Origin of the sequence: Pseudomonas entomophila, assembly GCF_013523125.1 — a bacterium.
Lineage (GTDB): Bacteria > Pseudomonadota > Gammaproteobacteria > Pseudomonadales > Pseudomonadaceae > Aquipseudomonas > Aquipseudomonas entomophila_B.
Map to the genome: position 1 here is coordinate 169,423 of NZ_JAAMQJ010000002.1, position 54,600 is coordinate 224,022.

Annotated in this window: 55 protein-coding genes (2 of these 55 cut by a window edge); 21 read left to right on the forward strand and 34 right to left on the reverse strand. The window is 65.5% G+C overall.

From position 1 onward, the window contains the following. On the forward strand, nucleotides 1-665 hold the 3' end of the coding sequence (gene oadA / locus G7007_RS02110; protein ID WP_181098798.1) for a sodium-extruding oxaloacetate decarboxylase subunit alpha. The gene continues 1,144 nt to the left of window position 1, outside the view; the window shows 665 of its 1,809 coding nt (coding positions 1,145-1,809); the start codon falls outside the window, past its left edge; its stop codon occupies nucleotides 663-665. Nucleotides 666-908: 243 nt separating this feature from the next. Here oadA and G7007_RS02115 read toward each other — a convergent pair whose 3' ends face one another. Genes G7007_RS02115 through G7007_RS02125 form a run of 3 tightly spaced genes read right to left on the reverse strand, consistent with a single transcriptional unit; the run spans nucleotide 909 to nucleotide 2,703 of the window. Then, nucleotides 909-1,601, reverse strand: a complete 693-nt coding sequence (locus G7007_RS02115) for a GNAT family N-acetyltransferase (protein ID WP_181098799.1) — start codon at nucleotides 1,599-1,601, stop codon at nucleotides 909-911. Between the two features lie 15 nt (nucleotides 1,602-1,616). After that, complete coding sequence (locus G7007_RS02120; protein WP_181098800.1) at nucleotides 1,617-2,063, reverse strand: GNAT family N-acetyltransferase; 447 nt, start codon at nucleotides 2,061-2,063, stop codon at nucleotides 1,617-1,619. A gap of 10 nt (nucleotides 2,064-2,073) precedes the next feature. Further along, complete coding sequence (locus tag G7007_RS02125; RefSeq protein ID WP_181098801.1) at nucleotides 2,074-2,703, reverse strand: FMN-binding negative transcriptional regulator; 630 nt, start codon at nucleotides 2,701-2,703, stop codon at nucleotides 2,074-2,076. A gap of 90 nt (nucleotides 2,704-2,793) precedes the next feature. Here G7007_RS02125 and pdxR point away from each other — a divergent pair, with 90 nt between their 5' ends. After that, nucleotides 2,794-4,347, forward strand: coding sequence for a MocR-like pyridoxine biosynthesis transcription factor PdxR (gene pdxR / locus G7007_RS02130; protein WP_181098802.1), 1,554 nt, complete (start codon nucleotides 2,794-2,796; stop codon nucleotides 4,345-4,347). A gap of 84 nt (nucleotides 4,348-4,431) precedes the next feature. Here the strand turns inward: pdxR and aspA are convergent, their stop codons facing one another. Next, entirely contained in the window at nucleotides 4,432-5,856 is a 1,425-nt protein-coding gene (aspA, locus tag G7007_RS02135; protein ID WP_181098803.1) for an aspartate ammonia-lyase, read from the reverse strand. A 178-nt stretch (nucleotides 5,857-6,034) separates the two neighbouring features. Here aspA and G7007_RS02140 point away from each other — a divergent pair, with 178 nt between their 5' ends. Further along, nucleotides 6,035-6,955 (forward strand): LysR substrate-binding domain-containing protein, encoded by a 921-nt coding sequence (locus tag G7007_RS02140; RefSeq protein WP_181098804.1) that lies wholly within the window; start codon nucleotides 6,035-6,037, stop codon nucleotides 6,953-6,955. Here the strand turns inward: G7007_RS02140 and G7007_RS02145 are convergent. Beyond that, a complete protein-coding gene (locus G7007_RS02145) occupies nucleotides 6,944-7,573 on the reverse strand; it encodes a hypothetical protein (RefSeq protein ID WP_181098805.1) in 630 nt (209 codons plus the stop codon). The genes G7007_RS02140 and G7007_RS02145 overlap by 12 nt on opposite strands. A gap of 266 nt (nucleotides 7,574-7,839) precedes the next feature. Between G7007_RS02145 and purE the strand changes: the two genes are divergently transcribed. The 4 genes from purE to G7007_RS02165 all read left to right on the forward strand — a co-directional run bounded on the left by purE (nucleotide 7,840) and on the right by G7007_RS02165 (nucleotide 10,339). Continuing rightward, a complete protein-coding gene (gene purE / locus G7007_RS02150; RefSeq protein WP_181098806.1) occupies nucleotides 7,840-8,331 on the forward strand; it encodes a 5-(carboxyamino)imidazole ribonucleotide mutase in 492 nt (163 codons plus the stop codon). A gap of 10 nt (nucleotides 8,332-8,341) precedes the next feature. After that, nucleotides 8,342-9,424 (forward strand): 5-(carboxyamino)imidazole ribonucleotide synthase, encoded by a 1,083-nt coding sequence (locus G7007_RS02155; protein WP_181098807.1) that lies wholly within the window; start codon nucleotides 8,342-8,344, stop codon nucleotides 9,422-9,424. Between the two features lie 87 nt (nucleotides 9,425-9,511). After that, complete coding sequence (locus G7007_RS02160; protein ID WP_060391985.1) at nucleotides 9,512-9,757, forward strand: GlsB/YeaQ/YmgE family stress response membrane protein; 246 nt, start codon at nucleotides 9,512-9,514, stop codon at nucleotides 9,755-9,757. 48 nt (nucleotides 9,758-9,805) lie between these two features. After that, a complete protein-coding gene (locus tag G7007_RS02165) occupies nucleotides 9,806-10,339 on the forward strand; it encodes a DUF3299 domain-containing protein (RefSeq protein WP_181098808.1) in 534 nt (177 codons plus the stop codon). 40 nt (nucleotides 10,340-10,379) lie between these two features. On the opposite strand, the gene G7007_RS02170 is transcribed toward G7007_RS02165, so the two are convergent. Both G7007_RS02170 and G7007_RS02175 read right to left on the reverse strand, forming a co-directional pair. Further along, a complete protein-coding gene (locus G7007_RS02170; protein WP_181098809.1) occupies nucleotides 10,380-11,276 on the reverse strand; it encodes a D-hexose-6-phosphate mutarotase in 897 nt (298 codons plus the stop codon). Nucleotides 11,277-11,328: 52 nt separating this feature from the next. Beyond that, nucleotides 11,329-11,727: an acyl-CoA thioesterase gene (locus G7007_RS02175; protein ID WP_060391988.1), complete on the reverse strand. Its 399-nt coding sequence runs from the start codon at nucleotides 11,725-11,727 to the stop codon at nucleotides 11,329-11,331. A gap of 434 nt (nucleotides 11,728-12,161) precedes the next feature. Here G7007_RS02175 and G7007_RS02180 point away from each other — a divergent pair, with 434 nt between their 5' ends. The 7 genes from G7007_RS02180 (at nucleotide 12,162) to G7007_RS02210 (ending at nucleotide 21,766) form a co-directional block, all read left to right on the forward strand. Further along, nucleotides 12,162-13,451 (forward strand): MFS transporter, encoded by a 1,290-nt coding sequence (locus G7007_RS02180; RefSeq protein WP_181098810.1) that lies wholly within the window; start codon nucleotides 12,162-12,164, stop codon nucleotides 13,449-13,451. A gap of 175 nt (nucleotides 13,452-13,626) precedes the next feature. Then, nucleotides 13,627-14,625, forward strand: a complete 999-nt coding sequence (locus tag G7007_RS02185; RefSeq protein WP_181098811.1) for a phosphate ABC transporter substrate-binding protein PstS — start codon at nucleotides 13,627-13,629, stop codon at nucleotides 14,623-14,625. A gap of 132 nt (nucleotides 14,626-14,757) precedes the next feature. Beyond that, nucleotides 14,758-17,046, forward strand: coding sequence for an ABC transporter permease subunit (locus tag G7007_RS02190; protein ID WP_181098812.1), 2,289 nt, complete (start codon nucleotides 14,758-14,760; stop codon nucleotides 17,044-17,046). A 17-nt stretch (nucleotides 17,047-17,063) separates the two neighbouring features. Continuing rightward, on the forward strand, nucleotides 17,064-18,734 hold the full coding sequence (pstA, locus tag G7007_RS02195; RefSeq protein ID WP_181098813.1) for a phosphate ABC transporter permease PstA: 1,671 nt from the start codon (nucleotides 17,064-17,066) through the stop codon (nucleotides 18,732-18,734). A 98-nt stretch (nucleotides 18,735-18,832) separates the two neighbouring features. Beyond that, nucleotides 18,833-19,666 (forward strand): phosphate ABC transporter ATP-binding protein PstB, encoded by an 834-nt coding sequence (gene pstB, locus G7007_RS02200; RefSeq protein WP_181098814.1) that lies wholly within the window; start codon nucleotides 18,833-18,835, stop codon nucleotides 19,664-19,666. Nucleotides 19,667-19,872: 206 nt separating this feature from the next. Continuing rightward, a complete protein-coding gene (gene phoU / locus G7007_RS02205; RefSeq protein WP_181098815.1) occupies nucleotides 19,873-20,634 on the forward strand; it encodes a phosphate signaling complex protein PhoU in 762 nt (253 codons plus the stop codon). Nucleotides 20,635-20,866: 232 nt separating this feature from the next. After that, nucleotides 20,867-21,766, forward strand: a complete 900-nt coding sequence (locus G7007_RS02210) for a response regulator (RefSeq protein ID WP_181098816.1) — start codon at nucleotides 20,867-20,869, stop codon at nucleotides 21,764-21,766. Nucleotides 21,767-22,148: 382 nt separating this feature from the next. Here the strand turns inward: G7007_RS02210 and G7007_RS02215 are convergent, their stop codons facing one another. From G7007_RS02215 to G7007_RS02235, 5 genes are all read right to left on the reverse strand, one after another. Further along, complete coding sequence (locus G7007_RS02215) at nucleotides 22,149-23,489, reverse strand: hemolysin family protein (RefSeq protein WP_181098817.1); 1,341 nt, start codon at nucleotides 23,487-23,489, stop codon at nucleotides 22,149-22,151. Between the two features lie 112 nt (nucleotides 23,490-23,601). After that, nucleotides 23,602-24,912, reverse strand: coding sequence for a phosphate regulon sensor histidine kinase PhoR (gene phoR / locus G7007_RS02220; protein ID WP_181098818.1), 1,311 nt, complete (start codon nucleotides 24,910-24,912; stop codon nucleotides 23,602-23,604). A 71-nt stretch (nucleotides 24,913-24,983) separates the two neighbouring features. Further along, the gene (gene phoB, locus G7007_RS02225; protein WP_181098819.1) at nucleotides 24,984-25,673 is read right to left on the reverse strand and encodes a phosphate regulon transcriptional regulator PhoB; all 690 of its coding nucleotides are present in this window, start codon (nucleotides 25,671-25,673) and stop codon (nucleotides 24,984-24,986) included. A 96-nt stretch (nucleotides 25,674-25,769) separates the two neighbouring features. Beyond that, nucleotides 25,770-26,660, reverse strand: a complete 891-nt coding sequence (ubiA, locus tag G7007_RS02230) for a 4-hydroxybenzoate octaprenyltransferase (RefSeq protein ID WP_181098820.1) — start codon at nucleotides 26,658-26,660, stop codon at nucleotides 25,770-25,772. Further along, a complete protein-coding gene (locus G7007_RS02235) occupies nucleotides 26,660-27,217 on the reverse strand; it encodes a chorismate--pyruvate lyase family protein (RefSeq protein WP_181098821.1) in 558 nt (185 codons plus the stop codon). Before G7007_RS02235 ends, ubiA begins: the two co-directional genes overlap by 1 nt. 291 nt (nucleotides 27,218-27,508) lie before the next feature. On the opposite strand from G7007_RS02235, the gene G7007_RS02240 reads away from it, so the two are divergent. Then, nucleotides 27,509-27,877 (forward strand): HU family DNA-binding protein, encoded by a 369-nt coding sequence (locus G7007_RS02240; RefSeq protein ID WP_181098822.1) that lies wholly within the window; start codon nucleotides 27,509-27,511, stop codon nucleotides 27,875-27,877. Nucleotides 27,878-27,992: 115 nt separating this feature from the next. After that, complete coding sequence (locus G7007_RS02245; RefSeq protein ID WP_181098823.1) at nucleotides 27,993-28,367, forward strand: helicase; 375 nt, start codon at nucleotides 27,993-27,995, stop codon at nucleotides 28,365-28,367. 19 nt (nucleotides 28,368-28,386) lie between these two features. Here G7007_RS02245 and G7007_RS02250 read toward each other — a convergent pair whose 3' ends face one another. The 6 genes from G7007_RS02250 to exbB form a co-directional block, all read right to left on the reverse strand. Further along, complete coding sequence (locus G7007_RS02250) at nucleotides 28,387-29,775, reverse strand: aminoacyl-tRNA deacylase and HDOD domain-containing protein (protein WP_181098824.1); 1,389 nt, start codon at nucleotides 29,773-29,775, stop codon at nucleotides 28,387-28,389. A 69-nt stretch (nucleotides 29,776-29,844) separates the two neighbouring features. Then, nucleotides 29,845-31,923 carry an ATP-dependent DNA helicase RecG gene (gene recG / locus G7007_RS02255; RefSeq protein WP_181098825.1) on the reverse strand — a complete coding sequence of 693 codons (2,079 nt, stop codon included), beginning with the start codon at nucleotides 31,921-31,923 and terminating at the stop codon, nucleotides 29,845-29,847. 3 nt (nucleotides 31,924-31,926) lie between these two features. Next, complete coding sequence (locus G7007_RS02260; protein WP_181098826.1) at nucleotides 31,927-32,853, reverse strand: hydrogen peroxide-inducible genes activator; 927 nt, start codon at nucleotides 32,851-32,853, stop codon at nucleotides 31,927-31,929. 91 nt (nucleotides 32,854-32,944) lie between these two features. Further along, the gene (locus G7007_RS02265) at nucleotides 32,945-33,682 is read right to left on the reverse strand and encodes an energy transducer TonB (protein WP_181098827.1); all 738 of its coding nucleotides are present in this window, start codon (nucleotides 33,680-33,682) and stop codon (nucleotides 32,945-32,947) included. After that, complete coding sequence (exbD, locus tag G7007_RS02270; protein WP_060392006.1) at nucleotides 33,679-34,107, reverse strand: TonB system transport protein ExbD; 429 nt, start codon at nucleotides 34,105-34,107, stop codon at nucleotides 33,679-33,681. The genes G7007_RS02265 and exbD overlap by 4 nt, the downstream gene beginning before the upstream one ends. Before the next feature lie 3 nt (nucleotides 34,108-34,110). Next, on the reverse strand, nucleotides 34,111-35,061 hold the full coding sequence (exbB, locus tag G7007_RS02275) for a tonB-system energizer ExbB (RefSeq protein WP_181098828.1): 951 nt from the start codon (nucleotides 35,059-35,061) through the stop codon (nucleotides 34,111-34,113). Nucleotides 35,062-35,244: 183 nt separating this feature from the next. Here exbB and G7007_RS02280 point away from each other — a divergent pair, with 183 nt between their 5' ends. After that, nucleotides 35,245-36,099 (forward strand): SDR family oxidoreductase, encoded by an 855-nt coding sequence (locus G7007_RS02280; protein WP_181098829.1) that lies wholly within the window; start codon nucleotides 35,245-35,247, stop codon nucleotides 36,097-36,099. 5 nt (nucleotides 36,100-36,104) lie between these two features. Here the strand turns inward: G7007_RS02280 and G7007_RS02285 are convergent, their stop codons facing one another. The 5 genes from G7007_RS02285 to G7007_RS02305 form a co-directional block, all read right to left on the reverse strand. Beyond that, nucleotides 36,105-36,839, reverse strand: coding sequence for a hypothetical protein (locus G7007_RS02285; protein ID WP_181098830.1), 735 nt, complete (start codon nucleotides 36,837-36,839; stop codon nucleotides 36,105-36,107). A 53-nt stretch (nucleotides 36,840-36,892) separates the two neighbouring features. Further along, nucleotides 36,893-37,273, reverse strand: coding sequence for a RidA family protein (locus G7007_RS02290; RefSeq protein WP_181098831.1), 381 nt, complete (start codon nucleotides 37,271-37,273; stop codon nucleotides 36,893-36,895). Nucleotides 37,274-37,296: 23 nt separating this feature from the next. Then, a complete protein-coding gene (gene spoT, locus G7007_RS02295) occupies nucleotides 37,297-39,405 on the reverse strand; it encodes a bifunctional GTP diphosphokinase/guanosine-3',5'-bis pyrophosphate 3'-pyrophosphohydrolase (protein WP_181098832.1) in 2,109 nt (702 codons plus the stop codon). A 59-nt stretch (nucleotides 39,406-39,464) separates the two neighbouring features. Beyond that, nucleotides 39,465-39,728, reverse strand: a complete 264-nt coding sequence (gene rpoZ, locus G7007_RS02300) for a DNA-directed RNA polymerase subunit omega (RefSeq protein WP_181098833.1) — start codon at nucleotides 39,726-39,728, stop codon at nucleotides 39,465-39,467. A 189-nt stretch (nucleotides 39,729-39,917) separates the two neighbouring features. Next, on the reverse strand, nucleotides 39,918-40,793 hold the full coding sequence (locus tag G7007_RS02305) for a LysR family transcriptional regulator (protein WP_181098834.1): 876 nt from the start codon (nucleotides 40,791-40,793) through the stop codon (nucleotides 39,918-39,920). A gap of 505 nt (nucleotides 40,794-41,298) precedes the next feature. Here G7007_RS02305 and G7007_RS02310 point away from each other — a divergent pair. Continuing rightward, a complete protein-coding gene (locus tag G7007_RS02310; RefSeq protein ID WP_181098835.1) occupies nucleotides 41,299-42,834 on the forward strand; it encodes an APC family permease in 1,536 nt (511 codons plus the stop codon). A gap of 51 nt (nucleotides 42,835-42,885) precedes the next feature. Here G7007_RS02310 and gmk read toward each other — a convergent pair whose 3' ends face one another. Both gmk and G7007_RS02320 read right to left on the reverse strand, forming a co-directional pair. Further along, a complete protein-coding gene (gmk, locus tag G7007_RS02315; protein WP_181098836.1) occupies nucleotides 42,886-43,506 on the reverse strand; it encodes a guanylate kinase in 621 nt (206 codons plus the stop codon). Between the two features lie 12 nt (nucleotides 43,507-43,518). After that, entirely contained in the window at nucleotides 43,519-44,382 is an 864-nt protein-coding gene (locus tag G7007_RS02320) for a YicC/YloC family endoribonuclease (protein ID WP_181098837.1), read from the reverse strand. A gap of 189 nt (nucleotides 44,383-44,571) precedes the next feature. Between G7007_RS02320 and rph the strand changes: the two genes are divergently transcribed. After that, the gene (gene rph / locus G7007_RS02325) at nucleotides 44,572-45,294 is read left to right on the forward strand and encodes a ribonuclease PH (protein ID WP_060392017.1); all 723 of its coding nucleotides are present in this window, start codon (nucleotides 44,572-44,574) and stop codon (nucleotides 45,292-45,294) included. Nucleotides 45,295-45,371: 77 nt separating this feature from the next. Here the strand turns inward: rph and G7007_RS02330 are convergent, their stop codons facing one another. Further along, entirely contained in the window at nucleotides 45,372-46,151 is a 780-nt protein-coding gene (locus tag G7007_RS02330) for an exodeoxyribonuclease III (protein ID WP_181098838.1), read from the reverse strand. Nucleotides 46,152-46,231: 80 nt separating this feature from the next. On the opposite strand from G7007_RS02330, the gene pyrE reads away from it, so the two are divergent. After that, nucleotides 46,232-46,873, forward strand: coding sequence for an orotate phosphoribosyltransferase (gene pyrE / locus G7007_RS02335; RefSeq protein ID WP_181098839.1), 642 nt, complete (start codon nucleotides 46,232-46,234; stop codon nucleotides 46,871-46,873). A gap of 99 nt (nucleotides 46,874-46,972) precedes the next feature. On the opposite strand, the gene G7007_RS02340 is transcribed toward pyrE, so the two are convergent. The 7 genes from G7007_RS02340 to coaBC all read right to left on the reverse strand — a co-directional run bounded on the left by G7007_RS02340 (nucleotide 46,973) and on the right by coaBC (nucleotide 52,984). After that, a complete protein-coding gene (locus G7007_RS02340; protein ID WP_181098840.1) occupies nucleotides 46,973-47,632 on the reverse strand; it encodes a DUF799 domain-containing protein in 660 nt (219 codons plus the stop codon). Further along, nucleotides 47,629-47,997, reverse strand: coding sequence for a DUF4810 domain-containing protein (locus tag G7007_RS02345; RefSeq protein WP_181098841.1), 369 nt, complete (start codon nucleotides 47,995-47,997; stop codon nucleotides 47,629-47,631). Before G7007_RS02345 ends, G7007_RS02340 begins: the two co-directional genes overlap by 4 nt. A 29-nt stretch (nucleotides 47,998-48,026) precedes the next feature. After that, complete coding sequence (locus G7007_RS02350) at nucleotides 48,027-48,707, reverse strand: CsgG/HfaB family protein (protein WP_181098842.1); 681 nt, start codon at nucleotides 48,705-48,707, stop codon at nucleotides 48,027-48,029. 171 nt (nucleotides 48,708-48,878) lie between these two features. Beyond that, nucleotides 48,879-49,784, reverse strand: a complete 906-nt coding sequence (argB, locus tag G7007_RS02355) for an acetylglutamate kinase (protein WP_181098843.1) — start codon at nucleotides 49,782-49,784, stop codon at nucleotides 48,879-48,881. A 30-nt stretch (nucleotides 49,785-49,814) separates the two neighbouring features. Next, the gene (locus G7007_RS02360; protein WP_181098844.1) at nucleotides 49,815-51,212 is read right to left on the reverse strand and encodes a phosphomannomutase/phosphoglucomutase; all 1,398 of its coding nucleotides are present in this window, start codon (nucleotides 51,210-51,212) and stop codon (nucleotides 49,815-49,817) included. A 99-nt stretch (nucleotides 51,213-51,311) separates the two neighbouring features. Next, nucleotides 51,312-51,767, reverse strand: coding sequence for a dUTP diphosphatase (gene dut, locus G7007_RS02365; RefSeq protein WP_181098845.1), 456 nt, complete (start codon nucleotides 51,765-51,767; stop codon nucleotides 51,312-51,314). Between the two features lie 5 nt (nucleotides 51,768-51,772). Beyond that, complete coding sequence (coaBC, locus tag G7007_RS02370) at nucleotides 51,773-52,984, reverse strand: bifunctional phosphopantothenoylcysteine decarboxylase/phosphopantothenate--cysteine ligase CoaBC (RefSeq protein WP_181098846.1); 1,212 nt, start codon at nucleotides 52,982-52,984, stop codon at nucleotides 51,773-51,775. Between the two features lie 127 nt (nucleotides 52,985-53,111). Between coaBC and radC the strand changes: the two genes are divergently transcribed. Further along, the gene (radC, locus tag G7007_RS02375; RefSeq protein ID WP_181098847.1) at nucleotides 53,112-53,798 is read left to right on the forward strand and encodes a RadC family protein; all 687 of its coding nucleotides are present in this window, start codon (nucleotides 53,112-53,114) and stop codon (nucleotides 53,796-53,798) included. Here the strand turns inward: radC and G7007_RS02380 are convergent. After that, nucleotides 53,782-54,600 carry the 3' portion of an ABC transporter substrate-binding protein gene (locus G7007_RS02380; protein WP_181098848.1) on the reverse strand. 771 nt of this gene lie beyond the right edge of the window, so only the last 819 of its 1,590 coding nucleotides appear in the window; its start codon lies off the right edge, out of view; the stop codon is at nucleotides 53,782-53,784. The two genes, radC and G7007_RS02380, sit on opposite strands and share 17 nt — an antisense overlap.

Below are 54,600 nucleotides of genomic sequence, written 5' to 3' on the forward strand. Positions count from 1 at the left end.
ACGAAACGCTGCGCCGCCAGGCGATCGGCAGCGAAGAGCTGATCGACGTGCGTCCGGCCGATCTGCTCAAGCCTGAGATGACCAAGCTGCGCAACGACATCGGCGCGCTGGCGCGTTGCGAAGAGGATGTCCTGACCTTCGCCATGTTCCCCGACATCGGCCGCAAGTTCCTCGAGGAGCGCGAGGCCGGTACCCTGGTGCCGGAGGCGTTGTTGCCGATTCCCGAAGCCGGTGCAGTGGCGGCACCGAGCGGCGAGGGCGTTCCGACCGAATTCGTCATCGACGTGCACGGCGAGACGTACCGGGTCGACATCACCGGCGTGGGCGTCAAGGCCGAAGGCAAGCGCCACTTCTACCTGACCATCGACGGCATGCCGGAAGAAGTGGTGTTCGAGCCGCTCAACGAGTTCGTCGGCGGCGGTGGCAGCAAGCGCAAGCAGGCCAGCGGGCCAGGCCATGTCAGCACCACCATGCCGGGCAACATCGTCGATGTGCTGGTCAAGGAGGGGGATGCGGTCAAGGCCGGTCAGGCCGTCTTGATCACCGAGGCCATGAAGATGGAGACCGAGGTGCAGGCGACCATCGCCGGCAAGGTCACGGCGATCCACGTGGCCAAGGGCGACCGGGTCACGCCGGGCGAAATCCTGATCGAGATCGAAGGCTGATCGAGCACTGACACCTCCCGTGCACCCCTAGGGCCGCCTTGCGGCCCACCGCGGCCGGTCCGGCGCTCCGGCAGGGGCCGCTCACACCCACTGCAGTGGTACAGGCAATCGCGGCCTATGGGGGAGCGGCCCCCGTGCCGCGATGGGGCGCGAAGCGGCCCTAAGATCGATCAGCAATAGAGCCTTGGCTCCTGCCAGCTATCGCCATGTTTTCTGCGCGACAGCGCGGCGCTTGGCGGACTCCTACTGCGCATCCCCTGCCAACCGCTGCGCCCGACAGTCTTCGAGACAACGGCGCTGCCCGCTCGATGACTGGTTCTCATCGCTCAACCATGCCTCGAACGCCCGTGCCAGGGACGGCCACTCCGTATCGATGATCGAATACCAGGCCGTATCACGGTTCTGGCCCTTCACCACCATGTGCTGCCTGAACACGCCTTCGAAGGTGAAGCCGAACCGCTGCGCGGCGCGCCGGGACCGGTCGTTCGCGGCGTTGCACTTCCATTCCAGCCGCCGGTTGCCCATCGCGAAGGCTTGCCGGGCCAGCAGGTACACTGCCTCGGTACCTTTGGGCGTACGCTGCATGGCGGCACCGAACGCGACGTGGCCGATCTCGATCCGGCCTTGCTCCGGGACGATGGACATCAGGCTCAGCTGACCTTGCACCTGGCCGGTACTGCGCTCGATTACCGCGTAGAACAGTGGGTCGTGGCTCGCGGCGTTGCCGCGCAGCCAATGCTCGAAGAGGTCCCTGTCCGCGAACGGGCCATAGGGCAGGTAGGCCCACAAGGCAGGGTCCGACGCAGGCCCTTGCAGTGCAGACCACAGGCCATCGCCGTGACGCGCTGCATCCAGAGGCTCCAGGCGAACGAAGCGACCGTCCAGCGGTTCGGCCGGTGGACAGGTGGCGGGGTGCCAATCCAGCGAAGGGGTCATGCTCATCTCCAAGGTTCACAGCCTCTGACGGAACTGAATGAAGCCGGATTGCTCGGCCACCCGCTGGTACAGCGCGATGGCCGTGGTGTTGGTCTCGTGCGTGAGCCAGTGCACCTTGGCGCAGCCGGCGGCGCGCGCCGCGTCCCCGACCTGTGCGATCAGGCGACGGCCGATGCCCAGGCCACGCTGCGTGCGTGTCACGTACAAATCTTGAAGGTAGCAGGCATTGTCGAGGCTCCAGTTGGAACGGTGGTAAATCCACTGGACCAGGCCGACGGCCTCCCCGTCGAGCCAGGCCAAGGCTGCATGGGTCGGCTCGGCCGGGTCGAGGAAGCGCTGCCAGGTGACCGCGCTGACGTCATCGGTCAGTGCTGTCTCGTAGAAGGCCAGATAAGCGGTCCACAAAGGGAGCCAGGCGGCGTGGTCGGCTTCGGTTACCGGGCGCAGGATCAGGTCGGTCATGTCGGCTCCTTCAAGGTTGGCGCATCAGCGCAGCGAGTGAGTGGTCCTGCGGATCAAGGCTGGCCGCCAGGCTGGCGCGAACGCCTTCGATATCGGCTGGCGAGCGGTTCTGGCTCAGTTTGCGTGCCCCCTGCAGGCGGCGTATCGAAAAGCGAAACCCGACGATCGCGCGCAGCATGCCGGCGAGGTAATCCTCGGGTGCGTCGCTGACTTTCCAGGGGCTGGCTTTGTCCTGTTCGTGCAGCTCGGTGAGGCGGGTGACGATCGCCAACAGGCTCGGTGCATCTTGAACGACTTCGACCGTCCCGTAGGCGTGAACCGCCAGGTAGTTCCATGTTGGTACCGTGCGCGGATCTTGGGCCTTGCTCGGATAGTACGTGGGGCTGACGTAGGCGTCGGCCCCCGCGAAGATGAGGAGGGCTTCGCCACCTTGGGCCAGGTCCTGCCATTGGCGATTGGCGCGTGCGAGGTGACCGTAGACCGCGCCCCGCTCACCCTCGTCGACATCGACGACCACCGGCAAATGGGTCGCCAGCAAGCCCTGCTCGCCGTGTGTGACCAGAAGGGCCAATCGAGTCTCACGCATGAGGCCGTGAAGGCGGTCGACGTCGTGGTCCTGGTGGGGGCGAGCGGTATACATGGCGGCACTCCTTGCGGGAAAGCCATCATCCTAGGCAGGCTATTGGTGCTGCGTAAGAGCCATTGAGCGTTCACTTGAAGGATCCAATTCGTGCCTGCACCGTCCGTTTCTCTTCCGTTCGACCCGGCTGGCATCGTGTTCGAAAGCCGCCATGCGCTGGGACGACAGCTGTACCAGGCGTTACGCCAACGCATCCTGAACGGACGCCTGGGTACAGGCACACGCCTGCCAGCTTCGCGCGCCCTGGCTGACGTGCTCGGCGTGTCACGCAACACCGTGATCCGCGCGTACGATCAGCTGTATGCCGAAGGCTTCATCATCAGCCGGGTCGGAGACGGCACTTACGTCAATGAGCTGTGTCCGTTGTCCACAGGTTCATCCACAGAGTTTTCCCCTGGGATATCAACAGCCTTATCCACAAATTCAGCCATGAGGGCTGTTCATGCATCCAGTCAACCCGGTCTCACGGACGCGCTGGAACACCTGTCATCGCATGCGCTGACCCTGCCGCCTGGTACGTCACCCAGGGCCTTTCGCGTGGGTGTACCGGCCTTCGACCTGTTCCCTTTCAAGGTATGGAGTGCCTTGCAGGCAGGCTTCTGGCGCCGTCCTGATCCAGCACTGCTCGGCTACGGCGACCCGGCAGGCGACCCGGGGTTGCGAGACCTGATCGCAGCCTACCTGCGCGGGTCAAGAGGCCTCAATTGCACGGCTGATCAAATCCTGATCACCCAGGGTGCGCAGGAGGCCATCAACCTTTGTGCACAATTACTCCTTCCTCATCGAGGATGTGTGGCTGTGGAAAACCCAGGCTACCGCGCCGCAGGACAGGCATTCGCGGCCAATGGGGCTCACGTGGTGGGCGTGCCTGTGGATAACGAAGGGCTGTGCGTGGAGCGTCTGCCGATGTGGGAGCACTGTCGCGCCGTCTATATCACGCCTGCACATCAGTACCCTACGGGCGTGACCATGAGCCTGTCCCGGCGTCTGGCGTTGCTGGACTGGGCCGAGCGAACCGGTGGGTGGGTGATCGAAGACGATTACGATGGCGAATACCGTTACAGCGGTGCGCCTCTGGCCCCCCTGGCAGCCTTGGATCGCCAGCAGCGCGTCGTCTACATCGGTACGTTCGGCAAGATCGCCTTCCCGGCCCTGCGATTGGGCTACCTGGTGCTGCCGCCTCGGCTGGTCGCACCGTTCGTCCAGCGTCGCGCGCTGGCGGTCCGTCATTCGGAGATCGGCACGCAGCAGGTGATGGCGCGGTTCATCGCCGACGGGCACTTCCAGCGCCATATTCGCCGCATGCGCCGTGCCGCGCTGTCTCGGCGTGACGTGCTGAAGGCTGGCTGGCCAACCGACATCCCGGGGCTCGCCGCCATGCCGGCCGTGGTGGCAGGTCTGCACGTGAAGGTCGATGTCGAAAGCCTGGCGCTCGAGCAGGCCTTGGTCGAGTCGGCACGCACGGCCGGGGTCGAGATCAATCCATTGAGCGGCTACTGGACCGGTCCGGTGGAGACCGCCGAGGACCGGCCGACCGGATTGGTCCTGGGGTTCGCCGCCGTGCCGGAGCCGGCCATCGCCGATGCGACGATGCGACTGCGCAAGGCCTGGCGCGCCTGGCGCGCACCCGGACCGCAGACCTAAAAAAAGGGCCCGGAGCGCTAGGCTCGGGCCCTCAAAGGTTGAGAGGTGTCTAGTCCCTCGACCTGGTGAGCGGTACTGCGTCGGTTACGCCTTCAGTGGAACCAGACGGGGTGCGATCATGTTTTCCGGACGCAGGATGTCGTCGAGCATCGCGTCGTCCAGCAGGCCTTCCTCGCGAACCAGTTCCAGCACGCCGCGCCCGGTTTCCAGGGCGACACGGGCGATACGGGTGGAGTTCTCGTAGCCGATATAGGGGTTCAGGGCGGTGACCAGGCCGATCGAGTGCTCGACCAGTTCACGGCAGCGCTGCTCGTTGGCGGTGATGCCGACCACGCAGTGCTCGCGCAGCATGTCCATGGCGCGTTGCAGCAGGCGGATCGAGTCGAAGATCTTGTAGGCGATCAGCGGCTCCATGACGTTGAGCTGCAGCTGGCCACCTTCGGCGGCGACGGTCAGCGCCAGGTCGTTGCCCATGATGGCGAAGGCCACCTGGTTGACGGCTTCGGGGATCACCGGGTTGACCTTGCCAGGCATGATCGAGCTGCCGGGTTGACGCGCTGGCAGGTTGATCTCGTTGATGCCGGTCCGTGGGCCGCTGGAGAGCAGGCGCAGGTCGTTGCAGATCTTCGACAGCTTGACTGCGGTACGCTTGAGCATGCCGGAGAACAGCACGAAGGCGCCCATGTCGGAGGTCGCTTCGATCAGGTCGGCCGCCGGCACCAGCGGCTGGCCGCTGATCAGCGCCAGGCGCTGCACGGCCAGGGCCTGGTAGCCCGGGTCGGCGTTGATGCCGGTGCCGATGGCGGTACCGCCCAGGTTGACTTCGGTCAGCAGCTCCGGTGCCAGGCTGCGCAGACGGTTGAGGTCTTCGGTCAGCGTGGTGGCGAAGGCGCGGAATTCCTGGCCGAGGGTCATCGGCACGGCATCCTGCAACTGGGTACGGCCCATCTTCAGTACGTGGTCGAATTCTTGGCCCTTGGCAGCGAAGGCCTGGATCAGGCTGTCGAGGCTGGCCAGCAGGGTGTCATGACCCAGCAGCAGGCCCAGGCGAATGGCGGTCGGGTAGGCGTCGTTGGTCGACTGCGCCATGTTCACGTCGTTGTTCGGGTGCAGGTACTGGTATTCGCCTTTCTGGCGACCCATGACCTCCAGCGCGATGTTGGCGATGACCTCGTTGGCGTTCATGTTGGTCGAGGTACCGGCGCCGCCCTGGATCATGTCGACCACGAACTGCTCGTGGTAGTCGCCACGGATCAGCCGTGCGCAAGCTTCGCTGATGGCGGCGTGCTTGGCATCGCTCAGGTGGCCCAGCTCACGGTTCGCATCGGCTGCAGCCTGCTTGACCATCGCCAGGCCCACGACCAGCTTCGGGTAGTGCGACAGGGGAACGCCGGACAGGTGGAAGTTGTTGGTGGCGCGAAGCGTCTGGATGCCGTAGTACGCATCGGCAGGGACTTCGAGGGTACCAAGCAGGTCTTTTTCGACACGGAACGATGCAGCGGAGGACATGATAGAGATCATCTCGAGTTTGGCCCGGCACACGCCGGAATGCAGGCAATGCTAGGGATTCGTAGGTTTGCCGGCCAATGCTGTTGCACGCTAACCTATGCACAAACGGCATAACGATCGATGTGACGCCGATGTGTGTTCGAGCGTGTTCCATATCGGTGCAGACGGAGCGTGGTGAATGAACCTGGAAAGCAAGTGGCTTGAGGACTTCAGTGCCTTGGCGGCGACGCGAAGCTTTTCGCAAGCGGCGGAAAAGCGCTTTGTCACCCAGCCGGCGTTCAGCCGACGCATCCGCAGCCTCGAGGCTGCCTTGGGGCTGACGCTGGTCAATCGCTCCAGGACGCCCATCGAGCTGACCGAGGCCGGCCAGCTGTTTCTGGTGACGGCACGCACGGTGGTCGACCAGTTGAGCGAAGTCGTCCGCCATCTTCATCACCTTGAGGGCGGGCAGGGTGAAGTGGTGCAGATTGCGGCGGCGCACTCGCTGGCCCTGGGGTTTTTCCCCCGTTGGGTGGCGCAATTGCGCAACGAGGGACTGAACATCGCCACACGCCTGGTGGCCACGAACGTCGGCGAGGCCGTGCATGCGCTGCGCGAAGGCGGTTGTGACCTGATGCTGGCGTTCTACGACCCCGACGCCGCGCTGCAGATGGATGCCGAGATATTCCCCTCGCTGCACATGGGGACGACCGAGATGCTGCCTGTCTGCGCCGTCAATGCCGAAGGCCGGCCACTGTTCGATCTGGAAGGCGACAGCAGCGTCCCGTTGCTTGCCTACAGTGCCGGCGCCTTTCTCGGACGCTCGGTGAGCCTGTTGCTGCGCCAACGCAAGTTGCGCTACACCACCGTCTACGAGACAGCGATGGCCGACAGCCTCAAGAGCATGGCGCTGGAAGGGCTGGGCATCGCCTGGGTGCCGCGTCTGTCGGTGCGCGCCGAGCTCGAGCGCGGCGAGTTGGCCATCTGCGGCACGGCACATTGGCACGTGCCGCTGGAAATTCGCCTGTACCGCTGTGCGCTGGTGCGCAAGGCCAATGTCCGCCTGCTCTGGCGCAAGCTGGAATCGTCCAGCGCGCAAGCGGAAGGCTCAACGCTCTGAATTCGCCTTCAGGTAATCGACGATATTGGCCCGGTTGGCGTCGCTGTAGCGGTAGCAGTGGGAGCGTACCGGTGAGCGCGGATGCGTATAGGTCTCGCACATCCAGCCATTGAATCTGACCTCGGCATCCTCGTGGGTGGCTGAAAGCAGGTGTCCGATCTCATGCGCTGGGGCGGCATAGGTGTCGAGCGAAGCGATCGCGGTCGTGCCTTTAAAAGCTGCGAGGCCGGCGTTGTAATTCAGACCAGAGCGGTCATACACGCCGCGTGTCAGCAGCAGGTGCTTGCGCATGAACGAGAAGGGCTGGGCTTCGGGCACGTAGCGGATTTGCTCGGTAAACCGCTGGAGTATTTCCGTTGAAGGCAGTGGGGCATAGTCGATATCGGTGATGCCCGGCACATTGCGCCGGAAAACCAAATCGACCGGATGTTCGGTAAACCAGCGCATTTCATCCAGCCAGTGCTTGAAGTAGTCGGCGCGCACGGTCGCCTCGTCGAGGCCGGCCAGTTCGTCATGCAGGTAGACCGTGACGACCAGCGCGCGTGCCGCGACCGCTGATGGCAGGTACAAGGAACAGAGCAGGGCGAGCAGCAAAGCAATGGGGGCAAAGGGGCGCATGGCGTGTCCTCGTGCAGGAAGGGGGGACGTCGACGGTAGAAAAGCCGTCGCTGCACTGGCATCGGGAAAACGTTCGGCCGCGGCCACATTGCCCTGTGAGCGCAGCGTTGACCGACGGGGGTGGGCGGGCCCTTGGGCGTTACGCTATACTCCCGCGCCTTCGACTCACCGGTCGATTCAGAATCCGTATGACGAGCCACGCCGGTCACCGCGCGTGGCTCGTTGCTTTTGGCGCGCCGCAGGGCGCTTGCAGGAGAGGCACGACGATGAGTGCACTGGTTGGCGTGATCATGGGCTCCAAGTCCGATTGGTCCACCCTTAGCCACACCGCCGATATGCTGGAACGGCTCGGCATCCCCTACGAGGTGAAGGTGGTCTCCGCCCATCGCACCCCGGACCTGTTGTTCCAGTATGCCGAGGAGGCCGACGGCCGCGGCATCGAGGTGATCATCGCCGGTGCTGGCGGTGCGGCCCACCTGCCCGGCATGTGCGCTGCCAAGACCCACCTGCCGGTGCTGGGCGTGCCGGTGCAATCGTCCATGCTGTCGGGCGTCGACTCGCTGCTGTCGATCGTGCAGATGCCCGCCGGCGTGCCGGTCGCCACCCTGGCCATCGGCAAGGCCGGTGCCGTCAATGCCGCGTTGCTGTCGGCGAGCATCCTGGGCGCCCGCTACCCCGAGTATCACGCAGCGCTCAAGCAGTTCCGCAGCGAGCAGACCGAAACCGTCCTGGACAATCCGGACCCGCGTCAGGCCTGAGGCTATTCCCATGAAGATCGGTGTAATCGGTGGCGGCCAGTTGGGTCGCATGCTGGCCCTGGCGGGAACGCCGCTGGGCCTGGAGTTCACCTTCCTCGACCCGGCCGTCGACGCCTGTGCCGCGCCCCTGGGCCAGCACCTGCTGGCCGGCTATGACGACCCGGCCGCGCTGCGTCGTCTGGCTGATGAAGTCGACCTGGTGACCTTCGAGTTCGAAAGCGTGCCGGCCGAGACGGTCGCGTTCCTCTCGCAGTTCGTGCCGGTCTATCCGGGCGCCGAGGCGCTGCGCATCGCCCGTGATCGTCTGTTCGAGAAAAGCCTGTTCCGCGACCTGGGGATCCCGACCCCGGCGTTCGCCGACATCCATTCGCAGGCCGACCTCGAGGCGGCGGTGACCAGCATCGGCCTGCCGGCGGTGCTCAAGACCCGCACGCTGGGCTACGACGGCAAGGGTCAGAAGGTCCTGCGCAGCGCACAGGACGTCGTCGGGACCTTCGCCGAGCTCGGATCGGTGCCGTGCCTGCTCGAAGGCTTCGTGCCGTTCACTGGCGAAGTGTCGCTGATCGCCGTGCGTGCCCGCGATGGCGAGACGCGCTTCTACCCGCTGGTTCACAACACCCACGACAGCGGCATCCTGCGCCTGTCGGTGGCCAGCCAGGCGCACCCCTTGCAGGGTCTGGCCGAAGACTATGTCGGCCGGGTCCTGAAGGCGCTGGACTACGTCGGCGTGATGGCCTTCGAATTCTTCGAAGTCGACGGCGGCCTCAAGGCCAACGAGATCGCGCCACGCGTGCACAACTCCGGCCACTGGACCATCGAAGGGGCCGAGAGCAGCCAGTTCGAGAACCACCTGCGTGCCATCGCCGGTCTGCCCCTGGGTTCGACCGCCAAGGTCGGCGAAAGCGCCATGCTCAACTTCATCGGCGAAGTGCCTCCGGTGGCGAGCGTCGTGTCGATCGAGGGCTGCCATGTGCACCACTACGGCAAGGCCTTCAAGGCCGGTCGCAAGGTGGGTCACGCCACGCTGCGCTGTGCTGACCTGCCGACCCTGCGGGCCCGCATCGCCGACGTCGAAGCGTTGATCGCCGGCTGAGGGAACCTCCGCGCCCCGCGCGCCCTCTGAAGTGGCACACGCCCATTGTCTTGGTGGGCCTTTCATGTCACTTCAGAGGGATTCTTCATGGGTATCATCGGCACCATCTTCATCGGCCTCATCGTCGGCCTGCTGGCACGCTTCCTGAAACCTGGCGACGACAGCATGGGCTGGATCATGACCATCCTGCTAGGCATCGCCGGTTCGCTGGTCGCCACCTACGGTGGTCAGGCGCTGGGCATCTACCAGGCAGGCCAGGCCGCCGGCTTCTTCGGTGCACTGATCGGCGCCATCGTCTTGCTGGTCATCTACGGTTTCATCAAGAAGCGTTGATTGCAGGCTAGAATGCGCGGCAATCATCTGGGTTGCCGAGCATTCTCCATGCGTGCCTTGTTTCTCCTCCCGCTTGTCCTGGCCAGTACCCTGGCCCATGCCGAACTGCCTGAAACCGACTGGCTCGCGCTGATGCCGCGCTCCGATCAGAAGGCACTCGAGCAGATGCCCGACATCGACCACAACTCACCCGAAGCCCTGGGCACCTTCACCGACAAAGGTGGCCTCAAGCAGGGCAAGGGTCTGCCGGCGGTCATGTACTCGACCAAGACCGTGCCTGCGCTCGATGGCAAGTCCATCCGTCTGGGTGGCTATCCCGTGCCGCTCGAGAGCGATGCCAAGGGCAACAGCACCTTGTTCTTCCTCGTGCCATACCCTGGCGCGTGCATCCATGTCCCACCGCCGCCGCCCAACCAGCTGGTGCTGGTGCGCTACCCCAAGGGCCTGAAGCTCGACGACATCTACACGCCACTGTGGGTCAGCGGGACGCTCAAGGTCGAGAAGGTCAGCAACGACCTGGCCGATGCGGCCTATGCGCTGGACGCCAGCCAGGTGCGCGTGGTCGAAGACGCGGACCTGTAGAGGCCCGCGAGGCAGGCCATACCCACCCAGGTCGATGGCGTCACAGTGCGTCGCAGAGGAAGCGCACGCTCAGCACATGTTGCTGGCCGGGCGCCAGGGTCACGGTGTCATCCCAGGCATTGGCCGTCTCGATGCACAGCATGCCTTGCCAGCCCTCGGCGGCCATGTCCGGCAGCGCGCATGCGCGCTCGGTCCAGGGATTCCAGATCACCGCCGAGCGTGAGCCCGTGGTGTGCAGGCTGAGACGACGCTTCCAGGTTGGATCGACGATCGCCAGGCGATCAGGGGCGTCGAGGTAGATGCGGTCGGTTTCGCCGACGAAGGTCAAGGCACCCTGCTGCCGACGGGTCTCCCAGTCGGCCAGGGTTTCCACGTAGTCCAGGCCGTCGACGCCTTCGACGCGGACCTGGCGCACGTCGCTGACGGCCAGGTAGCTGTGCAGCGCCTGGCTGAAGGTGACGTCGTCCTGGCCGAGGTTGTGGCTGGTCAAGGTCAGGCGCAGGTCGTGCGCTAGGTCGACGGTCAAGGTCAGCCGCATCGGGTGCGGCCACCCCGGCAGCTCGCCCTCGGCCTGGGGCAGGTGCAGCGTCATGCGCACACCGCTCTCGGTCGCCTCGATCCCCGCCGACTGCCACTCACGGGTGCGTGCCAGGCCATGGGCAGGCGCCTCGGTGCCGTGGTACATCGCCTGGACGGCCTGGGGGTTGCGCTGCAGGTTGCCAAACCAGGGCCAGCACACCGGGACACCGCCGCGCACCGATTTGCCCGTGTGGAACAGGGCTTCTTCGCTCAGCCACACCACCGGCGGCTGATCGCCCTGCCGATAGCGCAGGACTTGAGCGCCCTGGCGGGCGATCACCAGTTCGGCGCTGTCGGTGGTGATGCGCCAGCAATCGAGGTCGCCGAGCCGCAGGGTGTCGACCGTGTGATCCATCATGTACAAGCCTCATTGAATGATGCGAAGCCGGACCCGGCTGCGTGACCGATGCCTAGCGACGCGGGACGGAACGTGTGCGCCCGCTGCCATCGATGGCGACGAAGACGAAGACCGCTTCGGTCACCTTGCGCCATTCGCTGGACAACGGATCGTCGCTCCACACTTCGACCATCATGCGGATCGAGCTGCGCCCGATGTCCTGGGTCTGGGTGTAGAACGACAGCTGCGCGCCCACGGCGACCGGCACCAGAAACGCCATGCGGTCGATCGCCACGGTGGCGACCCGGCCACCGGCGACCCGGCTGGCCATCGCCGTGCCCGCCAGGTCCATCTGGGCGACCAGCCAACCGCCGAAGATGTCGCCGAAGCCGTTGGTTTCGCGCGGCAGCGCGGTGATCTGCAAGGCCAGGTCGCCTTGCGGGATAGGATCTTCTTGTTCGAGTTCAATCATGCGAGGGGCCTCTGACCCGTGACGCTTCGTTTGGTGGCGCTTGGACGGGCACGGTGGGAAACGGTTCAGCCAAGGCGCTTACTCTACGCTGATTTGCGGGATTGGGGGGAGGGCTGAGTGGCGAGCTACAAGCTGCAAGTTACAAGCTACAAGCTACAAGCTAGAAGCTAGAAGCGGACGGTAGTGCGGTGTGTCAGGTGTTGACAGGTTGTCAAGGCGGCGCTGACGCTCTGACTTGCAGCTTGCAGCTTGCAGCTTGCAGCTTGCAGCTTGCAGCTTGCAGCTTGCAGCTTGCAGCTTGCAGCTTGCAGCTTGCAGCTTGCAGCTTGCAGCTTGCAGCTTGCAGCTTGCAGCTTGCAGCGCGTTTGCTATGGTGACCGACCCGCCAGGCGCCGCGGAACGCGCGGCGTGCATGACCTCGACCGAGAACGACAATGACATCCGTGCCAGGCAGTACCGAACACCCCCCACGCCCGCTTACCCGCAGTGACTACAAGACCCTGTCGCTGTCGGCCCTGGGTGGCGCGCTGGAGTTCTACGACTTCATCATCTTCGTGTTCTTCGCCACGGTGGTCGGCAAGCTGTTCTTCCCCCCGGACATGCCCGAATGGCTACGCCTGATGCAGACCTTCGGCATCTTCGCCGCCGGGTACCTGGCCCGGCCGCTGGGCGGCATCGTCATGGCGCACTTCGGCGACCTGCTCGGGCGCAAGAAGATGTTCACCCTGAGCATCCTGATGATGGCCTTGCCGACGCTGGTGATGGGCCTGCTGCCCACCTACGCGCAGATCGGCCTGCTGGCGCCAGTCCTGCTGCTGTTGATGCGCGTGGTGCAGGGGGCGGCGATCGGCGGTGAAGTGCCCGGCGCCTGGGTGTTCGTCTCCGAGCATGTCCCGGTGCGCAATACCGGCTACGCCTGCGGCACCCTGACCGCCGGCCTGACCGCCGGCATCCTGCTCGGCTCGCTGGTGGCAACCCTGATCAACAGCCTCTATACCCCGGTCCAGGTCGCCGACTATGCCTGGCGTATCCCGTTCCTGCTGGGCGGTGTGTTCGGCCTGTTCTCGGTCTACCTGCGCCGCTGGCTGCACGAAACCCCGGTGTTCGCCGAAATGCAGACACGCAAGGCGCTGGCCGCCGAGCTGCCGCTGCGTACCGTGCTGCGTGACCACCGCACGGCGGTGGTGCTGTCGATGCTGCTGACCTGGCTGCTGTCGGCCGGCATCGTGGTGGTGATCCTGATGACGCCGGCCCTGCTGCAGACGTTCTACCACGTCAGCCCCACCGATGCGCTCAAGGCCAACAGCCTGGCGATCGTGCTGCTCAGCGTGGGCTGCATCGGCACCGGCTGGCTGTGCGACCGCTTCGGCGCCGGGCGTGTGCTGGTCATCGGCAGCCTGCTGCTGCTGGCCAGTTCCTGGACCTTCTACCACAGCCTGGCCACGCGGCCGGAGTGGCTGTTCGGGCTGTACGCCATGACCGGCCTGTGCGTCGGTGTGATCGGCGCCGTGCCCTTCGTCATGGTCAAGGCGTTCCCGGCGGTGGTGCGCTTCACCGGCTTGTCGTTCTCCTACAACGTGGCCTATGCCGTCTTCGGCGGCCTGACGCCGATGGCGGTCACTGCGCTGCTCACGTTCAGCCCGATGGCACCGGCGTATTACGTGGCGGGCCTGTGCGGGCTGGGCCTGTCGATCGGGCTCTACCTGATGCGCCGTCAGCGCTGAGTCGATGCAGCGCGCGAGGCCCACGAAGGCCTCGCACCCCTCCGGCGGCCTATCGCGCTCGCCATGCTGGCCTTTCATCCAATTGTCACATTGTGGTCATAGAGTCTTCATGCGGCCTGCAGATACTTGGGCCCGATCCATCCAGCACCCCACCTATTCCTGCTAGGAGCAAGGCATGAAACTGAAGCGTTTGATGGCGGCCCTGACATTCGCTGCCGCTGGCGTCGCCACTGCCAACGCGGTTGCCGCTGTCGATCCTGCGATCCCGACCTACACCAAGACCACCGGTGTGTCGGGCAACCTCTCCAGCGTCGGTTCCGACACCCTCGCGAACCTGATGACCCTGTGGGCCGAGGCCTACAAGAAGGAATACCCGAACGTCAACATCCAGATCCAGGCCGCAGGCTCCTCCACCGCGCCACCCGCGCTGACCGAAGGCACCGCCAACCTCGGCCCGATGAGCCGCAAGATGAAGGACGTCGAGCTGCAGGCGTTCGAGCAGAAGTACGGCTACAAGCCCACCGCCATCCCGGTGGCCGTCGACGCCCTGGCCGTGTTCGTGCACAAGGACAACCCGATCAAGGGCCTGACCATGGCGCAAGTCGATGCGATCTTCTCCTCCACCCGCCTGTGCGGCGCCAAGAGCGACGTCAAGACCTGGGGTGATCTGGGCGTGACCGGCGACCTGGCCAACAAGCCGGTGCAACTGTTCGGCCGCAACTCGGTGTCCGGCACCTACGGCTACTTCAAGGAAGAAGCCCTGTGCAAAGGCGACTTCAAGCCCAACGTCAACGAGCAGCCGGGTTCGGCCTCGGTGGTGCAGTCGATCAGCAGCTCGCTGAACGGCATCGGCTACTCGGGCATCGGCTACAAGACGGCCAGTGTCAAGACCGTGCCCCTGGCCAAGAAGGAGGGTGGCGAGTTCGTCGAAGACAACGAGACCAACGCCCTGAACGGTAAGTACCCGCTGTCGCGCTTCCTCTACGTCTACGTCAACAAGGCGCCGAACAAGCCGCTGGCACCGCTGGAGGCCGAGTTCGTCAAGCTGGTGCTGTCCCAGGCCGGCCAGCAGGTCGTGGTCAAGGACGGCTACATCCCGCTGCCGTCCAAGGTGGTCGACAAGACCTTGGCTGACCTGGGCCTGTCCCACGCCGGCAACGTCGCCAAGCAGTGATGTGAGCGGAAGGGGTCGGCTGCCGGCCCCTTCCACGACTTTCCAGTCCGACGCCAGGCTCCCTGCGCGGCGGGCTTTCTTGCGTCAACGCGCTGTCATGTTTTTGTCATACGGGACCGCTAGGGTGTGCGCATGAATGATCTGGCCAACTCCACCATGACCCAAAATTCTCCTCCCGTGCGGATTGATTTCAATACGCCCGAGCTGCAACGCAAGCGCCGTCTGCGCGCCCTCAAGGACCGCCTGACGCGCTGGTACGTGCTGGTCGGCGGGCTCGCCGTGCTGGCGGCCATCACCTTGATCTTCTTCTACCTGGCCTACGTGGTGCTGCCCCTGTTCCAGGGCGCCGAGCTGACCAGCAAGAAGGCCCTGACGCCGACCTGGCTGCAACAGGACGCTGGCAAGCCGCTGATGATCGCCCTCGAAGAGCAGAACCTGGTGGGGATGCGGGTCTCCGACCAGGGCCAGGTGGTGTTCTTCGACACCAAGACCGGCGAGGCGCTCAAGCGCGTGGACCTGCCCCTGCCGGCTGGCACCCAGGTCACCTCCATCGGTGCCGACCAGCCGGGCAGCCCGCTGGTGGTACTCGGTCTGTCCAATGGCCAGGCGCTGGTGTTCAACCACAGCTACAAGATCACCTACCCGGACAACAAGAAGACCATCGACTCGCTGGTCGGCTACCCCTATGGCGAGACGCCGTTCACCCTGGACGAGCAGGGCCGTGCCCTGGACCACGTCAGTCTGAACGTCAACGGCGAGACTCTGGTCGTGGCCGGCTCCACCGGCGCGCACCTGCAGGTGCTGTCGCTGACCCGCGAAGAGAACATGATGACCGGCGAGGTCAGCACCGAGCAGGCCCGTATCGACCTGCCGCAAATGGCCGAAGCAGTCAAGGCGCTGTACGTCGACCCGCGTCAGCAGTGGCTGTACGTGCTCAACGGCCGGGCCAACGCCGACGTCTTCAGCCTGCGTGACAAGAGCCTCAATGGCCGTTACAAGCTGCTCGAGGACGGCAACGCCGAAATCACCGCCAGCACCCAGCTGGTCGGCGGCATCTCGCTGATCCTCGGCGATTCCAAGGGTGGCCTGGCCCAGTGGTTCATGGCCCGTGACCCGGATGGCGAGCAGCGCTTCAAGCAGATCCGTACCTTCCAGATGGGCAGCGCCCCGGTCGTGCAGATCGATGCCGAAGAGCGTCGCAAGGGCTTCGTCGCCCTCGACAGCGCCGGCCAGCTCGGCGTCTTCCACAGCACCGCCCACCGTACCCTGCTGGTCGAGCCGGTGGCCGACGGCGCGGGCATCCTGGCGCTCTCGCCACGGGCCAACCGCCTCCTGATCGAACAAGGCGGCAAGCTGCTGCCGCTGAGCCTGCGCAACCCGCACCCGGAAGTCTCGATGAGCGCGCTGTGGGGCAAGGTCTGGTACGAGAACTACGACGAGCCCAAGTACGTCTGGCAGTCGACCGCGTCCAACACCGACTTCGAGCCCAAGCTCAGCCTCTCGCCCCTGACCTTCGGTACCCTCAAGGCCGCCTTCTACGCGATGATCCTGGCGGCACCGCTGGCCATCGCCGCCGCCATCTACACCGCCTACTTCATGGCGCCGGGCATGCGCCGCAAGGTCAAGCCGGTGATCGAGCTGATGGAGGCGATGCCGACGGTGATCCTGGGCTTCTTCGCCGGCCTGTTCCTGGCGCCTTACCTCGAGGGCCACCTGCCCGGTGTATTCAGCCTGTTCCTGATGCTACCGATCGGCATCCTGCTGGCCGGGTTCATCTGGAGTCGCTTGCCCGAGTCGTTGCGCCTGCGTGTCCCGGATGGCTGGGAAGCGGCGATCCTGATCCCGGTGATCCTCTTCACCGGCTGGCTGGCGCTGTCCATGAGCCCGTTCCTCGAGACCTGGTTCTTCGGTGGCGACATGCGCCTGTGGATCACCAACGACCTGGGAATCACCTACGACCAGCGCAATGCCCTGGTGGTCGGCATCGCCATGGGCTTTGCGGTCATCCCGAACATCTATTCGATCGCCGAGGATGCCGTGTTCAGCGTGCCACGCAGTCTGACCCTGGGCTCGCTGGCGCTGGGTGCCACGCCGTGGCAGACCTTGACCCGGGTGGTCATCCTGACCGCCAGCCCGGGGATCTTCTCGGCGCTGATGATCGGCATGGGCCGGGCGGTCGGGGAGACCATGATCGTGCTGATGGCCACCGGCAACACGCCGGTGATGGAGATGAACCTGTTCGAAGGCATGCGCACCCTGGCCGCCAACGTCGCGGTGGAGATGCCCGAGTCGGAAGTCGGCGGCAGTCACTACCGCGTGCTGTTCCTCGCCGCGTTGGTGCTGCTGATGTTCACCTTCGTGATGAACACCTTGGCCGAGCTGATTCGCCAGCGTCTGCGCAAGAAATACTCGTCGCTTTGATAGAAAGGTAGAGATCCGTGAAAAAGGATTCCCTCAAGGGCTGGTTCAAGAGCGGCGCTCCCGGCGTCTGGATCAGCGGTGGCGCCGTCGCCATCGCGGTGATCATGACCGTGGGCCTGCTGGCCGTGATCGCCGTGCGCGGCCTGGGCCACTTCTGGCCTGCCGACATCGTCCAGGCCACCTACAAGGTGCCGGGCCAGGCCGACCACGTGGTGATCGGCGAGGTGGTGCAGGCCGAAGAAGTCCCCCGTGCCCGACTCAAGGGGGCCGGGCTGCCGGTCCCGGACGAGGGGCCGGAGTTCATGACCCGCGAGCTGGTCAAGATCGGCAACCGCGACCTCAACGGCAACGACTTCAGCTGGGTCGTCGGCGAATGGCTGGTGGACCAGCAGAAGCCAGCCGACCTCATGGCCCTGGAGCGGCGCGAGTGGGGCAACTTCTACGGCTACCTGGTCAGCGTCAAGGAAGACGGCCGCGTGGTCGCCGAAGGAGCGGCCGCCTGGTCCGAACTGCAAAGCCGACTCAAGCGCGCCAGCCAGCTGGCCGACGAGCTGCAGACCCTCGAGAAGTCCGACATCGGCGCCATCAACCATGGCCTGGAGCGCCTGCGTCTGCAAGGCCGCAAGCTGGAGCTCGATGGCAAGCTCGACGCCGCCGCCCAGGCCGACCTGGACGCCGAGCGCGCCGAACTCAACAGCCGCTACCAGGCGATCGAAGAGCGGCTCGGTGCCCTGCACCGGGACTTCGCCCGCGACGCCCTGGTGGCCCGCGATGGCAACGGGCGCGAGGTGGAGATCAACCTGAGCAAGGTGGTGCACGCCTACCAGCCCAACGGCATGTCCACGCTGACCAAGCTGAGCACCTACTTCAGCAAGGTCTGGGAATTCTTGAGCGACGACCCGCGTGAGGCCAACACCGAGGGCGGCATCTTCCCGGCGATCTTCGGCACCGTGATGATGACCCTGATCATGGCGGTGATCGTGACCCCATTCGGCGTGCTGGCGGCCGTCTACCTGCGCGAGTACGCCCGCCAGGGCCCGGTCACACGCCTGATCCGCATCGCCGTGAACAACCTGGCCGGGGTACCGGCGATCGTCTACGGCGTGTTCGGTCTGGGCTTCTTCGTCTACGTGCTGGGCGGCTCCATCGACCGGCTGTTCTTCCCCGAAGCCCTCCCGGCACCGACCCTCGGCACACCGGGTCTGCTCTGGGCCTCGCTGACCCTGGCGCTGCTGGCCGTGCCGGTGGTGATCGTGGCCACCGAAGAAGGCCTGGCGCGTATCCCGCGTACGGTCCGTGAAGGCTCCCTGGCGCTGGGCGCGACCAAGGCCGAGACGCTGTGGAAGATCGTCCTGCCCATGGCCAGCCCGGCCATGATGACCGGCATGATCCTCGCCGTGGCCCGTGCCGCAGGCGAAGTGGCGCCGCTGATGCTGGTGGGCGTGGTGAAGCTGGCGCCGTCGCTGCCGCTCGATGGCAACTACCCGTACCTGCACCTGGACCAGAAGATCATGCACCTGGGCTTCCACATCTACGACGTCGGCTTCCAGAGCCCCAACGTCGAGGCGGCGCGTCCCCTGGTCTATGCCACGGCCCTGCTGCTGGTCCTGGTGATCGCCACCCTGAACCTGTCGGCGGTCTGGATTCGTAACCACCTGCGTGAAAAGTACAAGGCGCTCGATAGCTGAAGCATCGAGCCACACGCCACAAGCGGCGGGCAGTCGCCGCTTCTGCCTCAACGTGAAGTTCGCAGCGCGAAGCGTGCAGCGACAGACGGAGTAAGCACATGCAACACGACACGCATTCCCGCGGCATCGACATGAGTGCGCTGGGCCGCGACAAGCAAGGCCTGCGCCTGGCCGACGAGACGGTGGCCATCGAGGTTCCGGGCCTGAGCCTGTTCTACGGTGACAAGCAGGCCCTGTTCGATGTCGCGATGAACATCCCCAAGCAGCGCGTGACGGCCTTCATCGGCCCGTCCGGCTGCGGCAAGTCGACCTTGCTGCGTACCTTCAACCGGATGAACGATCTGGTCGACGGTTGCCGGGTCGAGGGCGCGATCAACCTGTACGGCCACAACATCTACCGCAAGGGCGAGGACGTTGCCGAGCTGCGCCGCCGAGTGGGCATGGTCTTCCAGAAGCCCAACCCGTTCCCCAAGACCATCTACGAGAACGTGGTCTACGGCTTGCGCATCCAGGGCATCAACAAGAAGCGTACCCTCGACGAAGCCGTCGAGTGGGCGCTCAAGGGCGCGGCGCTGTGGGACGAGGTCAAGGATCGCCTGCACGACTCGGCCCTGGGCCTGTCCGGTGGTCAGCAGCAGCGCCTGGTCATCGCTCGTACCATCGCCGTGGAGCCGGAAGTGCTGCTGCTCGACGAGCCCTGCTCGGCGCTGGACCCGATCTCCACGCTCAAGGTCGAGGAGCTGATCTACGAGCTCAAGTCCAAGTACACCATCGTCATCGTCACCCACAACATGCAGCAGGCCGCGCGCGTCTCCGACTACACCGCGTTCATGTACATGGGCAAGCTGGTAGAGTTCGGCGACACCGATACGCTGTTCACCAACCCGGCCAAGAAGCAGACCGAAGACTACATCACGGGGCGTTATGGCTAGTGGGGGGGGGCAAGCTGGGAGCTACAAGCTACAAGCTACAAGCTACAAGCTACAAGCTAGAAGCTAGAAGCTAGAAGCTAGAAGCTAGAAGCTAGAAGCTAGAAGCTTGCCACCCCACCCCTGATGCAGCACGTATGGCCCCCACGCACACCCTTGAAGCGTGAGGCGCGCGGCTTGCCGCTGGCAGCCTCTCGGCGGAGCGAACCATGATCAACAAAGAAAGCCTCACCCACCACATCTCCCAACAGTTCAACGCCGAGCTCGAAGAAGTGCGCAGCCACCTGCTGGCCATGGGTGGCCTGGTCGAGAAGCAGGTCAACGACGCGGTGACCGCGCTGATCGACGCCGACTCCGGCCTGGCCCAGCAAGTGCGCGAGGTCGACGGCCAGATCAACCAGATGGAGCGCAACATCGACGAAGAGTGCGTGCGCATCCTGGCGCGCCGTCAGCCAGCGGCCTCCGACCTGCGCCTGATCATCAGCATCTCCAAGTCGGTGATCGACCTGGAACGCATCGGCGACGAGTCGACCAAGATCGCCCGCCGGGCCATCCAGCTGTGTGAAGAGGGCGAGTCGCCACGGGGCTACGTCGAAGTCCGTCACATCGGCGACCAGGTGCGCAACATGGTGCGTGATGCACTGGACGCCTTCGCCCGCTTCGACGCCGACCTGGCCTTGTCCGTCGCCCAGTACGACAAGACCATCGACCGCGAGTACAAGACCGCGCTGCGCGAGCTGGTGACGTACATGATGGAAGACCCGCGCTCGATCTCACGGGTCCTGAGCGTGATCTGGGCGCTGCGCTCGCTGGAGCGGATCGGCGACCATGCGCGCAACATCGCCGAACTGGTGATCTACCTGGTACGCGGTACCGACGTGCGTCACCTGGGCCTCAAGCGCATGCAGGCCGAAGTGCAGGGCAGCGATGGCGGGTCGGCTAATGTTCCAGCGCCAGCGGACGATAACTAAGGTCTGTCCCGAGCACGAGCGTGCGCCTGCAGGCCACGTCGCTCGTTCAAGGTAATTGCCTGCGCAAGGAAGCCATCGACGCATCGCACCGGATGCTCCGGTGGCTTCCTTGCGCCTGGCCGGCCCTGGACACCCTCACGCCGTGCACGGCAGGTGGGACTCGTATCGCGTTCGACTTTGGCACATGGCCAGTCGTCAGCGGTATGCTAGCCAGGAGTCGAAAGGAGTGGCGATGAGTAAAGTCAAAGTGCTGGTCGTGGACGATGCCCCGTTCATCCGCGACCTGGTGAGAAAGTGCCTGCGCAATACCTTTGCAGGCGTCGCGGTCGAGGATGCGGTCAACGGGCGCAAGGCTCAGGTGCTGCTCACCCGCGAACGTTTCGACCTGGTGCTGTGCGACTGGGAGATGCCCGAGATGTCTGGTCTGGAGTTGCTGGCCTGGTGCCGTCAGCAACCCAGCATGGCCAGCATGCCGTTCATCATGGTGACCAGCCGGGGTGACAAGGAAAACGTCATCCAGGCCATCCAGGCTGGTGTGTCCGATTTCGTCGGCAAGCCCTTCACCAACGAACAGCTGTCGAGCAAGGTCAAGAAGGCCATGGCCAAGATCGGTCGGCTGGCCGACCTGGTCGCCAGCGCGCCCGTGCGCCCGGCGTCGACCGGCAACGACTCGCTGGCCGCCTTGACGTCAGGCCGCAGCGAAGTGCCTCGCCCGGCGGCTGCCAGCGCACCGGCACCGGCCGCTTTGCAGCGTGCGCCGACGGCGGCGCCTGCTGCCGTGTCGCCGCCGGGACCAGGCCGCGGGCAAGGTCAGCTGCGCCTGGCCGGTGGCGCCCAGCCTTGCGTGATCAAGGCCTTGAGTCTGAAGGAAGCCCTGCTGGTGGTTCGGCGTGGCGAGGTGTTGCCGCAGGTGCTCGAAAGCGCGGTGCTCGACTTGGAGCAGGGCGAGCAGGCCGAAACCGCACGGCTCAATGGCTACCTGCATGCCGTGGCCGCGCTGGAGCCTCGGCCTGAAAGCGACTGGTTGCAGCTGACCTTCAAGTTCGTCGACCAGGATGCCCAGAAGCTGGATTACCTGTCGCGGTTGATCGCGCGCGGGACAGCGCAGAAACACTTCACTCCGGGGGCCTGAGTCGGCGAGCGCTGCAAGGCACACCGGCTGTCGCGGTCTCCTGTGGGAGCAGGCTTGCCCGCGATGCAGGCGGCGCCTGGTCGGGCCCTATCGCTGGCAAGCCAGCTCCCACCCAGACCTATGCAGCCTGCCGAGGAAGCAAGCCTCCCACCCAGATCCATGCAGCCTGCCGAGCAAGCAAGCTGTAAGCATCCTGTGGGAGCAGGCTTGCCCGCGATAGCGTCCGGTCCGTCACCGCCTTCATCGCGGGCAGGCCCGCTCTCGCAAAGGGCGTACGTCGATCCGGCAGGGCAGCGATGCAGGCCGAACCGTGTGACCCCCGCAGTCACACTGACCAGACCCGTCTCGCGCCCCCAGAATGAGGACACGGCGGGACCTGCGATCAGTCCAGCAAGACCACCTTCGCCAGCACGATCTTCGGCCCTTTCATCTTTTTGATGATGATGCGCAGGCCTTCGACCTCCAGCACCTCTTCTTCTTCCGGCACGCGCTTGAGCGTCTCGTACACCAGGCCTGCCAGGGTCTCGGCCTCGATGTGGTCCAGGTCCACGCCCAGCAGACGCTCGACCTTGAACAGTGGCGTATCACCCCGCACCAGCAGCTTGCCGGGCTGGTAGGCGAGGATCCCGCGCTCGGTCTTGCGGTGTTCGTCCTGGATGTCGCCGACCAGCACCTCGAGCACGTCTTCCATGGTCAGGTAACCGATGACCTTGCCATCGGCTTCCTCGACCAGCACGAAGTGCGCGCCACCCTTGCGGAACTGTTCCAGCAACTGCGACAGCGGCATGTGCCGCGAGACGCGCTCCAGCGGGCGTGCCAGGTCTTCCAGGTCGATGGTCTCCGGCAGGTGGGCCAGGTCGGCCAGTTCGAGCAGCAGGTCCTTGATGTGCAGCAGGCCGGTGAACTCGCCTTTCTCGGCATCGTAGACCGGGTAGCGGCTGAACTTGTGCCGACGGAACATCGACAGGATCTCCTTGAGCGGCGCCTTGGCGTCGAGGCTGATCATGTCTTCGCGGGAGTTGGCCCAGTCGACCACCTCCAGCTCGCCCATCTCCACGGCCGAGGCCAGCACGCGCATGCCCTGGTCGCTGGGGTCCTGGCCACGACTGGAATGCAGGATCAGCTTGAGTTCTTCACGGCTGTAGTGATGCTCGTGGTGCGGCCCGGGCTCGCCCTGGCCGGCGATGCGCAGGATGCCGTTGGCGCTGGCGTTGAGCAGGTAGATGGCCGGGTACATCAGCCAGTAGAACAGGTACAGCGGCACTGCCGTCCACAGCGACAACAGCTCGGGTTTGCGGATGGCCCAGGACTTGGGTGCCAGCTCGCCGACCACGATGTGCAGGTAGGAAATCACGAAGAAGGCGACGAAGAACGAGATGGCCTTGATCAGTTCCGGTGTGTCCACCCCGGCGGCGGCCAACAGCGGTTCGAGCAGGTGCGCGAAGGCCGGCTCACCGACCCAGCCAAGGCCCAGGGACGCCAGGGTGATACCCAGCTGGCAGGCCGACAGATAGGCGTCGAGCTGGTGGTGAACCTTGCGCAGGATGTTACCGCGCCAGCCGTGCTGCTCGGCGATCGACTCCACGCGCGTGGCGCGCAGCTTGACCATGGCGAACTCGGCGGCGACGAAGAAGCCGTTGAGCAGGACCAGGAACAGCGCGAAAAGGATCATGCCGAAATCGGCGAACAGGGAGGTGAAGCTGATACCAGGGGAAGGGTCCATGATGGGGTTTTACGGGGTCCGTCGTGTCAGGGAAAGAAAGGGCAACCGGTGGCGTGTGCCACCGCGAGACAGCCAATGTAGCGGCTGGAGGCCCAAATGCAAAGGGCTGCCCTCAGACAGACGTCGCCGACAACACCTGGTTCAGCGGGAAGTGGCAGGTGAACGTGCTGCCATGCCCCATCACGCTGGTGATCTCCAGGCGCCCCCGGTGACGCAGCAGCACGTGCTTGACGATGGCCAGGCCCAGACCCGTACCGCCGGTGTTCGACGCACGGCTCGAGTCGACCCGGTAGAACCGCTCGGTCAGGCGGGGCAGGTGCTTGGCGTCGATGCCGATGCCGGTGTCCTGCACGCTCAGGTGCGCGCCCTGGGCATCGCGCCACCAGCGAATGCGGATCTGCCCGCCGTCGCGCGTGTACTTGACGGCATTGAAGATCAGGTTGGAGAACGCGCTGCGCAACTCTGCCTCGCTGCCCTTCAGGTGCACCCCTGGTTCGGCGTCGAGGGTGATCTGCTGACCGCGTTCCCCGGACAGCGCCGTGGCATCGCCCTGGATCGAGCGCAACAGGGGCTCGACACTGACCGGCTGGCTTTCGGACGGGTAGTCGGTGGCTTCGAGCTTGGCCAACAGCAGCAGGTCGTTGAGCAGGGTCTGCATGCGCTCACTCTGCTGGTGCATCTGCTGCAGGGCGCGCGTCCAGCGGGGGTTGATGCCCTCCACATTGTCCAGCAGGGTTTCCACATACCCCGTGATGACGGTCAACGGCGTGCGCAGCTCATGGGACACGTTGGCGACGAAATCCTTGCGCATCTGCTCGAGCTGGTGGATGCGGGTCACGTCGCGCACCAGCATCAGGTGCTCGTTGTTGCCATAGCGGGTGATGTGCAGCTGGACACGCAGGTGATCGTTCACCGGCGAGGGAATCTCCAGCGGTTCGAGGTAGTTCCCCTGCTCGAAGTATTCCTTGAACCGCGGATGGCGGACCAGGTTGGTCACGGGCTGCCCGCCGTCCTGCGGCGTCTTCAGGCCGAGCAGGGTTTCGGCGGCGCGGTTCCACCACTCCAGGTTGCCTTCGCTGTCGAGCATGATCACCGCGTCGCGCAGGGCGGCCGTCGACTCCTGGACCCGGTCGATGACCGCTTGCAGACGGCCACGAACGCGCTGATCGCGACGCTGCAGGTGGTAGATGCTGTCGAACACCTCGCCCCACAGGCCATAGCCATCGGGCGGTGCCTCGTCGGGCTGGTGGTTGCGCAACCAGTCGTGCAGGCGCAGCAGCTGCTTGAGGGTCCAGGCCAGGTAGAGCGCCAGGCCGATGGCCAGGCTCCAGCCATAGTGACCGCTGACCAGCCCGGCGACCAGGCACAGCGAGACCAGCAGGATCAGGTGGCGACTCAGGATGGTGTAGCAATTCTGGTTCAATTGCCGGTCCTTCGGAACAGGGGGAGGGCGGCGCGACGAACCGGTCGCACGCCGCTGGCGGGACGGTCAGCCTAGCATTTGGTGGAAAAACGATACCCCGTGCCGCGCACGGTCTGCACCAGGTTTTCGTAGGCTTCGCCCAAGGCCTTGCGCAGGCGCCGGATGTGCACGTCGACCGTGCGCTCCTCGACATAGACGTTGCCGCCCCAGACCTGGTCGAGCAATTGGCCCCGGGTGTAGGCGCGTTCCTGGTGGGTCATGAAGAACTGCAGCAGGCGGTACTCGGTCGGGCCCATCTCGGCAGGGCGTCCGTCGATGGTCACGCGGTGGCTGATCGGGTCGAGCAGCAGGCCACCGACCTCGATGGGCGCCTCGCCATCGCTGGGGCCCGCCCGGCGCAGCACGGCCTTCAGGCGCGCCACCAGTTCACGGGGCGAGAACGGCTTGGTGATGTAGTCGTCGGCGCCGACTTCGAGGCCCTGGATCTTGTTGTCTTCCTCGCCCTTGGCGGTGAGCATGATGATCGGGATGTCGCCGGTCAGTTCGTCGCGCTTGAGGCGCCGTGCCAGCTCGATCCCCGAAGTGCCGGGCAGCATCCAGTCGAGCAGAATCAGGTCCGGCTTGCGGTCGACGATGATCGCATGGGCCTGCTGCGTGTTCTCGGCTTCCAGGCAGTCGTAGCCGGCCATCTCCAGCGCCACGGCGATCATCTCGCGAATGGGCGCTTCGTCGTCGACGATCAGAATGTTCCTGCCAACCATGCTCAACCTCTCCTGGAAACGATCTCTTGGCCCGCATTAGATAACGGAATTATTGCAGCTGTGTGACAACTGCCGAGTCGCCTCCGGATACCCGCCTCAGCGTATCGCGTAATCGAGCATGACGCCGAGGAACACCAGCAAGCCCGCCCAGTGATTGTGCAGGAACGCCTTGAAGCACGCCGTCCGGTCCCGCGTGCGGGTCGAGCGGTACTCCCAGGCGAAGCACAGGGCCGCACCCAGCAGCCCCAGATGAAACCCACCGCCCAGGCCGAACGCCCTGCCGGCCAGGAGCAGGCAGACCAGCGACGCCAGCTGCAGGCCCAGGATGATCTGCCGGTCGGCCGCGCCGAAGAGGATCGCCGTCGACTTGACCCCGATCTTGAGGTCATCGTCGCGGTCGACCATGGCGTAGTAGGTGTCGTAGCCCACGGTCCACAGCAGGTTGGCCAGGTACAGCCACCAGGCGCTGGCCGGCAGCGATTCGTTGGCGGCCATGAAGGCCATGGGAATGCCCCAGGAGTACGCCGCACCCAGCACCACCTGCGGGTAATGGGTGTACCGCTTCATGAACGGGTAGCAGAAGGCCAGGGCCACGGCCCCGAACGACAGGCCCACGGTCGGAGCGTTGGTGCACAGCACCAGCAGGAAGCTTGCGCCTACCAGCACGGCGAACAGTGTCAGGGCCTCGCGGCCCTTGATGCGCCCACTGGCCAGGGGGCGGTCGGCAGTGCGCTTGACGTGGCCGTCCACCTTGCGGTCGGCGAAATCGTTGATGGCGCAGCCGGCGGCACGCATCAGCACCACGCCGAGCGCGAAGATCAGCACGTTGGCCAGGGTCGGGCTGCCGTTTCCGGCGATCCAGACCGCCGTCAGCGTCGGCCACAGCAGCAGGTAGATACCGATCGGTCGGTCCATGCGGCTGAGCTGGATGAAGTCCCAGGCACGCGGGTGGAGGCGGTTGAGCGACTTGAGCATCTGCAGGTACATCAGTTCGTGTCCTCGAGCGCGACGTGCCAGAAGGCAGGGAGAAAGACCTCGGCGACCAGCAGCTGCAGCCCGTCGCGCGCGAAGCGCGAGCGGCGCCCCCAGTGCGCCGGACCTTGGGCGGGCTCAGGCAGCCAGGCCTGGGGGTAGCGACAGACTTCGATGGGATGGCGGGTGAAGGCCTGGTCGCAGAACAGCAACTCGCCCAGCGAGCGTGTGCCCAGGTGCTGCAAGTCGAGCCCCCCCTCGACCAGGGCGCGACGCGAGGCGACGCTGCGGGCGAAGACCCAGGGCTGCCCTCGACCCCTCAGGTACACCTCGCGTGCCCAGCCTTGCTCACCCGGTGCCAGGCCCAATGCCGCGCATTCGTCCTCCCGCAGCGCCTGCCAGCCTTCGAAGAGCGGGACGACATCGAAGCAGTCCTGGGACAGCACGGTCAGGCGTCGCGTGAGCGAGCCCTGGTCGAACAGCCAGTCGAGGGTCGGCGGATCGATTTCGGGAGCTACCTGGGCGTAGGGCTGCCACGCGGCAGCGACGGCTTGCGAGGGTTCGTAGGGCACGTTGTCGAGGGCTGTCACCGGCTGGAGAAGCGGCGAGCTTAGCATGATTGAAAGACGGCTTCTGCACGGCGCAGCCCGCGAACGCTGGGCCAAATCGCCTCAATCCGCCCCGACGCAGGGCAGAAGTGCCACCTGTCCGCCTGATTGACGAGAGGGACTGGCGTGCATTACGGCGGCGTGCCATTCTCAACCGCGTCTGTCTCAGCCTGGAAGCCGCGTCGTACCCTTGGGCACCGCGTCCAACGCACCGCACGGCATAACAAAAAGAATTCCCGTCAAAGAGGCTCTACCATGCGCAAACCACAGCTCGCTACCGTCATCTCGGAAGAAACCGGCCTGAACAAGGACAAGGCCAACGAGGTGCTCAACGCGATATTGGACACCATCACGCAGGCGGTCGACAGCCAGAGCGTGACCCTGGTGGGCTTCGGCACCTTCGAAAAGCGTCACCGGGGCGCCCGCAACGGCAAGAACCCACAGACAGGCGAGGCCCTGCAGATCAAGGCCAGCAACACGGTGGCCTTCAAGCCTGGCAAGGCGTTCCGGGACCTGCTCCACGACGACACCGCTACCCCATCGACCAAAGCACCCAAGGCCGCCACGCCCAAGGCCCCGGCGTCGTCCTCCAAGACGTCCGGCGCGGCCAAGCGCGCGCGTTGAGGGTTTCTTGCGCTGAGAGGGCAATGATCGGTCCGTGCTCAGGGCACCCGGCCCGACTGGCATTCGGCGAACGAGCCGATAGACTGCCGGGCACGTTCGTTTTCGAGATGTCACGATGAAGTTTCGCGTTCTCCTGTGGGCCATGGGCCTGCTCATGGCCCGGGCCAGTCGCCGTAATCCGGCCTTTCGCAAGCAGTTGCAGGACAAGGACCTGGTGTTCCAGATGCAGACGCTCGATGGGCGTGTCGCACGGCACTTCATCGTCAAGGATCTGCGTGTCACCAGCCGGGCTGGCCTGCACCCCCAGCCGGCCTTCACCATCGCCTTCAAGGATGCGCCGTATGGCTACGCGACCTTGCAGGCCAAGAACAAGCAGCTGGCCTTCATGCAGGGTATCCAGGACAAGGGGATTCAGATCAAGGGCAACCCGGCCCTGGTCATGTGGTTCCAAGGCCTGATGAAGCACCTGCGCACGCCCCGTCCGGCCTGAGGCCGTCGAGGCGCCGCGTTCAGAACTGCGAGGCCAGTTCGCGCAGCAGGGCTTCGGCATCCAGGATCCGACCCACGACCTCTTCGGCCTTCTGGCGTGTCAGGTGCAGACGGTCGAGCAGGGCATCGGGAATCTCCAGCTCGGGGCCGCTGCCGATGCCACGGGCACGCAGCAGACGTGTCGCCAGGCAGATCAGGTTCGCGAAGGCGGCATGCTCGCCTGCATAGCTGGCGTCGTGCTGGAAGCGCAGGGCCGTGGCCAGTTCCTCGGGCATGTCCCACAGCCCCAGCAACCAGGCGCCCATCTGCTCGCGGGTGATGCCCAGCAAGTGCTGCTCGATGTAGGGGTGGCTCAAATGCGGGTTGACCTCCAGGTGACGGCAGATCAGCGAAAAGTGGGGCGGGAAGACGTGGGCCAAGAGCAGGTAGCCGAAGTTGTGCAGCAGACCACCCAGGTAGGTCAGCCCGCCCTCGGGGCGCTCGGCCCGGGGCATGGCCCGGGTCAGGCCTTCGATCACGGCCGCGGTGTAGATCGACTGCTGCCAGTAGGGCGTGTCGTGCTGCGGATGATCCTTGGGCAGGCTCAGGGTCTTGCCCAGGGCCAGCCCCAGCGCCAGGTTGATCACCAGGTCGAAGCCCAGCACCCGGCCGATGGCGTCCTCCACCGAACGGATCTTGCCGGGAAACGCGTAGTAGGGCGAGGCGGCCCAGCTGACCACCTGGGCCGCCAGGGCCGGGTCGGTTTCCACCACGCGGGTGATGTCGTCGATGCTGGCATCGGGGTCCACGCGCAGCTTGATGATCTTCTGCGCCGAGTCGGGCAGCGGCGGGATCTCGATGGTCTGCTCGAGCCGCTGCTGGATGCGCCGCGCCGTGAAGGCCTGGACCGCTCGGCTGATCTCCTTGGAGTCGTCCTGGCGGTCGAGCTTGAGGTGGATGTTGCGCACGGGCTCGGCGAAGCTGCCGGCGCTGGCCTTGGTCAGCAGACGCTTGAACTCGGTCAGCGTCAGCTCCAGCAGCACTCCGGTCTCCCCGGACTGGATCAGCAGCGAATCGGTGTCCAGCAGGCTCTGTTCGTACAGGCACGGCGAGCTGGTCAGGGCCGGGATCGCCGGCAAGGCCTTGAGACCATGCTTGTCGAGCATCTGCCGCAGCCGTGCGACCGGCACGGCGGTCAGCGTACGGCCCGTCAGCTCGGTCAGGCGCTTGAGGTCCAGCAGATGGCTGCACGGGAACAGCACCATCAAGGCGCCCACTTCGTCATCCAGCAGCACGGCCTGGACCTTGCGGGCCGGCACATGATCGGGCTGGTCTGGCACTTCGCGATAGGTAGCGCCCAGCTTGTCGAGCAAGCGACAGATCACGGACGGTGCGCGAGTGGGGGTGGTTTCCAGAGCAACTTCAGTCATGATGGCGACCCAGTGTTAAACGCGAAATATCGACGGTCCTGAACAACGGACGGTTCCAGGTGAAGCAGGTCACACTTGGCCATATTGCTGGCCATGGCGCAACCAACGGTCGAGCAGGGGGCTGACATGCTGCGGCCAGCGGGCCAGCAATGCCTGGGCCGCGTCGCGCACCGCCGGCAACAGGTCGGCATCGCGCATCAGGTCGGCTACCTTGAACTGTAGCAAGCCGGTCTGGCGTGTACCGAGCATCTCGCCGGGACCGCGCAGTTCGAGGTCCTTCTCGGCGATCACGAAGCCGTCGTTGGTTTCGCGCATGATCCCCAGGCGTTCCCGGCCGATCTGCGACAACGGTGGATGATACAGCAGCACGCAGTGGCTGACCGCACTGCCCCGGCCCACGCGACCGCGCAGCTGGTGCAGCTGGGCCAGGCCCAGCCGCTCGGGGTTCTCGATGATCATCAGGCTGGCGTTGGGTACGTCGACCCCGACCTCGATGACCGTGGTGGCGACCAGCAGCTGCAGGTTTCCGGCCTTGAACTCGGCCATGACCGCCGCCTTCTCGGCCGGCTTCATGCGGCCATGGATCAAGCCGACGCTCAGCTCGCCCAGGGCACTGCCCAGGTCTTCATAGGTGCTCTCGGCCGCCTGGCAGGTCAGTTCCTCGGATTCCTCGATCAGGGTGCAGACCCAATAGGCCTGACGACCCTCGGCACAGGCGGCGCGCACCCGCTCCACCACTTCGAAGCGCCGGCTGTCGGCGACCAGCACGGTGTTCACCGGGGTCCGCCCCGGCGGCAGCTCGTCGAGCACCGAAGTGTCCAGGTCGGCGTAGGCGCTCATGGCCAGGGTCCGCGGAATCGGCGTGGCGGTCATGATCAGCTGGTGCGGGCACAACTCGCCGCCCACACCTTTCTGGCGCAGGGCCAGGCGCTGCTGCACGCCGAAGCGATGCTGCTCGTCGATGATCGCCAGGGCCAGGTGCCTGAACTTCACTTCGTCCTGGAACAGCGCGTGGGTACCGACCACCATGGGGGCGCCATTGGCGATCTGCTCCAGGGCACTGACCCTGGCCTTGCCCTTGAGCTTGCCCGCCAGCCAGGCGACCTCGATACCCAAGGGTTCGAGCCAGCGCTTGAAGGTGATGAAATGCTGCTCGGCGAGGATCTCGGTCGGCGCCATCAGCGCGACCTGGTAGCCCGCTTCGAGCGCCTGCAACGCCGCCAGGGCCGCCACCACGGTCTTGCCGGCACCGACGTCGCCCTGCACCAGCCGCATCATCGGTTCGCCCTGGCTGAGGTCGTAGGCGATCTCGTTGCCCACGCGCTGCTGGGCGCCGGTGGGTTGAAAGCCCAGGTTGGCCAGGTAGCGCGCAGGCAGACGGCTGGCTTTCGGCAGCACCGGCGCGCGCAGGGTGCGCAGGCTCTCGCGCACGCGCTGCTGGGACAGCTGGTGCGTCAGCAGTTCTTCGAACGCCAGGCGATGCTGTGCCCAGTGCTGCCCTTCGGCCAGCTCGTCGACGTCCGCATCCGCCGGTGGGTTGTGCAGGTAGCGGATGGCCTCGTCCAGCGGCGCCAGCTGGTAGTCACGAGCCAACTCGTCGGGTATCCAGTCCGGCAGGCTGCTCGGGCCGAGCTGCGCCAGGCTCTGCTGGCACAGCGCGCGCAGTCGTTGCTGGGTCAGCCCTTCGGTGGTCGGGTAGATCGGTGTCAGCGTCTGCTCGACCGCCGGCGCGGGCTCGTCACCGTTGAGCGCGCGGTATTCAGGGTGATAGATCTCGAGGCCTGACGCGCCCGGGCGGACCTCGCCGTAGCAGCGCAGGTGCGTGCCACGCTTGAGGCCTTCGCGCTGTGCGTGGCTGAAATGGTAGAAGCGCAGACTCAGCACGCCGCTGCCGTCGCCCATGCGCACCACCAGGCTGCGGCGCTTGCCCATCACCACGTCGGCGCCACTGACCACGCCTTCCACCACCGCATCCTGGCCTGGGCGCAGGGCGCCGATCGGCACCACCCGGGTACGGTCCTGGTAGCGCAAGGGCAGGTGGAACAGCAGGTCCTGGAGGTTTTCCAGGCCGACCTTGGCGAGTTTCTGCGCCATGGCCTCGCCCACCCCCTTGAGCGCGGTCACCGGCACCTTCGACAGCTCATTCATGGTTCAGGCCGACTGATCCATGGGCGGCTTGGCGACCGAACACAGACGGATCGAGTCGGCGAGGATCTCGATGGCCTTCGGCCGTGGGAAGCTGGCACGCCAGGCGATGGCCACGGTGCGGAAGGGCGACGGCGCGGTCAAGGGACGGACCTCGATGACGCCGGGCGCATAGTGGTGGCTGTGCACGGCCGACAGCGGCAGGATCGAAATGCCCAGGCCCGACGCGACCATGTGCCGGATGGTTTCCAGGGAGCTGGACTCCACGGTGGTGTGGCGCGACCCTTCGCCGCCTTTGGTCAGGGTCGGGCAGGCCTCCAGGACCTGGTCACGGAAGCAGTGACCTTCGCCCAGCAGCAACAGACTCTTGTCGTTGAGCGCCGCCGCGTCGATGCTCTTCTTGGCGGTCCAGGGATGATTGCTGGGCATCAAGGCATAGAACGGCTCGTCATAGAGCGGCATGGTCAGCACGTCGGACTCGTTGAACGGCAAGGCGATGATCACCGCGTCGAGTTCGCCGTTGCGCAGCTTTTCGCGCAACACGTGGGTGAAGTTCTCTTCGATGTACAGCGGCATCTGCGGGGCGACCCGGTGCAGCTGCGGGATCAGGTGCGGGAAGAGGTAAGGGCCCACGGTGTAGATGGCGCCGACCTTGAGCGGGGCGGTCAGCTGGTTCTTGCCGGCCTGGGCCAGCTCGCGGATGCCCTGGGCCTGCTCGAGGACCTTCTGGGCCTGGGCCACGATGTTTTCGCCGACCGGCGTCAGGCGGACCGCGCTCTTGCTGCGCTCGAAGATCAGCACGCCCAGCTCGTCCTCGAGCTTCTTCACGCCTACCGACAAGGTCGGCTGGCTGACGTGGCACCGTTCGGCGGCATGGCCGAAGTGTTGCTCCTGGGCGAGCGTGACGATGTAGCGGAGTTCTGTGAGGGTCATAACGTGCGTCCATGAAGTTGCGGCCCCAGCATAGCGGCTGCACTCGATGGACGCACGCTATCAGACGTGCGTTTTCGTGACAGGATCGCCTTCAGCGACGGTCCAGAGAGTACACGAACGGCGCGACCACCTCGATGCTGCCGTTGTTGAGCACTTCCTTGGGCGGCTTGGGCACCGGTTGCGCGCGCCTGATCATTTCCAGCGTGGCCCGATCCAGGGCGGCGCTGCCCGATCCATCTGCCAGCGTGTAGGACAGGATCCTGCCGTCGGCATCGACCGTGAAGCGCAGGCGGTTGATGCCCTGCAGGCCGCGACGGCGCGCATCCTCGGGGTAGCGCTTGTACTTGGCCAGATGACGCAACAGGTCGCTCTGCCAGGTCGGCAGGGCCTTGCTGTTGGACGCGACACTCGGTGCCGGGGCGGCCGAAGGCTTCGGCGGCGTCGTGGTCGGCGGTGTTTCGGCCACGTGTTCGGTCGGCGGCTTTTCTTGGGGCGGCTCGGGCTTCTTCTCAGGCTTGGGCGGCTGTGGCTTGGGCTTGGGTTGAGGCTTGGGCGGCTTGGGAATGGCGATCTTGGGCTTGGGCGCTTCCGCGACCTTGGGCAGCGGAGGCTCCTCCACGGGCGTCGGCGGCTGCGGGGCGGCCTTCGGCGGCGGAGGGGGCGCCGGTTCCGGCAGGGGAGCCATCTGGACCATCATGGCCGCCGGAGGCAGCTCGATGACCTGTGGCTTGGTCCAGTTCATGGCCAGCAGCACCGCAGCGGCATGCAGGCCAAGCACGAGCGCCAGGCTGCCACTGTAGCGTGCCAGGTTATGCCGCTTCTTGGTCATTTCTTGGCTGCCGTCTCTAGTCCGACCAGGCCGACCTTCAGGTAGCCCGCCGCGCGCATGGTGTTCATCACCTCCATCAGGTCGCCGTAGTCGACCCCCTTGTCGGCCTGGAAGAAGATCGTGGTCTCTTTGTCGCCCTTGGTGCGGGCGTCGAGCATCGCACCGAGCTGGCCCGGTTGCGCGACCAGGTCATCGCCGACGTACAGCTTCTGGTCGGCCTTGACGCTGACGAACACCGGCTTCTCCGGCCTGGGTGCCGGCTTGGCGGTCGAGGCCGGCAGGTCCACCTTGATGTCGACGGTGGCCAGGGGCGCGGCGACCATGAAGATGATCAGCAGCACCAGCATCACGTCGATGAACGGCGTGACGTTGATTTCGTGGTTCTCGGCGAGGTCGTCGCCGCCTTCGTTGAGATGCAGGCCCATGGCTTACCCCACTTTCACCATGTGGGGGGCGGCGCGGTCGCTGCCCTGATGATCCAGATCGCGGCTGACCAGCAGCAGGACCTGGGCCGAGGCGTCGGAGACCTGCGCCTTGTAGCCGGCGATGGAGCGTGCGAAGACGTTGTAGATGACCACCGCCGGGATGGCGGCGACCAGGCCCAGGGCCGTGGCCAGCAGGGCTTCGGCGATGCCGGGCGCGACCACGGCCAGGTTGGTGGTCTGGGTTTTGGCGATGCCGATGAAGCTGTTCATGATGCCCCAGACGGTGCCGAACAGGCCGACGAAGGGGGCGGTGGAACCGATGGTGGCGAGCACGCCGGTGCCGTTGCTCATGTTGCGACCGCTGGCCGCGACCAGGCGCTCCAGGCGGAAGCTGACACGTTCCTTGATGCCTTCCTTCTCGCGGGCGTTGGCCGACAGGCGCATCTCTTCGAGCGCATCGTGCACCAGGGTATGGGCCAGGGTGCCTTCCTTCTGGCTCGACTCGCTGGCTTCGCGCAGGGTAGCGGAGCGCTTCAGCGTGGCGATTTCACCGCGCAGGCGGCGCTTGGCCCCGAGCAGCTCGAAGCCTTTGGCGATCCAGATGGTCCAGGTGATGATCGACGCGATGGCCAGGCCGATCATGACCGCCTTGACCACGATGTCGGCATTCTTGTACATGCCCCAGGGCGACAGGTCGTGCGCCATGCCGAGGCTGGTATCCTCGACCAGGGCCTGGGTGTCGTCGGCGTCGGCGGGCGCCGGAGTCACGGCAGGCGTATTCGGCGTCGCGTTCGGTGCTGCGGCGGCAGGCGCCGTCGCCGTGGAAGTGGCCGGCTGCGTGGCCGGCTCGTCTGCCAGGGCCGCCGGGGCCAGTGCCAGGCTGAACATCAGCGCGGCAATGGCGCGCCAGGCGCGCGAGGTGGTTGGCGAAGCGGAGGGTTGAATACGTGTCATGCTGGCCGGACCTGATGAAGATGAAGGTGATGTCCTCGAGGCCTGAGGAAGACCGAGAACAGGCAGATCGGCATTATTGCAATTAATTCTTGTTAGCAGAAGCAATAGAGTATCTTTTTTTTACGAACGGCCCGCTTTTGCAGGCGCATGGCGGTTCGAAGGCCAAGCAGGGGAGAGGCAATGATGTCCAAACGTTACGCAATGATCGTGGGCTGCGGCGACGTGGGCGGCCGCTTGGCCAAACGATTGCTCGCCCAGGGCTGGCAGGTCAGCGGGCTGCGCCGCCACGTCGAAGGGTTGCCCGAAGGGGTGCAGCCGATCGCCGCCGACCTGCACGAGCCGGCGTGTCCTGAGGCCTGGCCGCGGCAGACGCCGGACTGTCTGGTCTACTGCGTGGCGGCAAGCCAGCATGACGAGGCCGGCTATCGCGCCGCCTATATCGATGGTCTGCGCCATGTACTCGACTGGCTTCGGGCCCATGGGCAGCGGCCCCGGCGGTTGCTGTTCGTATCGAGCAGCAGCGTGTATGGTCAGCAGGCCGGCGAGTGGGTCGATGAAACGTCGCCCACCGAACCGCAGGGGTATTCAGGGCGCCTGATGCTGGAGGCCGAGCGATTGGCCCTGGACAGTGGCCTGCCGGTGACCGTGGTACGCCTGACCGGGCTTTATGGACCGGGGCGCCAGTGGTTGCTCGGCCAAGTGCGTCAAGGCTACCGGGTGACCGAAACCCCGCCGCTCTACGGCAACCGCATTCATGTCGAGGATGCGGCCGGGCTGCTGGACTTTCTGCTGCAGGCCGACATGCAAGGCGTACCGTTGCAGACGCTGTACCTGGGCGTGGACGATGCACCGGCACCGCTGGCCGAGGTGGTGGGCTGGTTGCGTCAGCAGTTGGGGGTCACCGAATGGTCCGACCAGGAGCGCGTGCGGCGTACAGGCAGCAAGCGGTGCAGCAATGCGCGGGCCAAGGCATTGGGCTGGGCACCTGCCTACCCGAGTTACCAGGAGGGCTACGGCGCCCTCCTGGCCTCGTCATGACCTGATCAGTCGCGCTCCAGCAACCACTGGCGTGGCCCGGGTGTCAGGTTCGGCATCTGGCCGGCCGGTGCGTTGTCGAGCGCCTGGAAGATTTCCAGCTCATCGCCATCGCGTTTGAAGATCCACGGGCCACCGCGCTGATCGCGCTCGAGCCACAGGCTGTCGTGTTCGCCGCTGAGCGCCGTGCAGTCGCCTGCCAGGCACAGCGCGTAACGGTCGAGCTGCGGCAGGCCTTCGACCTTGCCGTCGTCGTGGAAGCGCACCTGCGCGCCTTTGCCGGGGCCTTCGACGATCTGCCATTCGCCGCCCAGGTAGGCGGCATAGAGTGCCTTCTCGAAGCTGGCGCCCACCGGTGCTTCGGCGGAAGCAGGGGTGGTCGCGCGCTCGAAGTTCAGGCGCGGGGCCTGGTCGTGCCCGGCCTGCACCAATTCGTCACCGTTCAGGTCGAGCCGTTCGGTCTGGCCGTTCTCGAAGACGACCCGCCATGTCGCGTCATCGGCCTCCAGGCGCCCCTCGGCCACTTCGAAGCCGTTGCTGTAGCTGGCCTGGCGGCGATTCATGTCGATCCTCCATTCGAAGATCGGGCCGTTGCCGGCCAACGCCTTGCGCAGGTTGACGCCCTTGGCGGCCGCATCGATCGCATTCTGGTTGAGCCAGGTGCCGTTGTAGTCTTCCGGCGCATGGCTTGCGCAGCCGCCCAGTACCAGGGCAGCCAGTGAGATAAGCACTGCACGTTGCATGAGGGATCTCTTCCGGGGAGAGCGACAGGCACCGGGGCCTGCCGCAGGGAGCGTCATTCCAGGACCAGGATGGCGTCCATTTCGACCTGGGCGCCTTTCGGCAGCGCGGCGACGCCGATGGCGGCGCGGGCAGGGTAGGGCTGCTGGAAATAGCGACCCATGACTTCGTTGACCGTGGCGAAGTGGCCGAGGTCGGTCAGGAAGATGTTGAGCTTGACGATGTCCTTGAAGGAACCGCCTGCGGCTTCGGCGACGGACTTGAGGTTCTCGAAGACCTGCACGGTCTGTGCCTCGAAGCCTTCGACCAGCTCCATGGTCGCGGGGTCGAGCGGGATCTGGCCGGACATGTACACGGTATTGCCCGCCTTGATGGCCTGGGAATAAGTGCCGATGGCGGCTGGGGCCTTGTCGCTGTTGATGACGGTCTTGGTCATGGTGACTCCTTGTTGTTGACGGGCTACGCGCGCAGGCGAGTGATCCGGACCACACCGAGCAGGGTACGCAGCTTCTTGATCACGCGCGCCAGGTGCACGCGGTCACGCACGCTGACCACCAGCTGGACCACGCTGACTCGACCGTCGCGTTCGTCCATGCTGATCTTCTCGATGTTGCCGTCGGCAGCGTTCACACTGCTGGCCAGCAGGGCGATCAAGCCACGCTGGTGCTCCAGTTCCACTCGAAGCTCGACGTTGAATTCGCCGGTAACGTCCTTGGCCCAGGACAGCTGGACGCATTTTTCCGGGTTGTGACGGATTTCGCTGATGTTCCGGCAGTTCTCCAGGTGCACCACCATCCCCTTGCCCGCCGACAGGTGGCCGACGATGGGGTCGCCCGGGATCGGCGTGCAGCACTTGGCATAGCTCATCACCAGGCCTTCGGTGCCGCGGATGGCGAGCGGGCCTTCCGGTGTCGGAAGCTGCTCGCCCTCGGTCGACAGCAGGCGACGTGCCACGACATAGGCCATGCGGTTGCCCAGGCCGATGTCCTCGAGCAGGTCCTCGATCAACTCCAGACGGTACTCGTCGAGGATCGATTGGACGCGCTCCACGGGAATCTGCTCGAGGCCGCTGTCGAAGCCGGTCAGCACCTTGTTGAGCAGGCGCTCGCCCAGGTTGATCGATTCGGAGCGGCGCTGCAGCTTGAGCGCATGACGAATGTGCGTGCGCGCCTTGCCGGTGACCACGAAGTTGAGCCAGGCCGGGTTCGGCCGAGCACCGGGCGCGCTGACGATCTCCACCGTCGAGCCGCTTTGCAGCGGCTCCGAGAGCGGGGCCAGGCGGCGGTTGATGCGGCAGGCGATGCAACTGTTGCCGACGTCGGTGTGCACCGCGTAGGCGAAGTCGACGGCCGTGGAGCCCTTGGGCAGCTCCATGATGCGGCCCTTGGGGGTGAAGACGTAGACCTCGTCCGGGAACAGGTCGATCTTCACGCTTTCGATGAATTCCAGGGAGTTGCCGGCCCGCTGCTGCAGCTCCAGCACGCCTTTGACCCACTGACGGGCGCGCGCATGACTGCCCTTGGGCTGCTCCTCGCCATTGGACTTGTACAGCCAGTGGGCGGCGATGCCGTTGTTGGCCATCTCTTCCATCTCGCGCGTGCGGATCTGGATCTCGATGGGCACGCCATGCATGCCGAACAACGTCGTGTGCAGCGACTGGTAGCCGTTGGCCTTGGGGATGGCGATGTAGTCCTTGAAGCGTCCCGGCAACGGCTTGTACAGGTTGTGGACGGCACCGAGCACACGGTAGCAGGTGTCCACCTTGTCGACGACGATCCTGAAGGCATACACGTCCATGATCTCGTTGAAGGCACGACGCTTGCCGCGCATCTTCTTGTAGATGCCATAGAGGTGCTTCTGGCGGCCGCTGACCTCACCGTCGATGCCATCGACCGCCAGGCAGTGGACCAGCGACTGCTCGATCTTGCCCACCAGCTCCTTGCGGTTGCCGCGGGCGCGCTTGACCGCCTGGTGGATGCGTTCCGAGCGCATGGGGTGCATGGCCTTGAAGCCGAGGTCCTCGAATTCCACGCGCACGGTGTGCATGCCCAGCCGGTTGGCGATGGGCGCGTAGATCTCGAGGGTTTCCTTGGCGATGCGCCGGCGTTTTTCCCCGGACAGCACTTCCAGCGTGCGCATGTTGTGCAGGCGGTCGGCCAGCTTGACCAGGATCACGCGAATGTCGCGCGCCATGGCCATGGCCATCTTCTGGAAGTTCTCGGCCTGGGCTTCGGCCTTGGTCTCGAAGTTCATCTGGGTCAGCTTGCTGACCCCATCGACCAGTTCCGCGACGGTTTCGCCGAACTGCTGGCTGAGCGCTTCCTTGGCGATGCCGGTGTCTTCGATCACGTCGTGCAGCATGGCCGCCATCAGGCTCTGATGGTCCATGTGCATGTCGGCGAGGATGTTGGCCACCGCCAGCGGGTGGGTCACATACGGCTCGCCGCTACGGCGACGCTGGCCGTCGTGCGCCTGCTCGGCGTAGAAATAGGCACGCCGGACCAGGTTGACCTGCTCCGGGCCCAGGTAGGACGACAGCCGATCGGCGAGGGCTTCTATGCTCGGCACGAGTGGACCTCCTGCCGGACAAGGTGACCTGGCGCCGCGCGATGTCGACCGGGCATGATTCAGATGGCCTCGTTGGACTCGTCCTCGAATGCCGCGAAGACGGGATCTTCAGTGACGATTTCTTCGGCCGCGATGAACTCGGGGGTGACGATGCCTTCGGCGATCTCGCGCAGGGCGACGACGGTCGGCTTGTCGTTTTCCCACGCCACGCGTGGCTCCTTGCCGCCGGTGGCCAGCTGACGGGCACGCTTGGTGGACAGCATGACCAGCTCGAAGCGGTTATCCACGTGTTCCAGACAGTCTTCAACAGTTACGCGGGCCATGGTCTTCCTCAGTAGCAGATGCGATAGGCAGGCAGCCCAGAATGGGCGAGCGGACTCGGTAGTTTAAAAAATCACCAGCCAATAGGGAAGGCCTGTTTTGCAGCCTGCCGCCAGGCGGAAGGTGCAAGACGTGCGCGTCGGGTCGGACGATACCGCGTGCAGCGCCGCTTGCACAGCCCGCACGAGGCGTCAGCGCAGCAAGGCATCGCGCAGACGGGGCGCCAACTCCTCGAACAGCGTCTGCACCGAGCGCAGCGCCCGGCAGTCGGGACGGGTCAGCAGCCACAGCTGCGTGTCGCAGCCGGGCAGAGGGTCGCTCAATGCCTCGACCCCCGGCAGGTCACGCACCATGTAGTCGGCGAGCGCCGTGACGCCCAGGCCTTTGCTGGCCAGCTGCGCCAGGGTCGACATGCCGCTGCATTGATAGCGGGGCATCAGGTCGGGGTAGTGCCGATTGCGCCAGAGGGCCGTCGGGTGATCCTGCATCGCATCGTCGAGTGCGATCCAGGGTACTGCGGTGGGCGCCTCGGCCAGGCGCTCGCGCCATTCGGGACGCCCGCAGATGACGTAGGACGTCGACCCCAGGCAGCGACCGACCAGGTGCTCCGGAGGCGTGTTGGTCAGGCGCAGGGCGATGTCGGCATCACGGCGGCTGAGGTTGGCGAAGGTGTTGGAGGTGCTCAGCTCCAGCGACAGGGCAGGATAACCCGGCATGAAGTCGGCCAGTGCCGGCAGCAGAAGGCTGTGCAGCACGGCTTCGGTGCAGGTCAGGCGCACCGTGCCGCTGACGACCTGCTCGCCACAGGTCAGGGCGATGCGAGCGGCCTCGAGCGCCTGTTCGGCGCGCTCGGCCTGTTCGGCCAGCGCCTGCGCGGTGTCGGTGGGCAGGTAACCCTTGCGACTCTTGACGAACAGCGCCGTGCCCAGCGCCGACTCCAGGCGACGGATGGAGCGAAACACGGTGGAGACATCGACCTTGAGCAGCTCGGCGGCCTTGGCCAGGGAGCGACCGCGTTCCAGGGCGAGCACGAGCGTGAGGTCGGCATGGGAGATCTGATATTGCATAGGTGCACGCTCTGATTGCCAAAACGCCAATGTCTGTTGCATGAGGGCCATTTTATAGTGAATCGATGCCCGCTTGGCAAACGGGACCAGCACCTCGCTTCACGGGCCGTGTCCGGCGCGAGGGTCCAGAACAATAAGTCGCCCGCTTTCCGCCCTGGCACGTCCCGCTCGAGGTCGTCGTCCGGTCAGCAGAGGATGTAACGCCATGCCGGTCTCCACCTGCGCCACCTCCCTGTCCTACCCTGCTTGCGCCTGCCGCTCGCCGGTTCGTCTTCACAGCGCTCGTCACCGCTCTACAATGGCCGTTTCGACTCGACGGGCCCCTCACCCTGATGCACCTTTCAGCCCCCTGGCCATCCTACCGAGCGTCTGGCGCATCTCGCCTGGCCCGTGTCCACCGACCCTGTGATCTCGGGCCGGCAGCCTGTGCCCGAACAGGCGCCACGTGACGTGGTGGTTTCGAGCACGACCTTCACAACAATTCCAACAGCGACGGCAGATATCCATGAATGAATACAGCGAAACCCGTCAGCCCCCCGACGCGCCTACCCTTTCGAACACGTCGGGCAAAGGCCTGGCCAAAGGTCGCCTGGGCCTGCTGGCGAGCATCGTGCTGGGCATCTCGACCATCGCGCCGGTCTACACCTTGACCGGCGCCCTCGGCCCGACCGTGCGCGAAGTCGGCGCCCACCTGCCGGCGGTGTTCATCGTCGGCTTCCTGCCCATGCTGCTGGTCGCCCTGGGCTACCGCGAGCTCAATGCCGCCGAGCCGGACAGCGGTACCTCGTTCACCTGGTCGGCTCGCGCCTTCGGCCCGATGATCGGCTGGATCGGTGGTTGGGGCCTGGTGACCGCCACCACCATCGTGCTGTCCAACCTGGCCGGGGTCGCGGTGGATTTCTTCTATCTCTTTCTGGGACAGATCACCGGCAGCGAGGCGGTGGTCGCGCTGAGCGACAACCTGTTGATCAACGTCACCACCTGTTGTGTGTTCATCGCCCTGGCCGTGTGGATCTGCTGCCGGGGCATGGGCACCACCATGACCGTGCAGTACGGCCTGGTGGCGCTGCAACTGCTGGTGTTGATCGGGTTCGCCTTCGCCGCCTTCGGCGAGACCACTGCGCCGGCCCCCCTGGCGTTCGATGTCGACTGGTTCAACCCGTTCGCGGTCGGGTCGTTCTCGGCCTTCGCCGCCGGGTTGTCGCTGTCGATCTTCATCTTCTGGGGCTGGGACGTATGCCTGACCGTCAGCGAGGAATCGGTCGGCAGCGAGGAGGTGCCCGGCAAGGCGGCGACCTGGACGGTGCTGCTGATCCTGGGCCTGTACCTGCTCACCGGCATCGCCACGCTGCAGTTCGCCGGCATCGGCGAGGCCGGCCTCGGGCTCGGCAACCCCCGCATCCAGGAAAACGTGTTCGCCCACCTGGCCGGTCCGGTCATGGGGCCGCTGGCGATCCTGATGTCCATCGCGGTGCTCGCCAGCACGGCTGCGTCGCTGCAATCGACCTTCGTCTCGCCGGCCCGGACGCTGTTGGCCATGGGGTACTACGGCGCGGTGCCACGGCGCTTCGCCCGCGTCTGCCCGCAGTCGCAGACGCCACGCTATGCGACCATCTGCGCCGGCATCGCCGCGGGGGTGTTCTACGTGACCATGCGCACGCTCAGCGAAAACGTGCTGGCCGATACCATCACCGCCTTGGGCATGATGATCTGCTTCTACTACTCGCTGACCGCCTTCGCCTGCGTCTGGTACTTCCGCCACAGCCTGTTCGCCAGCCTGCGCAATTTGCTGATGCGGGGTATCTGCCCGCTGCTGGGCGGCGCGATCCTGTCGGTGATTTTCGTGCGCACGGCGATCGACAGCGCCTCGCCCGAGTTCGGCAGCGGCTCGCACGTCGGTGGGCTGGGGCTGGTGTTCGTGATCGCGCTGATCATTTCGCTGCTGGGCATCGGGCTGATGCTGCTGGCGCGGCTGCGGGCACCGGCCTACTTCCTCGGCACCACGCTGAACCGGCAGGTGGCGTTGCACGTGCCGGACTGACGGTCAGGTCCGACCCAGGGCCGCCTTGCGCGGCTCCGGGTCGAAGGCGACTCAGGCCAGCAGCTGGTCGAGCAGGGCCTGATGGCGCTGTTGCTGGGCCGCCCGGTGCAGGCGGTTGGCGCGGAACACGGCCTTGAGGTCTTCCAACGCGACGGCGAAGTCATCGTTGATGATGAGGTAGTCGTACTCGGCGTAGTGCTGCATCTCGCTGACGGCTTCGCGCATGCGCCCTTCGATGATCGCGTCGCTGTCCTGGCCACGGTTGTTCAGGCGCTGACGCAGGGCCTGCTGGCTGGGCGGCAGGATGAACACCGAGCGTGCGTCAGGCATCAGTGCGCGGACTTGCTGAGCCCCTTGCCAGTCGATTTCCAGGATCAGGTCGTGGCCCTGGTCCAGGGTCTGCTGCAAGGCCGTGCGCGAGGTGCCGTAGAAGTTGCCGAACACCTCGGCATGTTCGAGAAAGTCGTCCTGCTCGATCAGGGCATGGAACTCGGCATGAGGCACGAAGTGATAGTTCACGCCGTGCTGTTCGCCCGGGCGCATGCTCCGGGTGGTGTGCGAGACCGAGACCTTGATGGCCGGGTCGGCATCGGTCAGGGCCTTGACCAGGCTGGTCTTGCCGGCGCCGGAAGGCGCCGAGACGATGTAGAGGGTGCCGCAGGTGGGGTTCATGGTGGGAATGACCTACTCGATGTTCTGTACTTGTTCGCGCATTTGTTCGATCAGCACCTTGAGGTTGACCGCCGCCTGCGTGCTGCGGGGGTCGAACGCCTTGGAGCCGAGCGTGTTGGCTTCGCGGTTGAGTTCCTGCATCAGGAAGTCCAGGCGCCGGCCCGTGGCGCCGCCGGAGGCGAGCACCCGGCGGACCTCGGCCACGTGCGTGCCCAGGCGATCGAGCTCTTCGGCCACGTCGCTCTTCTGGGCCAGCATGACCATCTCCTGTTCCAGGCGTTGCGGGTCCAGCTCGGCGCGCAGGTCGGCGAAGCGGTCCAGCAGCTTCTGCCGCTGCAGGGCCAGCATCTGCGGCACCAATGCCCGCAGGGTGGCGACTTCCTCGCTCATGGCGTCGAGCCGCTCGTCGATCAGTCGCGCCAATTCGGCGCCTTCGCGGGCGCGGCCCGCCTTGAGCTCGGTCAGCGTCTGTTCGAACAGCGTCATGGCCTGGGCGTTGAGCGCCTGGGGATCACTGGCGTCGGCGACCAGGACGCCGGGCCAGGCCAGCACTTCCAGTGGGTTGAGCGCGGCGGGCTGCTGGATCAGGCTGGCCACGGTTTCGGCGGCAGCCACCAGCTGCGCGGCGCGTGTGCGGTCGACCTGCAAGGGTCTGCCGGCGCTGTCTTCGTTGAAGCGCAGGGTGCATTCGATCTTGCCCCGCGAAACGCCCTGGCGCAGGACCTCGCGGACTGCGCCTTCCAGGTCGCGCAGGGCTTCGGGCAAACGCAGGTGCGGCTCGAGGTAGCGGTGGTTGACCGAGCGCAGCTCCCACACCAGGGTGCCCTGGTCGCCCGCGTGTTCGGCGCGGGCAAAGGCGGTCATGCTGTGCACCATGGGGTGTACCTCGCGTATCGAAATGGATGCGCCTTGGCGGCGGCAAAGCGCGTGATTGTAGCCTAGTGCGGCCTGGGCGCCCAATGCGGCGGGCGTCCGGTCGCGCCCGTCGCGACGATAGGCGTGTCTTCGAGGGGCAGGCGTCTTTATACTGTCCGGCAGATCTACATCCCGGTACAGGTATCCCGCATGAAACGTCCTAGTGGTCGCGCCGCCGATCAGCTTCGCCCGATCCGCATCACCCGCAACTACACCAAGCACGCCGAGGGGTCGGTACTGGTCGAGTTCGGCGACACCAAAGTCGTCTGCACGGTCAGCGTCGAGAATGGTGTCCCACGCTTCCTCAAAGGCCAGGGCCAGGGCTGGCTGACTGCCGAGTACGGCATGCTGCCGCGCTCCACTGGCGAGCGTAACCAACGCGAGGCCAGCCGTGGCAAGCAAGGCGGGCGCACCCTGGAAATCCAGCGCCTGATCGGCCGCTCCCTGCGCGCTGCGCTGGACATGAGCAAGCTGGGCGATGTCACGCTGTACGTCGACTGCGACGTCATCCAGGCCGACGGCGGCACCCGCACCGCGTCCATCACCGGTGCGATGGTGGCGCTGGTCGATGCCCTGCGCGTGATCAAGAAGCGTGGCGGTCTCAAGGGCGGCGATCCGCTCAAGCACATGATCGCCGCCGTGTCGGTGGGCATGTACAAGGGCGAGGCCGTGCTCGACCTGGACTACCTGGAGGATTCCTCGGCCGAGACTGACCTGAACGTGGTCATGACCAGCGCCGGTGGGTTCATCGAGGTTCAGGGGACTGCCGAAGGCGCGCCGTTCCAGCCGGAAGAACTCAACGCGATGCTGGCGCTGGCGCAGCAGGGCATGGGTGAGCTGTTCGAACAGCAGAAGGCGGCACTGGCCGACTGAGCCGGATTGGCTCGATACCGCCCAGGCGCGACCTCACCTACGGGTGAGGCTGCGCTGACGCGAGGCGTTCGTCTCGATCAGATGGTCAGCGTCCAGTCGTAGTCGACGATCAGCGGCGCATGCTGGGAGAAGCGCGGCTGGCGCGGCAGGCGGGCGTTGCGCACGAAGCGGCGCAGGCCCGGCGTCAGGATCTGGTAGTCGAAGCGATAGCCGAGGTTGAGCAGGTCGGCCTGCTCGTTGTCCGGCCACCAGCTGTACTGGTCGCCTTCACGGCTGACTTCGCGCAAGGCGTCCACGTAGCCCATGTCGCCGACGATCGCTTCCATCCAGGCGCGCTCGGGCGGCAGGAAGCCGGGCGACTGCTGGCTGTCGCGCCAGTTCTTGATGTCGAGCTTCTGCTGCGCGACGTAGAACGAGCCGCAGTAGATGTACTCGCGGCGCTTGCGACGCTGCTTGTCCAGGTACTTGGCGAAGTCGTCCATCAACTTGAATTTCTGATTCAGGTCTTCGTCGCCGTTCATGCCCGAAGGCAGCAGCAGGCTGGCGATGCTGACCTTGTCGAAGTCGGCCTGCAGGTAGCGCCCGTAACGGTCGGCCGTCTCGAAGCCCAGGCCCGTGATGACTGCCTTGGGCTGCATGCGCGAATACAGCGCCACGCCGCCTTGGGCGGGCACTTCCGCGTCGCAGGCGTACAGGAAGTAGCCATCGAGCTGATAAGCTGGGTCGTCGAGTTCAAAGGCCGAGGCGCGGGTATCCTGAAGGCAGATGACGTCGGCATTCTGGGCTTGCAGCCAGCTGAGCAATCCGCGCTCGGCCGCAGCCTGAATGCCGTTCACGTTCACACTGATGATCCGCATAAATGGCCCCAAAAATCTCGTGCGTGTATGATACCCGAGCTCAACTCATTTAGCTAAATCCGTGGTGTCCGGGACCTTTCATGCAGCCGTATCAGCGCGACTTCATCCGTTTTGCCATCGATCGGGGCGTGCTGCGCTTCGGTGAATTCACCCTGAAATCGGGGCGTACCAGCCCGTACTTCTTCAACGCTGGCCTGTTCAACAGCGGTTCGGCCCTGGCCGAACTGGGCCGTTGCTACGCCGCCGCGATCGTCGACAGCAAGATTGCGTTCGACGTCCTGTTCGGCCCGGCCTACAAGGGCATTCCGCTGGCGGCGACCACGGCCGTCGCGCTGGCTGACCAGCACCAGCACGACGTGCCCTGGTGCTTCAACCGCAAGGAAGCCAAGGACCACGGTGAGGGCGGTAGCCTGGTCGGGGCCCCGCTGGCCGGCGACGTGCTGATCATCGACGACGTGATCACCGCCGGTACGGCGATCCGCGAAGTCATGCAGATCATCCAGGCCCAGCAGGCGCGCGCCGCCGGCGTGCTGATCGCGCTCAACCGCGAAGAGCGTGGCAATGGCGAGCTGTCGGCCATCCAGGAAGTGGAGCGCGATTTCGGTATCCCGGTGGTCAGCATCGTTTCGCTGACCCAGGTGCTGGAGTTTTTGGCCGACGATCCGCAGCTCAAGCAGCACCTGCCTGCCGTCGAAGCCTACCGGGCGCAGTACGGGATCTGATCCTGACCGGGTAACGAAAAAGGCGACCTCTTGCAGGTCGCCTTTTTGTTGGCCTCTCCCATGGCTCGGCCAGGCAAGGCGCGGCGCCTGGAGCCGGGGTCAGTCGGTCCCGTACTTGGGCGATCTTGGTCCGTACAGGAGGCCCCCGTTCGGATTCGGCGTCAGCAGGCGTGCGCTTGTCATGCCAGCGATAGGGTAGCCCGCATCTTCCTGGACGCTGCTGACGATCTGGTTGACCGCGGCCACGATCAACATGCCGATCAGGCTGCTCTGACCCTGCTGGTTTTCCTGGCTGGAAGCCGTGGCTTGGCCGGTCCAGAGCGTGGTCCCGGTCTTCAGATCGACCAGCTTGGCCTGGGCGGTGACGATGGTCGCGCTGCTCAACACCATGTAACGCGTGCCGTAGTCGGACACGGTCACGTACACGCCAGCGTCCGCCCCGAAGATCTCATGCAGTTTGGTCGTGGGCAGTTGCTGGATGTCCCCGGCCGTGGTCATGCCATTCTGGCGGAAGGTTTCGTCGACCAGCGCCACGGGCATCACGTAGTAGCCTGCCTCGGCCAAGGGGTACGTGGCCTGTGACAGCATGCTGTAGGTCGCTTTCACATCCGGCGATTCGTTCAGGGGCGGCAGAATCAGGATCGATTTTGGCCGGCTCTGTTTGTACGCCGAGTAATCGACGGTCTGGCGTTGTGCGCAGCCTGCCAGTAGTGTCAGCGCGCAGAGCGCGGCGATCAGTGAGGTTACGCGCGCGATCATGGCTTGGCCGCCTTGGTGGCATTGTTCATCAGAAAGTCCATGTAGGTCGCCGATTCCGGGAACAGCGCTTTTTCCGTACGCAGCTGCTGCATCATCTGGTCATCCTTACCCAGGCTGGAGTACAGCAGCCCCAGCTGCGCGTGATAACCCGGGGGAACGGCACCGTTCTTGGCCTTGATCTTTTCCAGGTCGCGTTCCAGTGCGATGGCCTGGGCCTCTTTGGACTCGCCCTTGAAGTAGCCGTACACCTGGGGTTGGTAGCTTTCCCACTGGTACAGCGGTTTGGGCGCATTGCAGCCGGTCAGCAGAAGGCTGCCCAGCACGAGGCCTGCGTATCGACGCAGGCCGGGAAGGGTGATGCTCATCGGAGAGGTCCTTTCGCCAGGAAGGTTTGTCAGTGGGCGCGTGGGTTCCACTGGCCGTTTTCGACGGCCGCGACCAGCTTGTTGACGGCCTCGCGCATGGCCAGGTCGAGCACCTTGCCATTGAGCGTCGAATCGTAGCTGGCCGTGCCGCCGAAACCGATGATTTCGCGGTTGGACAGGGCGTACTCGCCTGCGCCCTGGCTCGAGTAGACGACTTCGGACGTGTCGATGTCGACGATATTGAGTGCCACCTTGGCATAGGCGATCTGCGTCTTGCCACGGCCCAGAATGCCGAACAGCTGGTGATCGCCGACTTCCTTGCGGCCAAATTCGGTCACATCGCCGGTCACCACGAAGTCGGCGCCCTTCAGGCGCTGGGCCTGACTCTTGATCGTGGCTTCACGTTGCGTCTCGTTCATGTTGTCGCGATCGAGCACGTTGAAGCGCTGGGTCTGTTGCAGGTGCGTGATGAGGATGGTCTTGGCCTGGCTGCCGAGTCGATCGACACCGTCGGAGAAGATGCCGCGCATGTAGCTGGAGCGATTGTCGAACTTGCCGACGGCGATCGGTGCGCGCATGCCGCTGTAAGGGCGGCTGACGCTCTCGACCTGTTGTACGGCAATGGCGGTGGAGGTTTCGGTGGCGCAGCCGGCGATGGACCCGACAGCCAAGGCAGCTGCCAGCACGAGTCCTTGTGATGCGTATTTCACGCAGTGTCTCCTAGAGATGGATCGGATTCCAACAGAGTAGGCATTTTGCCATATCCGCCGCGGAAAGCCTCTAGGCGATCGAGCCTTCTCCTGTGCGGCCACGTGCAGGATAGGCGGAGTGTGAGCGGTCGAGCCTGCGCTGACAGGGTCGGCGCAGGCTGAACGGGACGCTCAGCGCGAAGCGTGATTGGTGATCAGCGTACCCACGCCCGTGTCGGTGAAGATCTCCAGCAGGACGGCGTTCGGTACGCGCCCGTCGACGATGTGTGCGCTGTTCACGCCACCCTGGACCGCCTCCAGCGCGCACTTGATCTTCGGCAGCATGCCGCCGTAGATGGTGCCATCGGCGATCAGTTCGTCGACCTGCACGGTGGTCAGGCCGGTCAGGACCTGGCCCTGCTTGTCCATCAGGCCGGCGATGTTGGTCAGCAGCATCAGCTTCTCGGCCTTGAGCGCCTCGGCGACCTTGCCGGCGACCAGGTCGGCGTTGATGTTGTAGGACTGGCCATCGGCACCGACGCCGATGGGGGCGATCACCGGAATGAAGTCACCCTTGACCAGCATGTTCAGCAAGTCGGTGTTGACCCCGGCCACTTCGCCGACCTGGCCGATGTCGATGACCTCGGGGGCGCTCATGCCCTCGACCTGACGGGTGACGGTCAGCTTCTTCGCGCGAATCAGCTCGGCATCCTTGCCGGTCAGGCCGATGGCGCTGCCGCCATGGCGATTGATGAGGTTGACGATCGACTTGTTGACCTGCCCACCCAGCACCATCTCGACCACGTCCATGGTCTGCGCATCGGTCACGCGCATGCCGTCGATGAAGTGGCTTTCGATGGACAGGCGCTTGAGCAGGTCACCGATCTGCGGTCCGCCACCGTGGACCACCACCGGGTTGATGCCGACGGCCTTCATCAGCACGATGTCACGGGCGAAGCCGGTCTTGAGCTCTTCGCTCTCCATCGCATTGCCGCCGTACTTGATCACCAGCGTCTTGCCGACGAAACGGCGGATGTAGGGCAGCGCTTCGGACAGTACCTGGGCGACATGGGAAGCGGCATCGCGGTCGAGGGTCATGCGAGACTCCAGCAGGGAAGGGTGGATCGGTCAGAATGGCAGGCGCAAGTCGGGGGCGACCTGCAGCAGCTGCGTGCGGAAAATGGCCTGGATACGACGAAGCTCGGCCTCGTCGTCGGCCTCGAAGCGCAACACCAGCACCGGCGTGGTGTTGGAGGCACGCACCAGACCCCAGCCGTGGGCATAGTCGACGCGAATGCCATCAAGGGTGGTCAAGGTGGCTTCACCCCAGTCGGCATCGCGCTTCAGCGCTTCAATGATGCTGAATTTACCCTCGTCGGTCACATCGATGTTGAGTTCCGGCGTGGCCATGTCACTGGGAAACGCCGCGAACAGCGTATCGGCATCGACGCCGCTGTGCGACAGGATCTCCAGCAGGCGTGCGGCGCTGTAGAGGCCATCGTCGAAGCCGTACCAGCGCTCCTGGATGAACAGGTGCCCGCTCATTTCGCCGGCCAGCAGCGCGCCGGTCTGCTTGAGCTTCTTCTTCATCAGCGAATGGCCGGTCTTCCACATCGTGGCGCGTCCGCCCAGCCCTTCGATGAGCGCGATCAGCCGACGCGTGCATTTGACGTCGAAGAGGATCTCGGCGCCCGGGTTGCGTTGCAGCACGTCCTGGGCGAACAGCATCAGCAGGCGGTCCGGGTAGACGATCTGGCCCTGCGGGGTTACCACGCCGACCCGGTCGGCATCGCCATCGAAGGCAATGCCCAGGTCCGCGCCGGTGTCGCGCACGGACGCGATCAGGTCCTGCAGGTTCTCGGGCTTGCCGGGGTCGGGATGATGGTGGGGGAAGTAGCCGTCGACCTCGCAGAACAGCGGCACGACCTCGCAGCCGAGGCGTTCGAACAGCGCCGGGGCGATCACCCCGGCCACGCCGTTGCCGCAATCCATGACGATCTTCAAGGGCTTGGCCAATGTGACGTCGGCGAGGATCCGCGCGCTGTAGCGCTCCAGCAGGTCGACCTGCTCGACATGGCCCTGACCGGCGCTGAGGTCGTCGTCGCGCACGCGCTGCAGCAGCGCCTGGATCTGTTCGTCCGCCAACGTGTCACCGGCGATGACGATCTTGAAGCCGTTGTAGTCGGGCGGGTTGTGGCTGCCGGTCAGCATGATGGCGGAGGTGCCTTCCAGCACGTGGGCCGCGTAGTACAGCGTCGGCGTCGGCACCATGCCCAGGTCGCTGACCTGGCAACCTGCATCGACCAGGCCCTGGATCAACGGCCCCACCAACAGTGGGCCGGACAGGCGACCGTCGCGGCCGACCGACACCTTCGCCTCGCCCTGGGCGAGACTCTGCGCGCCGATGGCTCGCCCGATCCAGTAGGCGACGTCGGGGGTCAGCGTGCTGCCGACCACGCCGCGGATGTCATAGGCGCGAAAGATGCTGGCAGGCAGCGCGGGCGGGCGGGGAGCGCAGTCGGTCATGAGCGATTCCAGTCGGCAAGGGCGGTGGCCCTGGGGCATGGCACGCGTTGGACGACGAAGCGCTGGTCGAGTTCGCCGTCCCTGCGAACCGTCATCGGGTCAGCGGGTGCCGGAGTGGCCGAAGCCGCCGGTGCCACGCTGGGTTTCGTCGAAGGCCTCGACCAGCTCGAACTGTGCCTGGACCACGGGTACCAGCACCAGCTGGGCGATACGCTCGCCGACGGTGAGCGTGAAGGGGGTCTGGCCGCGGTTCCAGCAGGACACCATCAGCTCACCCTGGTAGTCGGAGTCGATCAGGCCGACCAGGTTGCCGAGCACGATCCCGTGCTTATGGCCCAGGCCCGAGCGCGGCAGGATCAGCGCGGCCAGGCCCGGATCGCCGATGTAGACCGACAGCCCGGTCGGGATCAGCAGGGTCTGTCCTGGCTCCAGAACGGTGTCCTGGGGCAGCAGTGCGCGCAGGTCCAGCCCGGCCGAGCCCGGCGTGGCGTACTGCGGAAGAGGGAAGTCGCGACCCAGGCGGGGGTCGAGGATCTTGGCTTGAAGAGCGTGCATGTAACCTATTGAACCTGGTTGAGCCGTTCGGCGATGAAGGCGACCAGCTGGCGAGCGATCTTGCCCTTGCTGGTCTGCGCGAAAAGAGTCTGGTGTTGCTGACGGTCGATGACGGTCAGGGCATTTTCCTCGCTGTTGAAGCCGATGCTGGGGTTGGCCACGTCATTGGCGACGATCAGGTCGAGGTTCTTGTCCTTGAGCTTGCGCGTCGCATAGTCGAGCAGGTGCTCGGTCTCGGCGGCGAAGCCCACGCTGAACGGCCGATCCGGGCGCCCCGCGAGGGTGGCGAGGATATCGGGATTGCGCACCATCTGCAGCAACAGACCGTCGCCGGTCGTAGGATCTTTCTTGAGTTTTTGCGCGGCAACGACTTCAGGACGGTAGTCCGCGACCGCCGCCGAGGCGATCAGCAGGTCGCAAGGCATGGCTGCCTCGCAGGCCGCGAGCATGTCCCGCGCGCTCACCACGTCGATGCGGGTCACGCGATCGGGGGTCGGCAGGTGCACGGGGCCCGTGACGAGGGTCACCCGAGCACCGGCTTCGGCCGCCGCTTCGGCCAGTGCGAAGCCCATTTTCCCCGAGCTATGATTGGTGATGTAGCGCACCGGGTCGATGTTTTCCTGCGTCGGGCCGGCCGTGATCAGCACGTGCCGCCCGGTCAGCGCCTGGCGCTGGAAGCTTTCTGCAGCCAGCCAGGCCAGTTCGGTGGGCTCGAGCATGCGGCCCAGCCCGACGTCGCCACAGGCCTGGCTGCCGGAGGCCGGTCCGAACACCTGCAGGCCTCGGCGTTGCAGCAGGTCGAGGTTGGCCTGGGTCGCCGGGTCGCGCCACATCGCCTGGTTCATCGCCGGCGCCACGGCGACGGCGGCGTCGGTGGCCAGGACCAGGGTCGTCAGCAGGTCGTCGGCCATGCCCTGGGCCAGGCGGGCCAGCAGGTCGGCCGTGGCCGGGGCGATCAGCACCAGGTCGGCCCACTTGGCCAGCTCGATATGGCCCATCGCGGCTTCGGCGGCAGGGTCGAGCAGGTCCAGGTGCACCGGGTGGCCGGACAGTGCCTGCAAGGTCAGGGGGGTGATGAACTCGGCCCCGCCGCGGGTCATGACGACGCGCACCTGGGCGCCGTGTTCGAGGAGTCGGCGAATCAGCTCGGCGCTTTTGTAGGCGGCGATGCCGCCCCCTACGCCGAGAACGATGCGCTTGCGATACAGCCGCTGCATAGGCCTGCCTTTTGTTCCAGTAGAAGCGTGCGACGACGATGGTTGCCTGCGGCAGATCGTCACATGAACGAGCGGACTAGATTAACACAGCGCCTGGAGGCGCCGTAGCGACATGCAGGGAGGGGGCATGAATATCAGGGAATGGCCATTGCGCGAGCGGCCTCGGGAGAAGTTGCTGCAGCATGGCGCGTCGCAGCTGTCGGACGCCGAGTTGCTGGCGGTGTTCCTGGGCTCGGGTGTGAAGGGCTGCAACGTGGTCGACCTGGCGCGGCGGCTGCTGCGCCGCTTCGGCAGCCTACGCCAGTTGCTCGAGGCCGACCGTGAGGCGTTCTTGGGCGAGGCCGGGCTCGGTCCGGTCAGGTACTCGCAATTGCAGGCGATGCTGGAGATCGGGCGGCGCCACCTGGCCGAATCCATCGAGCGTGAATCGGCCCTGGAAGGCCCGCATGCGGTCCGCCGTTACCTCAAGTCCAGGCTGCGCCACGAGGCCAGCGAAGTCTTCGCCTGCCTGTTCCTGGATACACGGCATCGGCCGTTGGCATTCGAGGTGCTGTTTCGCGGATCGATCGATCGCGCCAACGTGTACCCACGTGAGGTGGTCAGGCGTTCGCTGGCGCACAATTGTGCGGCGCTGATCCTGTGCCACAACCATCCCTCCGGCAACCCCGAGCCCAGCCGCGAGGACGTCCAGCTCACCCATGTGCTGCGCGACGCCCTCAAGCTGATCGACGTGCGGATCCTCGATCACATCATCGTGGGCGAGGGCGAACCGCTGTCGATGGTCGAGCAGGGTTGGCTCAGCGGGTCACCGTGACCTTGGACAGGTCGAGTCGACCGAACGGGCTGACGGCATAGCCTGTGACGCCCTGGCGCGTGAGGCTGGCGGCAGTGGGATGGGCCAGCGGCAACCAGAGCGCCTGCTGTTGAATCAGCGTCTGGGCCTGTTGGTACAGGCGACTGCGCACGCTCTGGTCGTTGGTGGTTCGACCGGCATTGATCAGCTGGTCCAGGCGGCTGTCGCAATAGCGGGCGAAGTTGGTGCCGGAGGTGACTGCCGCGCAGGAGAATTGCGGCGTGAGGAAGTTGTCCGGGTCCCCGTTGTCGCCGGCCCAGCCCATGAACAGCAAATCATGCTCGCCCTGCTTGGCCCGACGGATCAGCTCGCCCCATTCGATCACGCGGATCTCGGCCTTGATGCCGACCTTGGCCAGGTCGGCCTGCACCATCTGTGCGCCCAGGTTGGGGTTGGGGTTGAGCAGGCTGCCCGACGGTCGCGTCCACAGGGTCGTGGTGAAGCCGTCGGGCAGGCCCGCCTTGGCCAGCAGGCGCTTGGCCTTCTCCACGTCGGTCGGGTACCCCGGCAGGTGCTCGGCATAGCTCCAGGTATTGGGCGGGTAAGGGCCGGTGGCCGCGATGGCAGTGTCCTCGAACACCGCCTTCAGGTAGCTGTCCCGGTCGAACGCCAGGTTGATGGCCTGACGGACTTCAGGCTTGTCCAAGGGCGGGTGCTGGGTATTGAGGGCGACGAACGCCGTCATGAACGCCGGTGTGCTTTCGACCTTCAGGTCCGGCAGCTGCTTGGCATCGGCGATGTCCAGCGGCTTGGGCGACAGGGC

Excerpts from the sequence above, each read along its gene's own strand:
- G7007_RS02310 (WP_181098835.1), top strand. The coding sequence starts at position 41,299 with ATGAATGAATACAGCGAAACCCGTCAGCCCCCCGACGCGCCTACCCTT.
- G7007_RS02210 (WP_181098816.1), top strand. The coding sequence starts at position 20,867 with ATGAGTAAAGTCAAAGTGCTGGTCGTGGACGATGCCCCGTTCATCCGC.
- rph (WP_060392017.1), top strand. The coding sequence starts at position 44,572 with ATGAAACGTCCTAGTGGTCGCGCCGCCGATCAGCTTCGCCCGATCCGC.
- G7007_RS02250 (WP_181098824.1), bottom strand. The coding sequence starts at position 29,775 with ATGACTGAAGTTGCTCTGGAAACCACCCCCACTCGCGCACCGTCCGTG.
- pyrE (WP_181098839.1), top strand. The coding sequence starts at position 46,232 with ATGCAGCCGTATCAGCGCGACTTCATCCGTTTTGCCATCGATCGGGGC.
- G7007_RS02120 (WP_181098800.1), bottom strand. The coding sequence starts at position 2,063 with ATGACCGACCTGATCCTGCGCCCGGTAACCGAAGCCGACCACGCCGCC.
- gmk (WP_181098836.1), bottom strand. The coding sequence starts at position 43,506 with ATGAACCCCACCTGCGGCACCCTCTACATCGTCTCGGCGCCTTCCGGC.
- G7007_RS02280 (WP_181098829.1), top strand. The coding sequence starts at position 35,245 with ATGTCCAAACGTTACGCAATGATCGTGGGCTGCGGCGACGTGGGCGGC.
- G7007_RS02160 (WP_060391985.1), top strand. The coding sequence starts at position 9,512 with ATGGGTATCATCGGCACCATCTTCATCGGCCTCATCGTCGGCCTGCTG.
- G7007_RS02240 (WP_181098822.1), top strand. The coding sequence starts at position 27,509 with ATGCGCAAACCACAGCTCGCTACCGTCATCTCGGAAGAAACCGGCCTG.
- G7007_RS02330 (WP_181098838.1), bottom strand. The coding sequence starts at position 46,151 with ATGCGGATCATCAGTGTGAACGTGAACGGCATTCAGGCTGCGGCCGAG.
- G7007_RS02345 (WP_181098841.1), bottom strand. The coding sequence starts at position 47,997 with ATGAGCATCACCCTTCCCGGCCTGCGTCGATACGCAGGCCTCGTGCTG.
- G7007_RS02180 (WP_181098810.1), top strand. The coding sequence starts at position 12,162 with ATGACATCCGTGCCAGGCAGTACCGAACACCCCCCACGCCCGCTTACC.
- argB (WP_181098843.1), bottom strand. The coding sequence starts at position 49,784 with ATGACCCTCGACCGCGATGCCGCTTCCCATGTCGCCCAGGTACTGTCC.
- G7007_RS02305 (WP_181098834.1), bottom strand. The coding sequence starts at position 40,793 with ATGCAATATCAGATCTCCCATGCCGACCTCACGCTCGTGCTCGCCCTG.
- G7007_RS02340 (WP_181098840.1), bottom strand. The coding sequence starts at position 47,632 with ATGATCGCGCGCGTAACCTCACTGATCGCCGCGCTCTGCGCGCTGACA.
- G7007_RS02170 (WP_181098809.1), bottom strand. The coding sequence starts at position 11,276 with ATGATGGATCACACGGTCGACACCCTGCGGCTCGGCGACCTCGATTGC.
- recG (WP_181098825.1), bottom strand. The coding sequence starts at position 31,923 with ATGAATGAGCTGTCGAAGGTGCCGGTGACCGCGCTCAAGGGGGTGGGC.
- G7007_RS02140 (WP_181098804.1), top strand. The coding sequence starts at position 6,035 with ATGAACCTGGAAAGCAAGTGGCTTGAGGACTTCAGTGCCTTGGCGGCG.
- G7007_RS02285 (WP_181098830.1), bottom strand. The coding sequence starts at position 36,839 with ATGCAACGTGCAGTGCTTATCTCACTGGCTGCCCTGGTACTGGGCGGC.
- G7007_RS02190 (WP_181098812.1), top strand. The coding sequence starts at position 14,758 with ATGAATGATCTGGCCAACTCCACCATGACCCAAAATTCTCCTCCCGTG.
- dut (WP_181098845.1), bottom strand. The coding sequence starts at position 51,767 with ATGCACGCTCTTCAAGCCAAGATCCTCGACCCCCGCCTGGGTCGCGAC.
- G7007_RS02265 (WP_181098827.1), bottom strand. The coding sequence starts at position 33,682 with ATGACCAAGAAGCGGCATAACCTGGCACGCTACAGTGGCAGCCTGGCG.
- G7007_RS02215 (WP_181098817.1), bottom strand. The coding sequence starts at position 23,489 with ATGGACCCTTCCCCTGGTATCAGCTTCACCTCCCTGTTCGCCGATTTC.
- ubiA (WP_181098820.1), bottom strand. The coding sequence starts at position 26,660 with ATGTACCTGCAGATGCTCAAGTCGCTCAACCGCCTCCACCCGCGTGCC.
- G7007_RS02185 (WP_181098811.1), top strand. The coding sequence starts at position 13,627 with ATGAAACTGAAGCGTTTGATGGCGGCCCTGACATTCGCTGCCGCTGGC.
- G7007_RS02175 (WP_060391988.1), bottom strand. The coding sequence starts at position 11,727 with ATGATTGAACTCGAACAAGAAGATCCTATCCCGCAAGGCGACCTGGCC.
- G7007_RS02320 (WP_181098837.1), bottom strand. The coding sequence starts at position 44,382 with ATGGTGCACAGCATGACCGCCTTTGCCCGCGCCGAACACGCGGGCGAC.
- G7007_RS02155 (WP_181098807.1), top strand. The coding sequence starts at position 8,342 with ATGAAGATCGGTGTAATCGGTGGCGGCCAGTTGGGTCGCATGCTGGCC.
- rpoZ (WP_181098833.1), bottom strand. The coding sequence starts at position 39,728 with ATGGCCCGCGTAACTGTTGAAGACTGTCTGGAACACGTGGATAACCGC.
- G7007_RS02115 (WP_181098799.1), bottom strand. The coding sequence starts at position 1,601 with ATGACCCCTTCGCTGGATTGGCACCCCGCCACCTGTCCACCGGCCGAA.
- coaBC (WP_181098846.1), bottom strand. The coding sequence starts at position 52,984 with ATGCAGCGGCTGTATCGCAAGCGCATCGTTCTCGGCGTAGGGGGCGGC.
- G7007_RS02260 (WP_181098826.1), bottom strand. The coding sequence starts at position 32,853 with ATGACCCTCACAGAACTCCGCTACATCGTCACGCTCGCCCAGGAGCAA.
- radC (WP_181098847.1), top strand. The coding sequence starts at position 53,112 with ATGAATATCAGGGAATGGCCATTGCGCGAGCGGCCTCGGGAGAAGTTG.
- G7007_RS02290 (WP_181098831.1), bottom strand. The coding sequence starts at position 37,273 with ATGACCAAGACCGTCATCAACAGCGACAAGGCCCCAGCCGCCATCGGC.
- G7007_RS02245 (WP_181098823.1), top strand. The coding sequence starts at position 27,993 with ATGAAGTTTCGCGTTCTCCTGTGGGCCATGGGCCTGCTCATGGCCCGG.
- G7007_RS02145 (WP_181098805.1), bottom strand. The coding sequence starts at position 7,573 with ATGCGCCCCTTTGCCCCCATTGCTTTGCTGCTCGCCCTGCTCTGTTCC.
- G7007_RS02165 (WP_181098808.1), top strand. The coding sequence starts at position 9,806 with ATGCGTGCCTTGTTTCTCCTCCCGCTTGTCCTGGCCAGTACCCTGGCC.
- aspA (WP_181098803.1), bottom strand. The coding sequence starts at position 5,856 with ATGTCCTCCGCTGCATCGTTCCGTGTCGAAAAAGACCTGCTTGGTACC.
- phoU (WP_181098815.1), top strand. The coding sequence starts at position 19,873 with ATGATCAACAAAGAAAGCCTCACCCACCACATCTCCCAACAGTTCAAC.
- phoB (WP_181098819.1), bottom strand. The coding sequence starts at position 25,673 with ATGGTTGGCAGGAACATTCTGATCGTCGACGACGAAGCGCCCATTCGC.
- G7007_RS02125 (WP_181098801.1), bottom strand. The coding sequence starts at position 2,703 with ATGTATACCGCTCGCCCCCACCAGGACCACGACGTCGACCGCCTTCAC.
- G7007_RS02360 (WP_181098844.1), bottom strand. The coding sequence starts at position 51,212 with ATGACCGACTGCGCTCCCCGCCCGCCCGCGCTGCCTGCCAGCATCTTT.
- exbB (WP_181098828.1), bottom strand. The coding sequence starts at position 35,061 with ATGACACGTATTCAACCCTCCGCTTCGCCAACCACCTCGCGCGCCTGG.
- purE (WP_181098806.1), top strand. The coding sequence starts at position 7,840 with ATGAGTGCACTGGTTGGCGTGATCATGGGCTCCAAGTCCGATTGGTCC.
- exbD (WP_060392006.1), bottom strand. The coding sequence starts at position 34,107 with ATGGGCCTGCATCTCAACGAAGGCGGCGACGACCTCGCCGAGAACCAC.
- pstB (WP_181098814.1), top strand. The coding sequence starts at position 18,833 with ATGCAACACGACACGCATTCCCGCGGCATCGACATGAGTGCGCTGGGC.